Origin of the sequence: Streptococcus cristatus (assembly GCF_003943465.1) — a bacterium.
GTDB lineage: Bacteria > Bacillota > Bacilli > Lactobacillales > Streptococcaceae > Streptococcus > Streptococcus cristatus_C.
Window position 1 is genome coordinate 173,015 of record NZ_RJPR01000003.1, and the last position, 47,400, is coordinate 220,414.

The window sequence follows — 47,400 nt, forward strand, 5'->3', positions numbered from 1 at the left end:
CTCTTCAAGTACACTGATTTGCAAGTCAATTACAATTTTAACATGGTGGCTATTGACAATTTCACGCCGCGTCTGGTGGGGATTGTACCAATCTTGACCAGTTATATTGCCCACCGCAAGGAGATTATTCTGGCTCGCAGCCGTTTTGACAAGGCCAAGGCTGAGAAACGCCTCCATATCGTGGAAGGATTGATTCGGGTGCTTTCCATCTTGGACGAGGTGATTGCCCTGATTCGTGCTTCAGAAAACAAAGCAGACGCCAAGGAAAATCTTAAGGTCAGCTATGATTTCACTGAGGAGCAGGCTGAGGCTATCGTCACTCTCCAACTCTACCGTTTGACAAATACAGATGTAGTGGTTCTGGAAGAGGAAGAAGCAGAGCTGCGCGAGAAGATTGCCATGCTGGCAGCTATTATCGGTGATGAGCGCACCATGTATAATCTTATGAAGCGTGAGCTTCGCGATGTCAAGAAGAAGTTTGGCAATCCGCGTCTCAGTGAGTTGCAGGATACGGCAAACGCCATTGAGATTGATACAGCTAGTCTGATTGTTGAGGAAGAGACCTATGTCAGCGTGACTCGTTCTGGCTATATCAAGCGTACCAGTCCGCGTTCTTTCTCCGCTTCGACCATAGAGGAGATAGGCAAGCGTGATGATGACCGACTGATTTTCGTCAGTCCAGCCAAGACGACTCAGCACTTGCTGATCTTTACGAGTCTTGGAAATGTTATTTACCGGCCTGTTCATGAGCTGTCAGATATCCGCTGGAAAGAAATTGGAGAACACCTCAGCCAGACCATCAGCAACTTTGATACCAAAGAAGAGGTTATCTATGCAGAGTTGCTGGATAACTTTGAGGAGGGGACCTACTTTGCAGCGACCAAACTGGGACAAATCAAGAGAGTGGAGCGCAAGGAGTTCAGTCCTTGGCGGACCTACAAGTCCAAGTCGCTTAAGTTTGCCAAGCTGAAAAATGAAGACGACCAGGTCATTGCTCTAGCTCCGATTAAGCTGGATGATGTTATGCTCGTGACCAAGAATGGCTATGCCCTTCGTTTCAATATTGAGGAAGTTCCTGTCATCGGAGCTAAGGCGGCTGGGGTTAAAGCCATAAACCTCAAGAAGGACGATGTCCTAGCGGCAGCCTTTATCGCCAATACAGACTCGCTTTACATCCTGACGCAGCGCGGATCGATTAAGCGTATGGCAGTCGCAGATATTCCTGTTACCAGTCGAGCAAATCGCGGTCTTCAAGTTCTGAGAGAGCTTAAGACCAAGCCACATCGAGTCTTTGCAGCTGGACCAGTCTATGGCGAAGCAGTGGACTTTGACCTCTTTACTACTGAAGCAGAAGCCGGTGAAGAGCAGATTTTGCAGGTGCTTTCTAATAAAGGAACGGCCTATGAAATCAATCTGGCCGACCTCAGCCTGTCTGAGCGCACCAGCAACGGTAGCTTCATTTCTGATTCTATTTCAGACGAAGAAGTCTTCTCAGCTTATATCAAGTAATCAACAAGCCAGTTCATACGAACTGGTTTTTTAAAAAATAAATTTTCAGAAAATTGAAAATAATGATTGAATTTTTCAGAAAAAGGTGTACAATAGGGAGTATCTATAAATTGAAAGATAAGGAAAAGAGGAAAAAGACTATGACAGTAAATCTTGATTGGGAAAATCTTGGCTTTTCATATATGAAATTGCCCTATCGCTATATTGCTTATTATCGGAATGGCCAGTGGGAGGAAGGTAAGCTGACAGAAGATGCGACCCTGCATATTTCTGAATCTTCACCAAGCCTTCACTATGGTCAGCAGGCTTTTGAGGGTCTAAAGGCCTATCGGACTAAGGATGGCAGTGTCCAGCTTTTCCGTCCAGATGAGAATGCTAAGCGTCTGCAGCGCACTTGCGATCGTCTCTTGATGCCACAAGTTTCAACTGAAATGTTTGTGGAAGCGTGTAAGGCTGTTGTCCGCGCCAATGAAGAATATGTACCGCCATATGGAACGGGAGGAACTCTCTACCTTCGTCCCCTTTTGATTGGTATCGGAGATATCATCGGTGTAAAACCAGCAGAGGAGTACATTTTTACGATTTTTGCTATGCCAGTTGGAAACTACTTCAAGGGTGGTTTGGTTCCAACCAACTTCTTGATCCAAGACGAATATGACCGTGCAGCTCCACATGGTACAGGTGCTGCTAAGGTGGGTGGTAACTACGCAGCTAGTCTCCTACCAGGTAAGATGGCTAAGTCTCGCAACTTCTCTGACGTTATCTACCTAGATCCGTCAACTCATACCAAGATTGAAGAAGTCGGATCAGCCAACTTCTTTGGAATCACGGCAGACAATGAATTTGTGACTCCGCTGAGCCCGTCCATTCTGCCGTCCATTACCAAATATTCCTTGCTTTACTTGGCAGAGCACCGCTTGGGCTTGACGCCAATTGAAGGTGACGTTCCGATTGATAACTTGGATCGCTTTGTCGAAGCGGGAGCCTGTGGTACTGCGGCTGTTATCTCACCAATTGGAGGAATCCAGCACGGTGATGACTTCCATGTTTTTTACAGTGAAACAGAAGTCGGCCCAGTGACCCGCAAACTCTACGATGAGCTGACTGGTATCCAATTTGGTGATGTAGAAGCTCCAGAAGGTTGGATTGTAAAAGTAGACGAATAACTTTAAGAGCCTTTCGAGGCTCTTTTTATTGAGGAAATCACTTGCCAGCTTTGCTATTTTTGTGTAAAATAGAAACTTGAAAGAGGTAGAAGAATGAGTAAAAAAGATAAAAAAATTGAGATTCAGATTGCGGATAGCAAGGTGACGCTTGGCGCTGACCAATTTGATGGCTACACCCTTTCTATTGGGAAAAAAGTCATTGGCGAGATTGCCGAGTTTGATGGCCAATTTGCTATTGTCAAGAATGGAAATGTTGAAAGTTTATATAAAAAGCTTGAAAAAGCGGTGGAAACTTTGATTGAAACCTACAATTTAGGAAAATAAGGGCTTGCGCTTTTATTAGATTAATGATATAATTGATATCGTTGATTGTCGGAGAGATAGCGAAGAGGCTAAACGCGGCGGACTGTAAATCCGCTCCTTCGGGTTCGGGGGTTCGAATCCCTCTCTCTCCATTTCATCATTGGGGTATAGCCAAGCGGTAAGGCAAGGGACTTTGACTCCCTCATGCGTTGGTTCGAATCCAGCTACCCCAGTTCTTAGGTAATATATCAGATAAAGGATAAAATATCGTCGGATATTTTATTTCTTTATAGGGTGGAAAACGGTAAAGATAAATCAATGTCGTTTGCGGGTGCTTAGGAAAATAATTATAAGTATGTCAAGTAGTACACTTGATTGTTGGAGGATTTTTTTAGATGAATGAATTTGAAGATTTGCTAAACAGTGTTAGCCAAGTCGAGCCAGGTGATGTCGTTACTGCTGAAGTATTGACAGTGGATGCTAACCAAGCTAATGTTGCCATTGCTGGTACTGGTGTTGAAGGGGTTTTGACTCTGCGTGAGTTGACAAATGATCGTGATGCTGACATCAATGACTTTGTAAAACCAGGTGACACACTTGAATTGCTTGTTCTTCGTCAAGTAGTAGGTAAAGATACAGATACAGTTACTTACCTAGTATCTAAAAAACGTTTAGAAGCTCGCAAAGCATGGGACAAATTGGTTGGTCGTGAAGAAGAAGTTGTTACTGTTAAGGGCACTCGTGCTGTTAAAGGTGGACTTTCTGTTGAGTTTGAAGGACTTCGTGGATTTATTCCAGCTTCAATGCTCGATACTCGTTTCGTTCGCAACACTGAACGTTTTGTAGGTCAAGAATTTGATGCTAAGATCAAAGAAGTAGATCCAAAAGAAAACCGCTTCATCCTTTCACGTCGTGAAGTTGTTGAAGCAGAAGCTGCAGCAGCGCGTGCAGAAGTATTTGGCAAATTGAATGTTGGTGATGTTGTGACTGGTAAAGTTGCTCGCATCACAAGCTTCGGTGCTTTCATTGACCTTGGTGGTGTTGATGGTTTGGTTCACTTGACTGAACTTTCTCACGAGCGCAACGTTTCACCAAAATCTGTTGTTTCAGTTGGTGACGAAATCGAAGTGAAAGTTCTTGATTTGAACGAAGAAGAAGGCCGTGTGTCACTTTCACTTAAAGCTACAACTCCTGGACCATGGGACGGTGTTAAACAAAAACTTGCTGCTGGCGATGTAGTTGAAGGTACAGTAAAACGTTTGACTGACTTCGGTGCTTTCGTTGAAGTATTGCCAGGTATTGACGGACTTGTTCACATCTCACAAATTTCACACAAACGTGTTGAAAATCCAAAAGATGCTCTTAAAGTTGGTCAAGAAGTAACTGTTAAAGTTCTTGAAGTGAATGCTGCTGCTGAGCGTGTATCACTTTCTATCAAGGCTCTTGAAGAGCGTCCAGCTCAAGAAGAAGGCCAAAAAGAAGAAAAACGTCAATCTCGTCCACGTCATCCACGTCGTCAAGAAAAACGTGACTTTGAGCTTCCAGAAACTCAAACTGGTTTCTCAATGGCTGATCTTTTCGGTGATATCGAATTGTAATTTACTTAAGAAGAGGCTGAGTTTCTCAGCTTCTTTTTTCGTCTTTTCAAGTGGGACTTTGTATCCGAGTCATTTATTGCGATACTTGCTCTTTATGCATATTCAGTTTTATTTAAGCGAAAGATGCTAGACTAAATCTCTCGTGCATTCTATGAGAAAGGAGGCTGCCGTGAAGTTTATTTTCAATTCTATTAGATTCATAGTTCGCTTGGTTTGGCGGCTCATCTGGGGGCTTATTTGGTCTGTGGCACTCAGTTTCCTTGTTCTTGTAGGTGTTTTTTATTTTACTACTTCGACAGAGACGGGGGCTGAGGGATTATCGCAGGCTCTTCGAACTACTGTTACTCAAGTGGATCAATTCTTAACGCATCAAGGACTTTCCACTGGTTTTCAGACTAATGAGGGAATTCAGTCCCATCAGCTGACAGATGAGCATGCAACAACAGGGGCTCGTTGGGATCAGCCAAGCGCCACAATTTATATCGATACAAATAATGAAACCTTCCGTTCAGCCTATCAGGAGGCCATTGATGCTTGGAATCAGACAGGTGCCTTCACCTTTCAAATCATCAATGACAAAGACAAGGCGGACATTGTTGCGACGGAGATGAATGACGGTAATGTCAGTGCAGCTGGTGAGGCTGAGTCGCAGACCAATCTCCTCACCAAACGATTTACTCATGTGACTGTTCGTCTTAATAGTTACTACTTGCTGGACAGACGCTATGGTTATTCTCATGAGCGGATTGTCAATACAGCAGCTCACGAATTGGGCCATGCTATCGGATTAGACCATAATGAGGAGGAATCAGTGATGCAGTCGGCAGGCTCATTTTATAGCATTCAGCCGATAGATATCCAGGCTGTAAAAGACTTGTATCAATCATAAAGGTATGCTAAGATCGATTTTTAATATTATTAGACGCTTCCCAGAGCAAGTTTTCCTTTTTCTTTTTAACTCAGGCATTTTTGCTTGGCTGTGGAAAAGCGGCAGCGACATTGCTAACCAGCTAGGCGTGACAGCAGCTTGGGAAAGTCATGTTCCAGCGCCCATTCAGGCCTTCTTTGGCGAGAATGTTGAGACAGTTCAAGGATTTTTCCAGCATTCAGCCATTATGTGGCTGATTGGTTCCATGATTATTCTATGGATTGTTCGTTTTGTCAAGGGGATGATAAAACTAAGTCTTTTTGTTTTGATTATTTTGCTGGGTATTTACTTGGTTATGCAAAATCAAGAAGTTTTAGCTAGTTTTCTGTAAACTACAAGTAATTTATAGAAGAAAAAACTTTTGACATGAAGAGACTTAATTGAGCGAGAGCAAGTTTTTCATGGCAAGTTCAGTGCAAGCTTTCCAAGAAGTTTTTATGAAGTCTTGCACTTTCTGCTCTTGGCTCCTACTTTTATCTAAAGTCGAGGATTCAAGTTTGAAAAGCTTGATGAGCGTTGGTCATGCTTAGTAAAAAAAGGCTTCTAAAAAATATTTTTAAAAAAAGCAAAAGAAAGGGTTTACATTCACGTTTTGATGTGCTATAATGAAACTATAAATTGAATAGGGTGAGCGTTACTAAGTTGGATTAGGCGTGACCGCAAATAAATTGGAAGAAGCAAGTGCTCTTGTATTTTCCGTTTATTTGCGGTCATTTTTATTTCACGAAAACCCAAGAAAATGATAAGGAGGGAACTATGTATCGAATCATACTTCCTATGAATAACAATGTTGCTCTAGCCAAACATGAAAATGGTGAAGAGGTTGTTCTGATTGGTAGTGGGATAGCATTCAATAAGAAAAAGGGTGATCCTGTTCTGGAAAGTAAGATTGAGAAAGTCTTTCGTATGAGAACGGAAGAGTCCAAGGAAAACTTTGTGGCCTTGCTCAAAGATGTTCCGCTGGACTTTATCACAGTGACCTATGATGTGATTGACACGCTTTCCAAGAAATACCATTACCCAGTCCAGGAGTATATCTATGTCACACTGACGGACCATATCTACGGTTCTTATCAAGCGCTTCAGCAGGGGCGGTACAAGAGCAGTGACCTTCCAGATGCTTCAGGTAAATATCCCATTCCTTATCAAATCGCACAAGAAGCAGTGGCTATTTATCGGGAACGACTCTTAGAAGCTTTTCCAGACGATGAAATAAATAGAATTGCCTATCACTTTATCAATGCAGAAGGATTTTCCAGTCCAGCAGGGCAGAGTCATTTAGATCAGCGTAAGGAAATTCTAGCTGCTGTAGAAGAAGAGCTAAGAAAACAGGGAATAAAAAGAACATCGGATAATAGCAACTTCTATGACCGGTTTATGATTCATCTTAATTACTTCTTAGATTACTTAGACAGAAGCCGAGATGATAACGTTTCACTGTTAGAAATGGAAAGTCAGATTAAACTGACCTATCCCAAAGCTTATCAAATCGGAAGTAGTCTATATGAGATTATTGCCCAGAAAACTGGAATAGATTTGTATCATAGTGAGCGAGTTTATCTGGTTTTACATATTCAACGATTACTATAAGGAACATTAAAAGGAGGATCTATCATGAATAGAGAAGAAGTAACATTACTTGGTTTTGAAATCGTAGCCTACGCAGGTGACGCTCGCTCCAAGTTGCTGGAAGCACTAAATGCAGCTCAGGCTGGAGAATTTGACCGCGCAGAAAGTTTGGTGGAAGAAGCCAATGCTTGTATTGTCGAAGCGCACCATGCTCAGACCAGCCTTTTGACCAAGGAAGCTGCTGGTGAGGACTTGGCTTATAGCGTGACCATGATGCACGGTCAGGATCACCTGATGACAACCTTGTTGCTCAAGGATTTGATGAAACACATGATTGAACTATATAAAAGAGGAGTAAAATAATGAACAAACTCATCGGACTTATTGAGAAAGGGAAGCCTTTCTTTGAGAAGATTTCTCGAAATATCTATCTCCGTGCTATTCGGGATGGCTTTATCGCTGGTATGCCAGTCATCCTCTTCTCATCTATTTTTATCTTGATTGCCTATGTGCCAAATGCGTGGGGTTTCCACTGGTCTAAGGATATTGAAACTTTCTTAATGACCCCTTATAGCTATTCAATGGGGATTCTGGCTTTCTTTGTGGGCGGGACCACTGCAAAGGCTTTGACGGACTCTGTCAATCGCAGCTTGCCTGCTACAAACCAGATTAACTTCTTATCTACTATGCTGGCTTCTATGGTCGGCTTCCTCCTCATGGCCGCTGAGCCTGCCAAGGAAGGTGGCTTCCTGACTGCCTTCATGGGAACAAAAGGTCTTTTGACAGCTTTCATCGCAGCCTTTGTTACGGTTAATGTCTACAAGGTTTGTGTGAAAAATAATGTCACCATCCGCATGCCAGAAGAAGTTCCACCAAATATTTCGCAAGTATTTAAAGACTTGATTCCATTCACTGTTTCAGTCGTTCTGCTCTACGGTTTGGAACTGCTTGTTAAAGCAAGTCTGGGAGTAACCGTTGCAGAATCCATCGGAACGCTTCTTGCTCCGCTTTTCTCAGCGGCAGATGGCTATCTGGGAATCACGCTTATCTTTGGTGCTTACGCTTTCTTCTGGTTCGTGGGAATTCACGGTCCGTCTATCGTTGAGCCTGCCATTGCTGCCATTACTTATGCCAATATCGATGCTAACTTGGCTCTGGTACAAGCTGGTCAGCATGCGGATAAGGTCATCACTTCTGGTACTCAAATGTTCATCGTTACCATGGGTGGTACTGGTGCGACCTTGATCGTTCCATTCCTCTTCATGTGGATCTGTAAGTCCGAGCGTAATCGTGCAATTGGTCGAGCATCTGTTGTCCCAACCTTCTTTGGTGTCAATGAGCCGATTCTCTTTGGTGCTCCAATCGTACTGAATCCAATTTTCTTCATTCCATTTATTTTTGCACCTATCGTAAACGTATGGATTTTCAAATTCTTTGTTGATACTTTAAACATGAACTCCTTCTCAGCCAACCTTCCTTGGGTGACACCTGGACCTCTGGGAATTGTGCTGGGGACCAACTTTCAGCTTCTGTCTTTTGTACTAGCAGCCCTTCTTGTCGTAGTGGATGTGATTATTTATTATCCATTTGTCAAGGTTTATGATGAACAAATCTTAGAAGAAGAACGTTCTGGCAAATCTAATGATGCTCTTAAAGAAAAAGTAGCAGCTAACTTTAATACTGCTAAAGCGGACGCTATCCTTGAAAAAGCAGGTGTGGATGAAGAAGCTCCAGCGCAAAACAATATTAGCGAAGAAACCAATGTGCTGGTGCTCTGTGCAGGCGGTGGTACTAGTGGATTACTGGCCAACGCTTTGAATAAAGCAGCAGCTGAATACAATGTTCCTGTCAAAGCAGCAGCGGGTGGCTACGGTGCTCACCGTGAAATGCTGCCTGAGTTTGACCTGGTTATTCTTGCCCCTCAAGTTGCCTCCAACTTTGAAGACATGAAGGCAGAAACTGATAAATTGGGTATCAAGCTAGCTAAGACAGAAGGCGGCCAATACATCAAACTAACCCGTGATGGCAAAGGAGCACTGGCCTTCGTTCAGGAGCAATTTAAGAACTAAATCTGTTTATTTGAGATGAAGCAACTTGATAGAGTTTGGGACAAAAGTCCTAGCCTCTCAATTGTCTTTGGATTGTCGAGCAAGACGCAGTGGTTGAGTGGGCTCTACTACGCTAATTTCATCAGCTTTTATAGCCCTACTCAACTGTGCGGAGGTGGGACGACGAAATAGAATTCTAGCGAATTACCGATTTCTGTCCCACTCTCCAAATGCTATTGAAAGGAAAATAAGATGACAAAAAGCTTACCTAAAGATTTTATTTTCGGTGGTGCAACAGCAGCCTATCAAGCTGAGGGAGCAACCCATACAGATGGAAAAGGACCTGTTGCCTGGGATAAGTACCTAGAGGATAACTACTGGTACACGGCAGAACCTGCCAGTGACTTTTACCACAAATACCCAGTGGATCTGAAATTGGCTGAAGAGTATGGCGTCAATGGGATTCGGATTTCCATTGCTTGGTCACGGATTTTCCCGACAGGTTATGGCGAGGTCAATCCAAAAGGTGTGGAATTTTACCATAATCTTTTCGCAGAATGCCACAAACGCCATGTAGAACCTTTTGTGACCCTTCACCACTTTGATACACCAGAGGCTCTTCATTCAAATGGCGATTTCCTCAATCGAGAAAATATTGAGCACTTTGTGGACTATGCGGCTTTCTGTTTTGAAGAATTTCCAGAAGTTCGCTATTGGACAACTTTCAATGAAATTGGTCCCATTGGTGATGGTCAGTACTTAGTCGGAAAATTTCCTCCAGGTATCCAGTATGACTTGGCCAAGGTTTTCCAATCCCATCATAACATGATGGTTTCTCATGCCCGTGCTGTTAAGCTCTATAAGGACAAGGGCTACAAGGGTGAAATTGGTGTTGTTCATGCACTTCCAACAAAATATCCTTACGATCCAGAAAATCCAGCAGATGTCAGAGCGGCAGAGTTGGAAGATATTATTCATAACAAATTTATCCTAGATGCGACTTATCTGGGGCACTATTCAGATGTAACTCTGGCAGGAGTTAATCATATCCTTAAGGTCAATGGTGGCCAGCTCGACTTACGTGATGAAGACTTTGTGTCTTTAGAAGCAGCCAAAGACCTCAATGACTTCCTTGGCATCAACTACTATATGAGTGACTGGATGCGCGACTTTGACGGTGAAACTGAAATTATCCATAACGGAAAAGGCGAAAAGGGAAGCTCCAAGTACCAGATTAAGGGGGTAGGTCGCAGAGAATCGCCGACCCATATACCAAAAACCGATTGGGATTGGATTATCTATCCGCAAGGTCTTTATGATCAAATCATGCGGATTAAGAAGGATTATCCAAACTACAAGAAGATTTATATCACAGAAAATGGTCTGGGTTATAAAGATGAATTTGTGGACAATACAGTTTACGACGATGCTCGGATTGACTATGTCAAGCAGCATTTGGAAGTTTTATCCGATGCGATTGCGGATGGGGCTAATGTCAAGGGCTACTTTATCTGGTCTCTGATGGATGTCTTTTCTTGGTCTAACGGTTATGAAAAACGCTACGGCTTATTCTACGTAGATTTCGAAACGCAGAAACGCTATCCGAAGAAATCCGCTCACTGGTATAAGAAACTAGCCGAAACGCAAATGATTGAATAGGAAATAAAGCCGATAGAATTGAACTCTATCGGCTTTATTGGGCATGCCAATATATTTAAAGTCTGATTTGATGGTAGGGAAAGCTTGGTGCTCAATCACTAGACAGGATATTCTGGTCGGAGTACTTGCGAAAAAATTTAAAATTTTTCTTTGAATTGGCTTGAGAGACAGATAGTTTGGATTGCATTTTTTATGACAGCCAATGGCCCTGTACTTGGAAATCTGCTATAATGGTCTTATGATTATTTTACAAGCAAACAAGATTGAACGCTCTTTTGCAGGGGAGCTACTTTTTGATAATATCAACCTGCAGGTGGATGAGAGTGACCGTATTGCCCTCGTCGGTAAAAATGGAGCTGGGAAGTCAACCCTGCTCAAGATTTTGGTGGGCGAGGAAGAGCCGACGTCTGGTCAAATCAATAAAAAACGAGACTTATCCCTGTCCTATCTGGCTCAGGACAGTCGCTTTGAGTCGGAGAATACTATCTTCGACGAGATGCTGCTGGTCTTTGATAGTCTGCGTCAGCAAGAGAAGCGCTTGCGGCAGATGGAGCTGCAAATGGGAGAATTGTCAGGGGGAGAGCTGACTGCTCTCATGACCCAGTATGACCAGCTGTCAGAGGACTTTCGCCAGAAAGGTGGTTTTACCTATGAGGCTGATATTCGAGCTATTTTGAATGGTTTCAAGTTTGACCAGTCCATGTGGCAGATGAAGATCTCTGAGCTTTCGGGCGGGCAGAACACCCGTCTGGCTCTGGCCAAGATGCTTTTGGAGAAGCCAGAGCTGCTGGTGTTGGACGAGCCGACCAATCACTTGGATATCGAGACCATTGCCTGGCTGGAGACTTACTTGATTAACTACAGCGGTGCCCTAATCATCGTCAGCCACGACCGCTATTTTCTAGATAAGGTTGCGACTATAACGTTGGATTTGACCAAGCATTCCTTGGATCGCTATGTGGGCAATTACTCTAGCTTTGTGGTCCAAAAGGAGCAGAAGCTGGCCACTGAAGCCAAGAACTATGAAAAGCAACAGAAAGAAATCGCTGCGCTGGAGGACTTTGTCAATCGCAATCTGGTTCGGGCTTCCACAACCAAGCGGGCTCAGTCCCGCCGCAAGCAGCTGGAAAAGATGGAGCGTTTGGACAGGCCGGAGACCGGCAATCGCTCGGCTAATATGACCTTCAAATCCGATAAGGTTTCTGGAAATGTTGTTCTGACCTTGGAAGATGCAGCTATTGGCTACGGTGAGGAAGTCCTGTCGGAGCCGATTAACCTTGACATTCGCAAGTTTAATGCGGTAGCTATTGTCGGGCCAAATGGGATTGGGAAGACGACCTTGATTAAATCACTAATCGGACAAGTGCCCTTCATCAGAGGCAAGGAGCAGCTGGGGGCTAATGTGGAAGTGGGCTACTATGACCAAACCCAGAGCAAACTGACTGCCAGCAATACGGTTCTTGATGAGCTATGGAATGACTTCAAGCTGACGCCAGAGGTCGAGATTCGCAATCGCTTAGGCGCTTTCCTCTTCTCGGGAGATGATGTCAAGAAGTCTGTCGGCATGCTGTCGGGTGGAGAGCGGGCGCGGCTGCTTCTAGCCAAGCTGTCTATGGAAAATAACAACTTCCTCATCCTAGACGAGCCGACCAACCACCTGGACATTGACAGCAAGGAAGTGCTGGAAAATGCCCTAATTGACTTTGACGGCACCCTGCTCTTTGTCAGTCATGACCGTTACTTTATCAATCGCGTGGCCACACAGATCATCGAGCTCTCTGAGACAGGCTCCACCCTTTATCTAGGGGATTATGACTACTATCTGGAGAAAAAGGCAGAGCAGGAAGCCTTGCGTGAGGAGACGGAGCAGGTCGATTCTGATAAGCCTGCCCCAGCCAATGACTATCAGCTTCAAAAGGAAAACCAGAAAGAACAGCGCCGGCTGGCCCGCCGCCTAGAGCAATTGGAAGCGCAAATCGAGGACTTGGACAGTCAGATCAGTCAGCTTCAGGAAGCCATGCAGGCTACCAACGACGCCAGTGAACTCATGGAGAGCCAGCAGCAAATCGACCAGCTGACCGCTGCCCAAGAAGAAGCCATGCTAGAGTGGGAAGAACTAGCGGAGAAGGTGTAGGAAGAAATAGAACATCTACAGGAATGCCTAGTTTCCTAGAGTTCAAGATACTTAATTTCACATGTGAAATCAGTCCAAAAGAACAAAAACCGAATTTTTACATGTGAAATCTCTGATTTTGTGGCAAAAAGGAAGATTCTTCATTAAAGATTTTTTCCCTGAGAACAAGAGACGAATTTTTACATGTGTTCTGAGAATTTTTCTAGGAAAATAAACGATTCTTCATGCAATCTAAGTTCTTTTAAAGACAAGTCAGTCCGTCAGATTTTCTGACGGTTGGTCTGAGAGCAAATCCCGAACTTTCTATTTTCTGGACGAGTTCTTTTAGCAGAATCTGCCTTTTCCGATTTTCAGCCGATAAGATTTTGACAAAAAGAGTCTCGTCTGAAAATAAAATCCGAACAAGGGGCGGTGAAGGTAGTTTTGAAAGAGCGACTAGGGAAGCGAAACAGCAATTAAAGGAATTGAAGTGGTAAACAAATGGAAGATTTAGGCAAAGTTTTTCGTGATTTTCGTTTAAATGGACATTATTCTTTGAAGGAAGCGGCNGGTCAGGTTTGCTCGACTTCTCAGCTGTCTCGTTTTGAGCTGGGTGAGTCGGACATGACCCTCTCGAAATTTTTAGATCTCTTGGATAATATTCATGTGACTCTTGAAAATTTTATGGACAAGGCAAGGAATTTCCAGCAGCATGAGCATGTGGCCATGATGGGTAAGATTATCCCTCTTTACTACTCAAATGACATCAAGGGATTTCAAGACTTGCAAGCGGAGCAGTTGGAAAAGGCCAAGGCCAGCAGTGCGCCTCTTTACTATGAGCTGAATTGGATTTTGATGCAGGGCTTGATTTGTCAGCGAGACAGCCAGTTTCGTATGAGGCAAGTGGATTTAGATAAGGTGGCTGATTATCTTTTCCAAGTGGAAGAATGGACTATGTATGAGCTGATTCTCTTTGGAAATCTCTATAGTTTCTATGATGTGGACTATGTCTATCGTCTGGGCAAGGGAGTCATGGAGCGGGAGGACTACCACAAAGAAATCGGCCGCCATAAGAAATTGGTCTTGATTTTAGCCCTCAATTGCTACCAGCATTGTTTGGAAAGTCGTTCTTTTGACAAGGCTAGCTATTTTGAGGCTTACGTAGAGAAAATCATTGGCAAGGGCATCAAACTCTATGAACGCAATGTATTCCTCTATCTCAAGGGTTTTGCGGCTTATCAGAAGGGGCAGAAGAAGCAGGGCATCAAGCAAATTCAGGAAGCTATGCACATCTTTGAAGTGCTGAATTTACCTGAGCAAGTCGCCTATTATCAAGAGCATTTCCATAAGTTTGTAAAAGCATAATTTCCCAAATATGGGAAAAATAAAGAACCTCCCTCCATTCCTGATACAATAGTTTCAGAAATGGAAGGAGGTATTTTTATGAATCGACATGCAGCACAGCTGATTACACGGGCTGCTATTAATAAAATTGGGAATATGCTTTATGATTATGGGAATAGCATCTGGCTTGCTTCTTTGGGAGCTCTGGGACAAACGGTCTTGGGCATTTACCAGATATCAGAGCTAGTTACTTCTATCTTATTCAATCCTTTGGGGGGAGCCATTACGGACCGCTTTTCCAGACGTAAGGTGCTGATGGTAGCGGACTTGATTTGTGCTGGTCTTTGTCTGCTGATTTCCTCTATCTCTAATGACCAGCTCATGATTGGAGCGCTGATTTTTGCTAATGTGGTTCAGGCTATAGCCTTTGCTTTTTCTCGGCCAGCTAATAAATCCTACATTACAGAGATTGTAGACAAGGAAGACATCGTGGCCTACAATTCTCATCTGGAATTGGCCTTGCAGGTTATCAGTGTCTCAGCTCCAGTCTTGTCTTTTATCGTGATGCAGTATGCAAATTTGCGCGTGACTCTTCAACTGGATGCGCTGAGCTTCTTTCTGGCTTTTGCCTTGGTTTACTTTCTGCCCAATCATGAGCCGAGTAAGCAGAAGTCTCCCATCAATCTTGGAAATATCCTGAGAGATATCAAGGAAGGGCTAGTTTATATCCGTCAGCAAAAAGAAATCTTCTTTCTGCTCTTGGTAGCTTCTGCAGTCAACTTTTTCTTTGCGGCCTTTAATTATCTATTGCCTTTTACCAATCAGCTTTACGGCAAGACTGGCTCTTATGCAACCATTCTGAGTTTGGGTGCGATAGGCTCAATCATCGGAGCTATTTTAGCCAGCAAGGTTAAGGCCAGTATGGGAAATTTACTTGTAGCCCTACTATTGACCGGTGTTGGAGTCGCAGTCATGGGCATCTCTACCTTGCTACCAGTTCATCCCTATTTTTCTTATTCTGGTAATCTTATCTGCGAGCTCTTTATGACTGTGTTCAACATTCATTTCTTCAGTCAGGTTCAGACCAAGGTGGAGCAGCAGTACCTAGGCCGAGTTTTCTCAACGATCTACACGTTGGCAATTCTTTTCATGCCTCCTGCGACTTTCCTGATGACGCTTTTGCCAAGTGTTCACACAGCCACCTTTCTCCTACTTGGTCTAGGCGTAATGAGCTTGGCTTTGATTTCCTACCTTTATCAAAACAAAACATTAAACTAGGTTGGAGTGATTTCCAACCTAGTTTAATGTTTTGTCTTGCAAATCTTCAGCTGAGAATTTTTAAATTCATTACCAGCCTAATTTGGCTTAGAACTTTATTTCCAAGCTACTAGTCCAATCGGCTGATAGATTAGGAGCGCTAGAGATTTGGGTAACTGGTAGAAAAAATTTTTCCATTGGAATGTGCATATAATCATTGTTCCTTGCTAGTAAAAGTAGTATGATGAAGTATAAGCAAAATTAATGGAGTAAGGAATGAAAGATTTTCATTTTGATGCGATTTCAGCATTTGAAAACTATAAAATTGAGGAAGCCAAAGATGGCCATGTTTTAGTAACGACAGAGGTCGTTCCCTCTTCTCTAAACTATTATGGAAATGCACATGGAGGCTACTTGTTCACCTTGTGCGATCAGATAAGTGGTTTGGTTGTCATTTCACAAGGAGCTGACGCTGTGACCTTGCAATCTTCTATCAACTATCTTAAAGCGGCTAAACTAGGCGACATCCTGAGCATTGAGGGGAACTGTGTCCATGCCGGACGGACGACTAGAGTGGTGGATGTGGATATTGTTAATCAAGATGGGAAGAATGTCTGCAAGGGGACCTTTACCATGTTTGTCACTGGCGAAAGGGGAGAAAATGCACAAGTTAGAATATAAACATTATCTTTTTGACTTTTATGGAACACTAGTAGATATCCAGACTGACGAAGATGATCCAACTTTATGGTTGTATCTTTCCCGCATCTATGCAGCATATGGAGCAGATTATCAGCCAGAAGACTTGAAAAAGAAATATGAACAATTGGTAGTAGAGCAGGAAAACAAGATAGCGCAAGAGAAAAGCGTTGCCTATCCAGAGGTTGATTTGGTGGCGGTTTTCATTCAGCTTTTGCAGGAAGCTCCAACTAAGCATGAAACCCTGACTCCGCTTCCTGACTTGCAGGCTTGGGGAGAGCAGTTGGCCGTAACGTTTCGGAGTTTGTCCCGTCGTCAGCTCCATGCCTATCCCAATACCCTGAAAGTTTTAAAGGCTATTAAGGACCAGGGAGGCGATGTTATTTTGCTCTCTAATGCTCAAAAGGCTTTTACAATGCCAGAAATTGAATTGACGGGTTGTGCCGATTATCTGGACAAAGTTTATATTTCTTCGGATTATCAGATCAAAAAACCACAAGCAGAATGGTTAGAACTCGTATTGGAGGAGAATCGGTTCAATCCAGAAGATACGGTGATGGTTGGCAATGATTTTTCTACGGATATGGCTATTGCTGAAGCTGTTGGAATTGATAGCGTTTTGCTGAACACTTTCCCATACTCAGCTGCAGAGATAAACAATCTCAATAAAATGCAGTCCAGAGTCATTACGGATATAGAGGAACTGCTGGGAAATAGGCAGTAAAGGATGCTACGAGGTCTTTGAATGATTTATTCACAGCCAAAACTGTGGATAACTCGTAGAAACATTACGATTTGATGAAAAATTGTGGATAACCTTTATTAATTTGCTTACTTATGATATAATAGCCCATATAAATAAAAATAGAAGAGGTATGTGAAATGTCACGTAAACCATTTATCGCTGGTAACTGGAAAATGAACAAAAATCCAGAAGAAGCAAAAGCATTCGTTGAAGCAGTTGCATCAAAACTTCCTTCATCAGACCTTGTTGAAGCAGGTATCGCAGCTCCTGCAGTTGATTTGACAACTGTTCTTGCTGCTGCAAAAGGTTCAAACCTTAAAGTTGCTGCTCAAAACTGCTACTTTGAAAATGCAGGTGCTTTCACTGGTGAAACAAGCCCACAAGTTTTGAAAGAAATCGGTACTGACTACGTTGTTATCGGTCACTCAGAACGCCGTGACTACTTCCATGAAACTGACGAAGACATCAACAAAAAAGCAAAAGCAATCTTTGCAAATGGAATGCTTCCAATTATCTGTTGTGGTGAATCACTTGAGACTTATGAAGCTGGTAAAGCTGCTGAATTCGTAGGTGCTCAAGTATCTGCTGCATTGGCTGGATTGACAGCTGAACAAGTTGCTGCATCAGTTATCGCTTATGAGCCAATCTGGGCTATCGGTACTGGTAAATCAGCTTCACAAGACGACGCACAAAAAATGTGTAAAGTTGTTCGTGACGTTGTAGCTGCTGACTTTGGTCAAGAAGTTGCTGACAAAGTTCGCGTTCAATACGGTGGTTCTGTTAAACCTGAAAACGTTGCTTCATACATGGCTTGCCCAGATGTGGATGGTGCCCTTGTTGGTGGTGCGTCACTTGAAGCTGAAAGTTTCTTAGCTCTTCTTGATTTTGTGAAATAAGAATAACAATAAATGGCTTGTCGCCTTAAAGGTGGCAAGCTTTTTAAAAGTTTGGAGATAAAAGGTGAAATCAAAGGAACTTATCTATTTGGCCAGCACAGCTATATTGCTAGCAGCAACGGCTAACGTAGTACAGGCAGAAGAAAATACGCCGACAACCACAGACCCTGAAGTAGCTAAGGCAGAACTTCAAGTAGAAAAGGATCATCAACCTCAGCAGGTAGCCTTACCAGAAGCGGTGTCTACTGACCGTCAAGTCAAACAAGAAAGCTCGGTCGCAAAAGCGGAAGCTAGTCCAGTATACAAGGCACCAGAAAATCTGACAGCTGCTGCTAGTCTGGTCAAGGAGAATGTACCAGAAAATAAAGCGAGTGAACAAGCAAAGGCAGCTGCTTCTGAAGCGATTCAGAATCCAGTAAAGGCTGAGCAGATTTCCCCAGCGATCAGCGCCAGTCCTGTATCTAAAAAAGGAAGCACTTCTTTTTATAATGCAGCTTCTTCAGCAGGACAAACAGCGCGTGGCAATTCACAAGCAGAAATCAAGGGCTCTACCTTTGTGGATGTGAGTAGTCATAACGGCCATATCAGCGTAGAAGACTATCGCCAATTAGCATCCAAAGGTGTCGGCGGTGTCGTTGTTAAGCTGACAGAAGGAACCCACTATACTAATCCTTATGCTGAGTCTCAGGTTCGAAATGCGCAAGCAGCTGGTTTGCAAGTATCAACCTATGCCTTCTCGCATTATACAAATGATGCAGAAGCAAGAGCAGAGGCCCGTTACTATGCTGCTTTTGCTAATAAACTGTCCTTGCCTAAAAATACAGTCATGGTCAATGACATGGAAGACCCTAAAATGCAAACGGGGATTAACCAGCATACTCAGGCTTGGGCAGATGAAATGCGCAAGCAGGGATATGCAAATCTGATGTATTACACGAGCGCTAGCTGGGTTGACCAGAACAACCTACGCCACAAAGGTTCAATCAATACATCCCTTTTTGGCCTTGATAATTTTTGGATTGCTCAGTACCCAGCACCTAAGCTGAGTGCAAATGATGCTAAAAATTTGAAGTACAATAGCGGAGCAGGAGCTTGGCAATTTACTTCTCAAGCGCAGCTGCTTTCTGGTAAGCATGTTTTTGACCAGAGCATTGACTATTCTGGAAGATTTACAGCTAGAGCTACTTTGGTTAAACAACCTCTGACAGGTAAGATTAGTATTCAAAATAATAATCCAAAAACTGGCACATTTGATGTTGTTGTTTCCGAAGTTTCCGCACCACATGGAGTTCAGGAAGTTAAACTTCCGACTTGGTCCAGTGAGCGTGGACAAGATGATATTGTTTGGTATACTGCAACGAAGCAAGCTAACGGAACTTATAAGCTGACTGTTAATGCTGCCAACCATAAAGGTTCTACGGGCGAATACAATGTTCATTTGTATTACGTTCAAGGTGATGGCAAGTTGGTCGGCGTTGGTGGTACAACGACTAAGGTCTCAGTTGCAAAACCAGAAGGTAAGTTGACTATTGCCAACAACAATCCAAAGACCGGTACTTTCGACGTGATCGTATCCGAGGTTTCTAGTCCGCAAGGGGTTCGTGAAGTCTTGCTTCCGACTTGGTCAAATGATCAAGGTCAGGACGACATCATTTGGCACAAGGCACAGAAACAGTCAGACGGTACTTATAAATTTACTGTCCGTTCTAGCGAGCATAAGAATTCTATTGGCGACTACAGTGTTCACTTGTACTACGTTCAAGGTGACGGCAAGTTAGTCGGAGTCGGTGGCACAACGACTAAGGTTTCAGTTGCTAAGCCAGAAGGCAAACTGACTATTGCCAACAACGATCCAAAGACCGGTACATTCGATGTGATCGTGTCCGAGGTTTCCAGCCCGCAAGGCGTTCGTGAAGTACTGCTTCCAACTTGGTCAAACGAGAATGGTCAGGATGACATCATCTGGCACAAGGCTCAAAGACAGTCAGACGGTACATATAAATTTACCGTCCGTGCTAGCGAGCACAAGAATTCTGTCGGCGACTACAGTGTCCACTTGTACTATGTCCAAAACGATGGTAAGATGGTTGGTGTCGGTGGCACAACGACTAAGGTTTCAGTTGCTAAGCCAGAAGGCAAGCTGACTATTGCCAACAACAATCCCAAGACCGGTACATTCGATGTGATCGTGTCCGAGGTTTCTAGCCCGCAAGGGGTTCGTGAAGTCTTGCTTCCAACTTGGTCAAATGAGAATGGTCAGGATGATATTATCTGGCACAAGGCTCAAAGACAGTCAGACGGTACATATAAATTCACCGTTCGTGCCAGTGAGCACAAAAACTCTGTCGGCGACTACAGTGTCCACTTGTACTATGTCCAAAATGACGGTAAGTTAGTCGGTGTCGGTGGCACAACGACTAAGGTGTCCGTTGCGAAGCCAGAAGGCAAGCTGACTATTGCCAACAACAATCCCAAGACGGGTACATTCGATGTGATCGTGTCCGAGGTTTCTAGCCCACAAGGGGTTCGTGAAGTCTTGCTTCCAACTTGGTCAAATGATCAAGGTCAGGATGATATTATCTGGCACAAGGCACAGAAACAGTCAGACGGTACATATAAATTCACTGTTCGTGCTAGTGAGCATAAGAACTCTGTCGGCGACTATAGTGTCCACTTGTACTATGTCCAAAACGACGGCAAGTTAGTTGGCGTTGGTGGTACAACGACTAAGGTTTCAGTTGCGGCAGGGGAGAAACCACAGGGAAAAATCAGTATCCAAAATAAAAATAATGAAACTGGTGAATTTGATATCGTCGTTTCTGGTGTTGTAGCTCCAGAAGGTGTCAAAACTGTCTATTTGCCAACTTGGTCCAGTCAAAATGGACAAGATGATATTCAATGGTATACGGCGGAACGCCAAGCTGATGGTACTTATCGCAAGCATGTTTATGCAAGAGACCATAAAAATAGCCAAGGCGAGTACAATGTTCACCTATATTACTTGAACAATCGCAATCAGCTGCAAGGAGCTGGTGGAGAGAAAACTACGGTTTCTATTAAACATCCTCAATCGCCTAGCAGTCAGCGTGATCGTGTTCTTGCAGCAGCAGCAGCGATGGTTGGCGTCAAGGGAGGCAGTGCTGAGCACCACCGTCTGGTCAATGACTATAATAGCGTTAGACCTCTACCAGTCGGTTATGCTGTGAAGAATTCAGATGACTGGTGCGACATTTTCACGACAGTTATTTTCCAAAGAGAAGGCTTGAGCGATCTTATTGGTCGTGAATGCGGTGTTGAGCGCCATATTCATATCTTTAAACGTCTAGGTATCTGGAATGAAGATGGTAATTCTACACCTAAAGCGGGCGATATCATCACCTTTAACTGGGATAAAGATACCCAGCAAAACGATGGCTGGGCTGATCATATCGGTATTGTCGAAAAAGTCGAAAATGGCATTATTCACACGATTGAAGGTAACAGTAACGACGAAGTTAAACGTAATACTTACCGTATTGGTCATGGAAATATCCGTGGTTTCGCGTCACCTCGTTATAGATAAACACAAAAAAACCAAGGGAAACCTTGGTTTTTTAACGTCTTAGAATTTTCTTTATGAGCTGAAGCAGCTTAAACTTGAGTGGGTTGGGATAATAACGGAAAGTTCCCATTTTTCGAACGATGAAGCCGTTGAAGTTCTGCTTGAAGCGCAGAACACCGTCAGAACCGTCGAAAATTCCCATGATGCCGAGGAAATTATAAAATGGAATGCCTCTCTTGATACTTTCGGTTATAACGTATTCCTGCAGCAGGGCTGGGGCGTAGAATTTGTTAAACTCAGGATAGGAGCCGCTGAAAAGATAGGTTGTTTCCTGAGGAGTGTAGATAAAGAGGCTGGCAGCCAGGACTTGGTCTTGGTCGCCATACTTGTCAATCAGCTCTTGGGCCTCTGCTTTGCGGGTTTCAAAGCTGTCAAACTGGCTGGAAAGCTCTCGCAGCTGATTTTGCTTCTTTTCAGATTGAGGATTGTTTTCCAAGTCCTCCTGCAGTTTTTGAATTTTCTGGCCCAGTTTCTCTTGGTCTTTTTGTAAGTTCTGAAGATAGTCCTTGAAGTTAAGGCTGGCTGTCATAAAGTCTGCCTGCTGTCCAAAGCTATCATAAAAATCTTGATAGTAGTCTAGTGGCTTGTCATCATATTCCCGCCGGTCAGAAGTGGCAGCTGTGATGTCTTTGAAAACGCTGAGTTGGTCGCGATCTAATTTTTTTAGTTTGATACCAAAGGTATTCGCCTTTTTGACGGTCGCCTTGCCATTTTTACTGAAGGATTTGAGCAAGTCTTTCTCCGTCAGACCAGTTAAGTCTTTGACATAATGCCAATCAGGCTCTCCGCCTGGATAGCCTGTCTGTAGGCCGTCAAAGTCAAAGCCCAAATCAGTCAGTTGCTGGATAAGCTGGCCTTTTTCATCAGATGTGGGCTGGCCATTGCTGTCAAAGGTCTGATACGTCTCGTAGGGCTTGATGATGAGCTCTAGAGCGCCTTCTTTTTTAGCGTAAGCCTGCAAAGCTTGATAGAAGGGAGTCAAGTATTGAGCATCGGTAGAGACAGGGCCGCAGTTGATTTCCATATGGAGGCCGCCAGTCATCGGCATGCTGTAGAGGACAGCAGACACCACTACCTGTCCCTGTGGGTCAGTGTAGCCGACATACTGGGTACTGAAGCCACGCTTGCTCAGCAGCTCTGCCATTTCCACGGTCTGCATAAAAGAGCATTGGGAGCTAGCTGAGGTATGCTGGATGAATTCTTCTTGGCTGAGAAGTTTAAAGGTCATAGGCTTCCTTTCTTTTAATGCTTGCTGCGCAGTTTCTTTCTGAGAGTGTAGGCAAGATTGGAGAGGTGGTAAAGAGGATTAGTTGGCAGGTTAAATTCACCAGCAAATTCCTCAATGGTCGGATTGAACTTGGATTTAAAGCTGTAGAGACCGCCCTTGAGGTCGTTTTCGATTCCGCCCATATTTTGCCAATCTGCTCCGCGCTCAAAAGCATGTTTGGCCGTTTCGTACCAAGTGATGATGGCAGGCTGATAACGACGGTATTCCTCGTCCATTCCGGCATAGATATTTTCCGAGGTTTTGCCGTATTCCAAGACCAGTGTGCCAGACAGGGGAACGACAGTAGCACCTTGGCTGATTTTGTCCTGCAGAAAGTCAATCTCTTCTTGGAGGCGTTTCTGTTCTTGCTGGTTATTCTCAATCTTGCCAGGCTTGGTTTTTTCGGTAAATTTCTCTGCTTCCTTGAGTGTCTTGGTCAGCTGAGCCTGCAAGTCTTCCAAGCGTGCCTTTAGATCAATGCTGGACAAGGTGATGTAGGAGTGATCAGGATAAGTATCCAAGAGTTTTTGATAATAGTCTTTGCCGCGTAGGTGGATGTTTTTTCTGTTTTCTGTCTTCTTCATCAGGGCTGAAAAGTCATCCAGTAATTCTGCTCCGCCAAATTGGATTTGGATGCCTTTGTTTCGGGCTGTACGAATAGCCTGGCGAGTACTCTTAGAAAGCAAATCCTCGCTGAAATCTTCTTTATGGATATTGGCCTGCAAGCGAGGCTGGATGGTTTCATCCAGAGACTCAGTCCGTCCGACCCAGACAGCGCCTGCCTGCTGCAACTGTTGAATCAGCTCAACCGTCTCGGCTTTGTCTTGCAATTCGCCACCCATCTTGCTTTCTGCCAGAAAGAGGCTAGGGTCAAACTTGACAAAGAGCGTTTTTTTCTCCTTGGCAAATTTCTTGAGCGACGCCAAAACAAAGGTCAGCAGCTCCTTGTCACTATAGTCCATAATAGGACCGCGAGGGATATAAAGCATGGTCATCCCCAAGGGCAGTGGTTTAATCAGGACACTGGCTGCAGCAACCAAGTGGCCGTCTTTGTAGAAGCCCAAGCGTTCATTTCCCCAGTTGTCCTTGATTTGAGCCCAAGCAGAGCTCTGCAGGAGATTGGCCTGCGGATGAGCCGTGACAAAATCATCGTGTTCCTGAGCTGAAATTCCAATTTTGTAGCTAAACATTATTTTAAAACCCACTCTCTAATAGCGTGTGCTACGCCGGATTCTTCGTTCGACTTGGTGATGTATTTGGCGATTTTCTTGAGTTCTTCTCTGCCGTTTTCCATGACAACAGGAGAGCCAACGGCTTCCAGCATGGCGCGGTCGTTTTCTTCATCACCAATAGCCATAGTCTGCTCCTTGCTTAAGCCCAGTTTTTCAGCCAGATGAAGGATAGCAGCCCCTTTATTGACAGTTTTTTTGACAATTTCTAGATAGAAAGGAGCTGATTTAACTAGTGTATATTTTTCGGCTAATTCCGGTGGCAGCTTGGCAATGGCCGCATCCAAAATTTCCGGCTCATCAATATACATGCACTTGACGATTTCTTTATCAGCCATTTCTTCAGGCGTACGATAGAAGATAGGCATGTTGACCAGATTGGACTCATAGACAGTGTACTTGCCAATGTTGCGATTGGCAGTATAAATGCCGTCCTTGGTGATGGCATGCATGTGAACGCCTAATTTTCGCCCGAGCAGCTCGATATCCAGATAATCGTCGTAAGTCAGTGTTTCTTTGATTAATTCTTGACCTGTAACAGTATCCTGCACCAGTCCGCCATTGAAAGTCACGACATAGTTGCCTGGCTGATTAAGTTCTAGCTCCTCGAGGAGTTTTTGAACTCCTGCAATAGGACGGCCGGTCGCAATGACGATTTTGACGCCAGCAGCCTTGGCATCCTGAACAGCGCTGAAGACTTCAGGAGTGATTTCTTTTTGGTTATTTACAAGGGTGCCGTCAATGTCGACGGCAACTAATTTGATAGACATATTATTCTCCGTAGGTAAATTGGTCGTTTTTGATATAGTGCATAAAGGTCTGGTTTTTTTCGCTGAAAAGTCCGGTCTCTGCTAGCATTTCCTTGGGGAAGTAGAAGCGATTATCGCCTTGTCTGGTCCCGGCTAGCGAATGAACGATAGGAGACAGGCTGGACAGTTCTGCTAGGCTGCCATCTTTTTGCAGAATTTCAATCTGGGTCCGGGGTTTTTCAACGTCAGGCCGGTAGAAATCATAAGGTAAATCAAAATTACGATGGATAGCAGTATAGTAATCAGGGTCGAAACCAACCTGTCCAACTAGGTCTCGCATGATATCCAAATGCGCTTCGTTTTCCTGAGAGAAGACGATAGACTTAAAGACCTTGCGGTTGATAAAACGCTGAGCCAGGTCAGATAAAATCTTGTCTGGACTCGTCATCCAAACTTGGAAATAGGTATTCATAACACCATCATCCAAGGCCAGATAATCCTGTAGGGTCACTCTGTTTTCAAAGAATGGAATGAGATTGGGCGATGACAGCGCAAAATAATCCTTCTGAGCCGGATAGAGAAACTTGGCCCGCTTGAGCAGATTTTGCAGCAGAACTTCCATAGCACGGCTAGCCGGGTGGAAATAGACCTGCATGTACATCTGGTAGCGGCTGACTACATAGTCCTCCACAGCATGCATGCCATTGCGTTTGAAGGCGATGCCGTTTTCTACAGGACAAATCACTCGTAAAATTCTGGTCAAATCAAATTGCCCATAGGAAGCGCCAGTAAAGAAGGAATCTCGCAAGAGATAATCCATCCGGTCCACATCTATCTGGCTGGAAATCAGCTGGACCACCTGCTTATTGGGATAGGTATGGTTGATGACGCTGGCTACTTTTTCTGGGAAATCCGGCGAAACCTGTACCAGGGCCTGATGAATCTCTGTCTCAGGACTGGTGATGATTTGCCGCGTAATGTCCTCATGATCGGTATCAAAGAGGCGTTCAAAAGTATGTGAATAAGCGCCATGTCCCAAATCATGCAGGAGAGCGGCTGTCATTGTTAGCAGGCTTTCGTGACTATCCCAGACATCGCTATATTTTTCATTGAAAATCTTGGTGATGCGTCGGGCAATCTCGTAAGCTCCCAGACAATGCGAAAAACGGCTGTGCTCCCCGCCGTGGAAAGTATAGCCGGAAGTGCCCAGCTGTTTGATGCGACGCAGCCGTTGAAATTCTTTGGTATTGATTAAATCATAAATGACCTGATGATCCACATGCACATAATTATGGACGGGATCTCGAAATACTTTTTCAATCATAGTCCTATTATATCATAAATGCTCAGTGGACGAAATTCAAAGCCTGAAGTAGAAAGGAAGAATTCTCAAGAAATTTTTGGTAAAATAGAGGAAAGAAACAAGGAATGTGAGAAAAACATGAAAATTAGAATGAGAAATCAAATCAAATTAGATGAACAAATGGAGTTGATTGACCAGGTCTACGATGTAGAATGGACAAAAAAAGGAAGCAATCACTATTTGGTTTATCAGAGCGAGGAGCAGGAAAAGGTTCTTCTAAAATTTAATGAAGACAAGCTGACCATGACCCGCTTTTCTGATCCGAAAACCATTCTTCATTTTATCAAGAATGGTCAGCATTTAGTATCTATCCCGACTCCGCTGGGTGCTCAACAGTTTGTGACGGATACTCAGCACTATCACTTAGATGCAGAAAATCAGGCTTTGGAACTTCACTATGATTTGAAAAGAGCCGACGACGATCAACTTTTTGCTTCCTATCAGATGAAAATAGAATGGCAAGAATAAAAAATTGAAAAATAATAGCTCTGCCTTGAAAAATACAAAAATTTTGGTATAATGAATACACTCAAGGGAGTAGCTAACGGTTTTACCGTTACAAGGTCGTCAATACGAAAGAAATTTCCGGCCTTGTATGAAATAGCGAGACTTGTTAATAAACAGGTCTCTTTTTTGTTTATTTTGAAAGAGGCCCATCAAAAGGAGGAGACATTTTGTCAAAAGAACAAAAGCGCCAAGCTTTTTATACGCAAAGTCCTGAGGAAGTTTTGCAAGCAATGGAAGCTTCCGAACAAGGGTTGACCAGCAGCCAAGCCCAGCAACGTTTGGCGGACTACGGTCGCAATGAATTGGAAGAAGGAGAGAAAAAGACTCTCTTGATGAAATTCATCGAGCAGTTCAAGGATTTGATGATTATCATCTTGTTGGTGGCTGCGGTCTTGTCTGTCGTGACGTCAGGTGGTGAGGATATTGCGGATGCTGTGATTATCCTAGCAGTTGTCATCATCAATGCTATCTTTGGTGTTTATCAAGAAGGCAAAGCTGAAGAAGCCATTGCAGCTCTCAAATCTATGTCCAGCCCAGCTGCGCGTGTCCTGCGTGATGGCCATGTCACAGAAGTGGATTCTAAGGACTTGGTACCTGGTGATATTGTCAGACTGGAAGCTGGTGACGTTGTCCCAGCAGATATGCGACTTTTGGAGGCTAATTCTTTGAAAATTGAAGAAGCCGCTTTGACAGGGGAGTCTGTGCCAGTTGAGAAAGATTTGACTGTTGCAGTAGCGGCAAATGCTGGTATTGGCGACCGGGTCAATATGGCCTTCCAAAACTCCAATGTCACTTACGGTCGAGGAGTTGGGGTTGTTGTTAATACAGGGATGTATACGGAAGTAGGCCACATCGCAGGTATGTTGCAAGATGCAGATGAAACGGACACACCACTCAAGCAAAACCTCAATAGCCTGTCTAAGGTTCTGACCTATGCGATCTTAGTGATTGCTGCGGTGACCTTTGTAGTCGGTGTCTTCATTCAAGGAAAAGATCCACTTGGTGAACTGATGACCTCAGTTGCTCTTGCGGTTGCGGCGATTCCAGAAGGCCTTCCAGCTATTGTTACTATCGTCTTGGCTTTGGGAACACAGGTTCTGGCTAAGCGGAATTCGATTGTCCGTAAGCTTCCAGCTGTTGAAACTTTGGGATCAACTGAGATTATCGCTTCCGATAAGACTGGTACCCTGACCATGAACAAGATGACGGTCGAAAAAGTTTTTTACGACGGAGTCTTGAATGAAGCTGGACAAGACATTGAACTTGGTTTGGAGCTGCCGCTCTTACGTTCAGTTGTTTTGGCCAATGATACCAAGATTGACCAGGAAGGCAAGCTAATTGGTGACCCAACGGAAACAGCCTTCATCCAGTATGCTTTGGACAAGGGCTATGATGTCAAAGGATTTTTAGAGAAATATCCTCGTGTGGCTGAGCTGCCATTTGATTCAGATCGTAAGCTCATGTCTACCGTTCATCCATTGCCAGATGGGAAATTCCTCGTGGCTGTCAAGGGTGCTCCTGACCAACTTTTGAAACGCTGTGTTTCCCGCGATAAGGCTGGAGATATTGCAGCGATTGATGATGCTACATCACAGCTGATCAAGTCTAATAACTCTGAAATGGCTCACCAAGCTCTGCGCGTGCTGGCTGGTGCCTACAAGATTATTGATGCAGTTCCGACTGACTTGACATCTGAAAATCTAGAAAATGATTTAATCTTTACTGGTTTAATCGGTATGATTGACCCAGAACGTGCCGAAGCGGCAGAAGCTGTTCGCGTCGCTAAGGAAGCGGGTATTCGTCCAATCATGATTACGGGTGACCATCAGGATACAGCTGAAGCTATCGCTAAGCGCTTGGGAATCATTGAAACTGGAGATACGGAAGACCATGTTTTGACTGGTGCTGAGCTCAACGAACTTTCTGATGCGGAATTCGAAAAGGTTGTTGGTCAATACTCTGTCTACGCCCGGGTTTCTCCTGAGCATAAGGTTCGTATCGTGAAAGCATGGCAAAACCAAGGTAAGGTCGTTGCCATGACAGGTGACGGTGTTAATGACGCGCCAGCTTTGAAGACAGCTGATATCGGTATCGGTATGGGAATTACAGGTACAGAAGTTTCTAAAGGAGCTTCTGACATGATTCTCGCAGATGATAACTTTGCGACCATTATCGTTGCTGTTGAAGAAGGACGGAAGGTCTTCTCAAACATTCAAAAGACCATTCAATACCTTCTTTCTGCTAATACAGCTGAAGTGCTGACTATTTTCTTAGCAACTCTCTTTGGTTGGGATGTACTGCAGCCCGTTCATCTGCTTTGGATCAACTTGGTAACAGATACCTTCCCAGCTATCGCTCTTGGTGTTGAGCCAGCTGAGCCAGGTGTTATGACCCACAAGCCACGTGGCCGTAAGTCTAGCTTCTTCTCAGGTGGTGTCATGAGCTCCATCATCTATCAAGGATTGCTGCAAGGTGCTCTGGTGCTGGCAGTTTATGGCTATGCTATCTCTAATCCCGTCCATGTCGGAGATGTCAAGGCTATCCATGCGGATGCCCTTACTATGGCCTTTGCGACTCTGGGACTCATCCAGCTCTTCCATGCTTACAATGTGAAATCTGTTTACCAATCTATCTTTACAGTTGGGCCATTCAAGTCTAAGACATTTAACTGGTCTATTCTGGTTTCTTTCATTCTATTGGTTTCAACTATTGTGATTGATCCGTTGGAAAAGATTTTCCATGTGACTAAGTTAGATGTGACTCAATGGGCTGTTGTCCTGATCGGCAGTTTCTCAATGATTATCATTGTTGAAATTGTTAAGTTTATCCAACGTAAATTGGGTATGGACAAGAATGCTATTTAACAGCAAAAAGTCATCTGCGGATGGCTTTTTTGCGTACAAGGGGTTATAATCAACTTCAAAGAGTTCAACTCGAAAGGACGGTGAAAGTATGTATCAAAACTTACGAAAGAAGTTGGAAGAAGCTTCTCCTTTATATTATGAGGAAGAAATCTTATGGTTACTGGATCATATTGGTCATCCAGAAGCGACAATCCGTGATGATTTAGTCTTTTCGTCCTTAGCAAGGGGACTTCAGGCTGATTTGTTTTCAGTTGAACAGTTTCGTTTCTTGGCTCAAGAAGCAGTCAAAAGACAAGGACTTTTTTACAAGAGTGACGAAAATGGTCAAGCTACCTTAACACGTTCCTTCACGGCTTTGCTTTATGCTAATCTCTTAAACTGTGATGGTAATCCAAACTCTTTGTATTATCAGGCTTTATCAGTGCAAGAAAGAACCTATTTACTAGATAAGGGGCTAAGCTATTTGTCAGTAGAAAGAGACATAAGGGGTTACTCCAGGAAATACGGTTGGGTTCATGCCTTCGCTCATGGGGCAGACTTATTGACAGAAGTGGCTTGTCATCCGGACTTTCCTTCCAGTAGGATGCCAGAGGTTTTAGAGGTCATTCATCAAGTTTTTAAAAAAGTTTCAGTCCGTTTCGGAAATGATGAGGATTGGCGCTTAGCCCAAGTGCTCTATCAAGCTGTTTTAAAGGAAAAACTGTCCCAACATGAATTGAGACTGTGGCTTCAATCACAGAATTTTCCCTTGGAAAGCAACCAAGACTTCATAGCTTTTTCCAATTTTCGCTCCTGTTTATTAGAAGTCTATGTGAAGTTGGACAGTAAAAAGCAGCTCTCAGATGAGCTGAGAACTGCTATTCAAACATTCCATTACTGAACTTCAATCACCGTTAAAGCATCTCGCAGTTCATCTGCCAAGTGTTTTTTCTTATAGTCTAGAAATTCGACTAAATCTTTAACAGCATTATAACGCTTGTGCAGGCGGTACATCTGGGGAATCTGATACTGAGGAAAGTCGTTAAAAAAGTTCCGAGTCAGTTTCCATTCACGGATATAGCCCAGAGGACGCATATGGTAGCGGACACCTTCTATAACACGGCTTTGGTAGCGGTGATGAAGATGGCCGAAAACGACTTCTTTCACCCTGTATTTGACAAAGAGTCGATGAAAAGCTTGGCTTCCTAGGAAGGCGTTGAAGCGCTGGAAATAGGGATGGTCGTATAGAAAGTCTTGATGGGGGACAAAATGCAGAGCAACGATAATAGGACCATCTAAAGTTGCCAGCAGTTTTTCTAACTCTTGCAGCGTCTGAGCTGTAATGCTAGGGTCGTCGAGTTGACGCTCTAATCTGCGGTCAAACCAGAAGTTGGTCTTGGTTCTCAGATGCTCTTCTTTATTTTTTTCTGGGACAAAGCTGTAGTCGTACCAGCCAGAAAAGCTGACGAGCTTGGTCTGGCCGAACTGCTGGACCTGAAAATCATAGTTTGAAATTTCTTGCTCAGAAAGTCCCAGCATATCGTGGTTTCCCAGATTAAAAGAAATGGGAATCTCTTGCTTCAAAGTTTCAAGAAAGGGCAAACTGATCTTGGTCAGGTCGTTGGACAAATCTCCTGCAATGTGTAGGTGATCAATTTGTTCTTCTTTTAAAAGCTGGTGAAGAATTTGCCGCTCAAAATATCCAAACTGATTGGAGTCTAGATGGAGGTCGCTCATAAATCCAATTCTTGTCATGATTTTAGTCTAGCACATTTTTCAAAACTTGGAAATATTTAAGCGTCTTATGGAGGGTATCACCTCTATTTGAATCCCAAATAGATTATTAAAACCTTGTAATCCGGGATACTTCTTCCAATCCCATGTCATTATATTACTTTTTTAACAATTCCGTAACAAGCTGCTCCCATTCTTGCCTATCTACTAAAAATTGTATAAAATGAAGGTGCTTCATTATCGGATTAGGCAAATGTCTGAAAATGTGTTATAATAAAACGATATATGAAAAGAGGTATTTATGGACATTTCAGAAATTCGTCAAAAGATTGACGCAAATCGTGAAAAATTAGCTTCTTTCAGGGGGTCTCTTTGACTTAGAAGGTCTGGAAGAAGAAATTGCCATCTTAGAAAATAAGATGACAGAACCTGATTTTTGGGATGACAACATTGCAGCCCAAAAGACATCTCAAGAGCTCAATGAACTCAAGCAAACCTATGAAAATTTCCACCAGATGACCGAGCTTTTTGATGAATCGGAAATCTTGCTTGATTTTCTAGCTGAGGACGACTCGGTTCAAGAAGAGCTGGAAGAAAAGTTGACCGAGCTTGAGAAAATGATGACCAGCTATGAGATGACTCTCTTGCTGTCGGAGCCTTATGATAATAACAACGCCATTCTTGAAATTCACCCAGGTTCTGGTGGAACGGAAGCTCAGGATTGGGGCGATATGCTACTGCGGATGTACACGCGCTTTGGCAATGCCAAGGGCTTCAAAGTAGAAGTCTTGGATTATCAGGCTGGTGATGAGGCGGGTATTAAGTCAGTGACCCTTTCCTTTGAAGGGCCGCATGCTTATGGTCTGCTTAAGTCAGAAATGGGTGTTCACCGCTTGGTTCGGATTTCGCCATTTGACTCGGCGAAACGTCGTCATACTTCCTTTACCTCAGTAGAGGTTATGCCAGAGTTGGATGATACGATTGAAGTAGAAGTCCGTGATGATGACATTAAGATGGACACTTTCCGTTCGGGCGGAGCCGGCGGACAGAACGTCAATAAAGTATCAACTGGTGTGCGATTAACCCATATTCCGACAGGCATTGTCGTACAGTCTACCGTTGACCGGACCCAGTATGGCAACCGTGACCGAGCTATGAAAATGCTGCAGGCTAAGCTCTATCAGCTAGAGCAAGAGAAAAAAGCAGCAGAAGTCGACTCTCTCAAGGGGGATAAAAAAGAGATTTCTTGGGGTAGTCAGATTCGTTCTTATGTCTTTACTCCTTATACAATGGTCAAAGACCATCGAACCAGCTATGAAGTAGCTCAGGTGGATAAGGTCATGGACGGAGACTTAGACGGTTTTATTGATGCCTATTTAAAATGGAGACTCAACTAAAAACAGAGTGAAATCGCTAGATAAAAACTCTGATGAAAGGAATTGTACTAATTCATGTCAATGATTGAAATGAAAGACGTTGTTAAAAAGTATGACAACGGGACAACTGCTCTACGTGGTGTATCTATACGTATAGAACCAGGTGAATTTGCCTATATTGTAGGACCATCAGGAGCAGGTAAATCAACCTTTATTCGACTCCTCTATCGTGAAATTAAAATCGATAAAGGAAACCTTGCTGTAGCAGGTTTTAACTTGGGAAAAATCAAGAAACGGGATATTCCAATGCTACGCCGTAGAGTCGGTGTGGTTTTCCAAGACTATAAACTACTTCCTAAAAAGACCGTTTATGAGAATATTGCCTATGCTATGGAAGTTATCGGTGAGCATCGTAGAAATATTAAGAAACGCGTCATGGAAGTTTTGGATCTGGTTGGCCTTAAGCACAAGGTCCGTTCCTTCCCTAATGAGTTGTCAGGGGGGGAACAGCAACGGATTGCAATTGCGCGTGCCATTGTTAACAATCCTCAGGTCTTGATTGCTGACGAGCCGACTGGTAACTTGGACCCAGATAATTCATGGGAAATCATGAATTTGCTGGAGCGTATTAACCTGCAAGGAACTACAGTCCTGATGGCGACTCACAATAGTCAGATTGTAAATACCCTACGTCACCGCGTTATTGCTATTGAAAATGGCCGTGTGGTACGTGATGAAGCGGAAGGAGTATACGGATACGATGATTAGAAGATTTTTTCGTCATTTGATTGAGTCGCTTAAGAGTCTTACGCGGAATGGTTGGATGACTGTAGCGGCTGTCAGCTCGGTTATGATTACCTTGAGCTTAGTAGCTGTTTTTGCTTCAGTAATTTTAAATACAGCCAAGTTGGCAAATGATGTTTCCAATAATGTCCGCGTTATGGTATACATGCGTAAGGATGTTTTCGATAATAGCGAAACGATTGTAAAAGAAGGCAAAACAGTTCAGAATAAAGACTATCACAAGGTCTATGATGCTCTGACTTCTATGAAAAATGTAGAGAAGGTTACTTTTTCTAGTAATAAAGAGCAGTATAATAAGCTAACAGAGACCATGGGTAGTGAGTGGGATGTTTTTGATGAAGAAAATAATCCTCTTTACGATGCTTATATTGTTGAGACCAAGGCACCTAAGTATGTAGAATCTGTTACAAAAGATGCTCGTAAAATTGAAGGTGTATCAGAGGTTCAAAATGGGGGTACCAATACCAAAAATCTCTTTGCGTTTTCTAATTTCATCCAAACGTGGGGATTGATTGGGACAGCGCTTCTGATTTTCATTGCTATCCTTCTCATTTCCAATACTATTCGGATTACCATTATTTCCCGAAGTCGTGAGATTCAAATTATGCGCTTGGTTGGTGCCAAGAATAGCTATATCCGCGGACCATTCCTGTTTGAAGGAGCATGGATAGGCTTGTTAGGAGCAACAGTTCCGTCAATTGTAGTGTATTTGGCATATGGTATAGCCTACCAGACTATGAATAAGAGCTTGGTAGGTCAAGGACTTTCTATGATTGATCCGAAACTCTTTAGTCCGATTATGATAGCAGCACTCTTTGTGTTGGGAATTCTTATCGGATCATTGGGATCTATCATCTCTATGAGACGCTTCTTGAAGTTTTAATAAAAAAACAGCCTACAAAGGCTGTCCGGATTGAAAACAAACATCATTTGGTGTTTGTTTTTTATTGCACTAACAAATCGGAGAGAGGTGCAAGGTGTAAAGTAGCATAATTTTGTTTATACAAATTACTGCTATCGCTTTGTTTTCGATAGGCCAAGGCTGATGATAATGAGGGTAAAAAAGAATGCAGACAGGAGGCCTTTTGTGGTACTGTTTAGAAAAGGCTTGTCAAAAACATAAAAATTATAAGCAGAAAAACCTAATCCAAGGAGAGTTATCATAGCTGAAATAGCCAGCAGAATTAACCAAATTTTTCTTTTATCCATCATGAAGACCATCCTTTGTTTTCTATGGACTAAGTATATCATAATAAGCAAAAAGCGACATGACATGGAAGTCAGATTGTAGAGCCTATTTCCTGACTTTTTATTCTAATTTCATCTGCAGATGTAGAAATAGTCATTTACTAGATAAAAAATGAGGCAGTCTTGATTTCTGCCTCATTATTAGTTTATTAGAAAAATGGATTGAAATTCTTTTCGTGGCCAATCGTTGTGTCATTTCCATGGCCGGGATAGACACGATAGTCTTTGGGCAAGACAAATAACTCTTCGCGGATGCCAGCAAGGAGCTGGTCCATATTACCAGTCGGTAGATCTGTTCTGCCGATGGTTTCACGGAAGAGGGCATCACCAGTCAGGACGACCTGCTCTTCTGGGAAAATAATGGAAACTCCTCCAATAGAATGACCAGGTGTCTGAACAGCATAGAAATGAAAGTCGTCCAGTTGGTAGTCTTGGTGATAGTTGAAAAAGTGTTCAGCAGGTCTGAGAATGACGTCTTCCAAATCTGCATGGCGGTCAAGACCAGATAGATTATCAGTAGGAGTATAGAGCCAGCTTGCTTCGCTCTCCGCTACATAGACGGGCGGATTGGCAAAGTTATCTCGGACCTTATCCAGACTCATAATATGGTCGTAATGCGTATGAGTCAGCAAAATAGCAGTGATGGGCTTAGTGATTTCTTCTAGCTTGCGTTGGATTTTTCGCCAGTCGCTGCCGGGGTCAACTATGATGACATGACGGTCATTTTCAAGGAGATAAGTATTTTCAAAAGCGATGAGATTGACAATTTTGTGAACTTTCATTGGGCTTCCTCTGTGTATGTTTTCTCAATAAAGAGTGTAACAAAAAAGCAGAAATTTTGCACAAAATTTATTTTGAGGCTCAGCTTATTTTCAGATGTCTCAGGCTGGCATTTGTGATATAATCATAGCAGTATGACACAATCGAACTATAAATATGCTGTCATCGACTTGGAGGCTACAAGTGCGAACAGCAATGCAAAAATTATTCAAATCGGCATTGTCATCATTGAAAACGGGGTGATTTGCCAAACGTATGAAACAGATGTGAATCCGCATGAGGACTTGGATGAGCATATTAAACAGCTGACAGGATTGGATGATCAGCGCTTACGCCAAGCTCCGGACTTCTCACAGGTTGCCCGTGAAGTTTATGAGCTGATTGAGGATGCGATTTTTGTCGCTCATAATGTCAAGTTTGATGCCAATCTATTGGCAGAAGCTCTCTTTTGGGAAGGCTTTGACTTGCTGACTCCGAGAGTGGATACGGTGGAATTGGCTCAGGTTTTCTATCCGACTTTTGATAAATATGCCTTGGGGAACCTGTGCGAACTTCTGGAGATTCCTCTGGAAAATGCTCATACCGCTTTAGCAGATGCTCAGGCGACAGCTCAGTTATTTCTAAAAATCCAGAAAAAGATGGCTGGATTGCCAAAAACTTTGCTGGAGAAGGTGCTGGAATTTTCCGATAATCTCATCTATGAGTCGCGGCTAGCGATCGAAGAGATTTTTCAGTCGATGCCAGATGATTCTGGTCAGGATTTGCAGGAGACGCATGGCATCTTTTTGAAAAGGCCGAAAATCTTGCCGCCTGAGAAGAAACTTTCACAGGACTTTCTGACCAACCTTTATCTGCTGGGGCTGGACGAGCGCCCTGAGCAGTTGAGATTTGCGCAATATGTGACTGAGGCGCTTAGTCAGACTGCGGCTAGCTTTTTGGAGGCCCAGACAGGGCTTGGCAAGACCTTTGGCTATTTATTGCCTATTTTGGCTCATGGTCAGGAAAGGGTCTTGGTAACCGTTCCGACGAAGATTTTACAGGATCAGCTAATGCAAAAGGAAGGCCGACTCTTAGAGAAAGTCTTTCATATTTCTTTTCATAATCTCAAAAGTCCAGAAAATTATCTGAAACTTGATCATTTTTATCAAAGTCTATTGGTCTTGGATGATAATCGACTTGTTAATCGTTGCAAAATGCAGCTTTTGGTTTGGCTGACAGAGACGGAGACGGGTGATTTAAATGAAATCGGTCAGGCTTATCGTTTCGAGTCTTACTTTAGCCAGATACGCCATGATGGGAAATTAAGTAAGTATTCGCTCTTTTATGAAGAGGATTTTTGGCGACTGGGGCAGGTCAAGGCAGCTAGCAGTCGTGTCGTGATTACCAATCATGCTTATCTTTTGACGCGCCTAGAAGATGACCAGTCTTTGCTGGACAATCGGATGCTGGTGGTGGACGAGGCTCAAAAAATGTTTTTTGCCTTGGAAAGTTTTTCGCAGGCCAGTATCAATTTGACCAAGCAATTGCAAACTATCAGTCAGGCTCTGCAGACAGAAAAACAGATTTTACAAGAACGTCTCCTGCAAAGCATCCAATTTGAATTGGCGGATGCTGCTGAAAAGCAGCGGGGTAAGACCAGTGAATTGGATTCCCAGAAGATAGCCAAGCTGCGTCAAGATGTGTCTGAGCTGGATGAAAGCTTGCTGCCAGAGCTCAGGGAATTATTTTCAACCAAGTACCAATATTACTGGCTAACGGAAGAACAATTGACCGATCATCGGCTAATTAAGCTTCATGCTGGGCGCTCAGAACTCATGAGATTTAAGGATTTCCTGCCTGAGACAGTTAAGGTTATCTTAGTCTCCTCTACTTTAGAGATTAGTTCCAAGGTAAATTTGCCTCAGTTATTGGGCTTTGAAGATTATCACTTTTATAAACTTCCTCAGCAAAAGAAGCCCCTGCAGAAACTTTTCTTAGATCTAGATTTTCCAGATGTGGTGGAGTTATCAACGCAGGAATACGCTGAGAGGATTGTCGCAAGCTTGGAGAGTTTAGCTCCACTGAATCTGCCGATGGTGGTTCTCTTTACCTCCAAGGATTTATTGCTGGCCACTTCAGACCAGCTGACCTTGCCGCATTTGGCCCAGTATAAGAACGGCGAGCCAGCCAATATCAAGCGACGTTTTGACAAGGGAGAGGCACCCATCTTGCTAGGAGCAGGCAGTTTCTGGGAAGGAGCGGATTTTGCTCAGCAAGAGCAAATCATTCAGCTCATCACGCGGATTCCTTTTGATAATCCCAAAGATTTCTTTGTGCAAAAAATCAATCATCATCTGAAGGCAGAAGGCAAAAATCCTTTTTACGATTATCAGTTGCCGTCAGCTATTTTACGATTGAAGCAGGCTATGGGGCGAACCCGTCGCAATGAACATCAAAAGTCGGCGGTCATTCTTCTGGACAAGCGTATTTCAGCCAAGCGCTACGGTCGGCAAATCCAGCAAAATCTAAATCAGCTGGCATCTTTAGAAATGCTTTCTCAGCGGGATATTGTAAAGGAATTAAAAGAATTTTTCGACTAAAACTGCTTGAAAACAGTCAATTTATCTGGCTGTTTTTCTAAATGATTGCAAATTTTCTGGGCTACTGATGTCAAAAATCTGCTATAATGAAAAGAATAGGAAGAAGGTTATGACGTGAAAAAGAATCTACCAGGAATTGCTCTATCGTTTGCGATAGCGGCTGTTTCCATTTGTTTAGGAAATTGGTTTCCGCTGATTGGATCCAGTGTGTTTGCCATTGTATTAGGAATTTTGCTCAGTAATTTATGGAAAGTTCCAGATGTCTTTCAGCCGGGCTTGACTTATTCAGGAAAGAAACTGCTTCAATATTCTATTATCTTTTTAGGATTTTCCATGTCAATCGGCAAGGTTTCTGTGACGGGTTTGTCCTCTTTGAAGATTAGTCTTTTAACTATTTTGATTGCTTTCTTGGCGGCCTATGCAGCTGGGAAATTCTTCAAGATGAGACGTGTTTTAACTATTTTGATTGGGTTTGGAACGGCAATCTGTGGTGGTTCAGCTATTGCAGCAGCTTCGCCTATTTTAGAAGCCGAAGAAGAGGACATCGCTCTATCTATTTCAACCATCTTCTTTTTCAATATATTAGCTGTTTTCATCTTTCCTTTTCTGGGGCATCTCATGCAAATGTCTGATGCCTATTTTGGAACTTGGGCAGGGACGGCCATCAATGATACTTCGTCAGTCGTTGCGGCAGGTTATACTTATAGTCAGGCGGCGGGAGATTTGGCAACCATTGTCAAACTGAGCCGAGCGCTGATGATTGTACCCGCTTGCCTCATCTTTGCCGGCTATCGATATGTCCGAGATAAGCGGTCAGCTCAAAAAGTAGACCTCAAGAAGATTTTTCCTTGGTTTATTTTATGGTTTGTTATGGCTTCTGTTGTGAGCAGCTTGGGAATTTTTCCATCAAATCTAGTTCCTTACACAAAGCTGTTGTCCCAATGGCTGATGGCTATGGCCTTGGCCGGAATTGGAGCCAAGGTTTCATTCAAACAGTTCAAGGAAGCTGGAGCGGGACCATTATTAACCGGAGCTTTTGCTTGGTTCTGCGTCGCAGTTTCTAGCTTGATTATCCAATATTTTTTGTAAGAAAGGAAAATTATGCCTTCACAGCAAAGAACATTTGAATCTAGGATTGATTACAGCTTGCTTTTACCTGTCTTGCTCTTACTATCAATCGGAGTTACGGCTATTTATATAGCGGTTAGCCATGATTATCCAAATAATGTCTTGCAGATTGTTGGTCAGCAAGTGGTTTGGATCTTATTAGGCTTTCTGATTAGCTTTATCGTTATGTTTTTTAACACTAAGTTTCTTTGGAAGATGACGCCTTTTCTGTATATTTTAGGCTTAGGACTTATGGTTCTTCCGCTTGTATTTTATAGTGAGAGCTTAGTGGCTTCTACAGGGGCGAAAAACTGGGTATCTATTCGTGGGGTTACTCTCTTTCAGCCATCTGAATTTATGAAAATTTCATATATTTTGATGCTGTCGCGAGTTGTAGTGAAGTTTCTGCAGCAAAATAAAAAATATGAGCGAACCATTGCTTTAGATCTCTTTTTGATTGTAAAATTAGCATTATATACCTTGCCGGTTTTGTTGCTTTTGGCTTTGCAGAGTGATTTGGGGACAGCTCTAGTATTTGCCGCGATTTACTGCGGTATTGTCCTTTTATCTGGTGTTTCGTGGAAGATTATTCTACCGGTTTTCTTGACAGTATCCCTTCTTTTTACTGTCTTTATGTTGATCTTTATTTCAAATGGTGGCCGCGCTTTTCTCCATGGTTTAGGGATGCCGACTTACCAGATCAATCGAATCTCAGCCTGGCTCCATCCTTTTGAATATGCTCAGACAGTAACCTATCAGCAGGCACAGGGACAGATTGCTATTGGAAGTGGAGGTTTGTTAGGTCAAGGATTTAATGTCTCAAATCTGCTAGTACCTGTCCGTGAAAGTGATATGATTTTCACCGTGATTGCAGAGGATTTTGGTTTTCTTGGTTCGAGTTTGGTGATTGTGATTTATCTGTTCTTGATTCATCGTATGCTTCAGATTACTATTAAGTCCAACAATCAGTTCTACACCTATATCTCGACCGGTCTCATTATGATGCTGCTCTTTCATATTTTTGAAAATATTGGTGCTGTGACAGGGATTTTGCCTTTGACAGGGATTCCACTCCCCTTCATTTCTCAAGGGGGCTCTTCCATCGTCAGCAATCTCATCGGAATCGGCCTCCTACTGTCTGTCTCTTATCAAAATAGCCTAGAAGAGGAGAAGCATGCGCTGACTCCGCCTGTTCGTAAAAAAATTGTACTTAGAAAAATAAAATAAGAAGTGGGTACCTTGTATCCTAGAAAGGTGTTGTACATGAAAAAAATAGCTCTCATGTTAGCCAATGGCTTTGAAGAAATTGAAGCCCTCACTGTTGTCGATGTCTTGCGTCGTGCAGGCTTTATCTGTGATATGATTGGTTTTGAGGAGGCTGTGACAGGTTCTCATCAGATCACTGTCAAAGCCGATCAAGTCTGGAATGGGAATCTATCTGCTTATGATATGGTCGTTCTTCCAGGCGGTATGCCAGGATCAACAAATCTGCGAGATGATGACCGCCTGATGGAAGTTCTACAGGAATTTCAAGCAGAAGGTAAATTTGTCGCAGCGATTTGTGCCGCTCCGATTGCTCTTGATCGCGCAGGTCTGCTGAATGGCAAGAACTTTACTTGCTATGATGGAGTGGAAGCCAACATTGAGAACGGTAGCTATCAGAAGCAGACCGTTGTCGTAGATGGAAAGCTAATCACCAGCCGTGGTCCATCTACAGCCCTTCCTTTTGCCTATGAGTTGGTTCACCAGCTAGGCGGAGATGCGGATCAATTGGCAAGTTCTATGCTTTTTAAAGATGTTTTTGAGAACTAAAAGATTCACTCGATTTTCGGGTGAATTTTTTCTGTCTAAGTTGGATGAAAAATCTATGAAAATATGCTATTTCATCATAAATAAAAGCCCTTTTTTTCAAAAAATATGATATAATAAAGGGTATGAATTATCAAGATTACATCTGGGATTTGGGTGGAACTCTCTTGGATAATTATGAGACTTCAACCGCAGCTTTTGTCCATACCTTGCAGGACTTTGGTCTGACTGCGAGTCATGATGAAGTTTATAAGGCTCTCAAGGTCTCAACAGATTATGCAGTCCGCCAGTTTGCCCCTAGAAATAAGGAATTTTTAAAGGCTTATAAGGCGAATGAGGCCAAGGAATTAGAACATCCGATCTTGTTTGAGGGAGCTTCAGAATTATTAGCACAAATTATCCAGCAGGGTGGTAGAAATTTTTTGATTTCTCACCGAGATGATCAGGTGTTAGAGATTTTGCAGAAGACGCAGATCAGTGGTTATTTTACAGAAGTAGTGACGGCTGCTAATGGTTTTAAACGTAAGCCAGATCCTGAGTCTATGCTGTATTTAAAAGACAAGTACCAGATTGAGTCTGGTCTGGTTATAGGAGATCGGCCGATTGATATCGAAGCTGGTCAGGCGGCAGGATTTAGCTGCTATCTCTTTGATAATATGAAAAATCTTGAAGAATTTGTAGATATTGAACTAGAAAAGGAATAACATGACAGAAGAAAAGCAACAAGACATACAAGCGCAAGAATATGACGCCAGTCAGATTCAGGTCTTGGAGGGCTTAGAAGCCGTTCGGATGCGCCCTGGTATGTATATCGGTTCGACCTCCAAGGAAGGTTTGCACCACTTAGTATGGGAAATTGTTGACAATTCGATTGATGAAGCCTTGGCTGGCTTTGCCACTCACATTCAAGTTTTTATTGAAAAAGATAATTCGATTACAGTTGTTGACGATGGTCGAGGCATTCCGGTTGACATTCAGGAGAAGACAGGCCGTCCGGCTGTAGAAACCGTCTTTACTGTCCTTCACGCAGGAGGAAAATTCGGCGGTGGCGGATACAAGGTTTCAGGAGGTCTGCATGGTGTAGGCTCTTCCGTTGTAAATGCCCTGTCCACTCAGCTGGATGTCCGCGTTTATAAAAACGGACAGATTCATTACCAAGAATACCGTCGTGGTCATGTAGTCGCGGATCTAGAAGTCATTGGTGAGACCGATCGTACAGGTACGACCGTTCACTTTACACCAGATCCAGAGATTTTCACTGAAACAGTAGAATTTGACTTTGAGAAGCTTAATAAACGGGTGCAGGAATTAGCCTTCCTCAATCGTGGTCTCAGAATTTCCATCACTGATAAGCGAGATGGACTGGAGCAGGTCAAGGATTACCACTATGAAGGTGGGATTGCCAGCTATGTTCAATACATCAATGAAAATAAGGATGTAATCTTTGATACGCCGATTTACACTGACGGCGAAATGGACGACATTACGGTTGAAGTGGCCATGCAGTACACGACTGGCTACCATGAAACAGTCATGAGCTTTGCCAATAATATCCATACCCACGAGGGTGGAACGCATGAGCAAGGTTTCCGAACAGCCCTAACTCGGGTTATCAATGACTATGCCAAGAAAAATAAGCTTCTCAAAGAAAATGAGGACAATCTGACTGGGGAAGATGTGCGTGAGGGACTGACAGCAGTTATCTCTGTTAAGCATCCCAACCCACAGTTTGAAGGTCAGACCAAGACCAAGCTGGGCAATAGCGAAGTGGTCAAGATTACTAATCGCCTCTTTAGTGAAGCCTTCTCTGATTTCCTTTTGGAAAATCCTGCGGTGGCTCGAAAAATCGTTGAAAAGGGAATTTTGGCTTCTAAGGCCAGAATTGCTGCTAAGCGAGCTCGGGAAGTAACCCGCAAGAAGTCTGGTTTGGAAATCTCTAATCTGCCAGGGAAATTGGCTGATTGCTCGTCCAACAACCCACAGGAAACAGAACTCTTCATCGTGGAGGGGGACTCAGCGGGTGGTTCAGCTAAGTCTGGGCGTAACCGTGAATTTCAGGCTATTTTGCCGATTCGCGGTAAAATTCTCAACGTTGAAAAAGCCAGCATGGATAAGATTCTGGCTAATGAAGAAATCCGCAGCCTCTTTACTGCTATGGGAACTGGTTTTGGAGCTGACTTTGATGTTAGCAAGGCTCGCTATCATAAATTAGTCATCATGACTGATGCGGACGTGGACGGAGCTCACATTCGGACTTTGCTCCTGACTTTGATTTACCGTTACATGAAGCCGGTTCTGGAAGCAGGCTATGTCTACATCGCCCAACCACCAATCTATGGTGTCAAGGTCGGCAGCGAGGTAAAAGAATACATCCAGCCAGGTGCAAATCAAGAAGAAGAACTGCAAGCTGCTCTCGAGCGCTATAGCGAAGGTCGCTCTAAACCGACGATTCAGCGCTACAAAGGTTTGGGAGAAATGGATGACCATCAGTTGTGGGAAACGACCATGAATCCAGAACACCGTCTAATGGCGCGAGTTTCTGTCGATGACGCAGCAGAAGCTGATAAGATTTTTGATATGCTGATGGGAGATCGTGTAGAACCTCGTCGTGACTTTATCGAAAAAAATGCAGTATATAGCACACTTGATGTCTAAAAAGTTAGAAAAAACAACCATTACAAATGAATTTGTGATATAATCAATATGTTTGCTTTTTAGTAAAAGAATGAAGGAGTTTTATATGTCTAATGGACTGATTATTCTCATTATTGTAGTAGCAGCACTATTAATTTTAGGCTATTTTACTGCTATCTATATGAGAAAACGAAATGAAGCGAAGCTTCGAAGTTTGGAGGAGAAAAAAGAGGAACTTTACAATCTTCCCGTGAATGATGAAGTGGAAGAAGTTAAAAATTTACATTTGATCGGGCAAAGTCAAGTGACTTTCCGTGAATGGAATCAAAAATGGGTAGACCTCTCTTTAAATTCATTTGCTGATATTGAGAACAATCTCTTTGAGGCAGAGGGCTACAATAATTCTTTCCGTTTCCTCAAGGCTAAGCATGCGATCGAAAACATTGAAAGCCAAATTGATTTAATCAGTGAGGATATTCATGCGATTCGTCAAGCTTTAGAAGATCTTAAAAAACAAGAATCTAAAAATAGCGGACGGGTCTTACACGCCCTAGATCTATTTGAAAATTTGCAGCATACTGTGGCTAGCAATCCTGACGCTTATGGACGAGCTCTTGCAGAAATTCAGAAGCAAATGGAAAATATTGAGTCTGATTTCTCTCAATTTGTTACTCTCAATTCTTCAGGGGATCCTGTGGAAGCGGCAGAAATCTTAGACAAAACAGAAGATCGCATTTTAGCACTGACACAGATCGTCGAAAAAGTTCCAGCAATTGTAGAAGACTTGACTGAGAAATTACCAGATCAATTAGAAGATTTGGAGTCTGGCTACCGTAAATTATTGGAAACCAATTATCATTTTATTGAGACTGACTTAGAGGCGCGTTTCCAACAACTTCGTGCTAGTTTGAAACGAAATGAAGAAAATCTTGCGGCTTTGGAGTTGGATAATGCCTTGTATGAGAATGAACAAATTCAAGAGGAAATCGATGCCCTGTATGCTATCTTTACTCGAGAAATTGAAGCTCATAAAGTCGTTGAGAAGTTGGTGAACTACCTTCCTGACTATTTAGAACACACTAAAGAGAATAACCAACAGCTTCAAAGCGAAATGGAACGTTTATCACATTCCTTCTTGCTACCAGAACCTGAAATAAATCATATCAAGGATTTGAAATCTGAATTATCTGCTCAAGAAGCAGTCGTTCACTCTTCACTTGAAGATACAGCTGAAATGAAGAAACCTTTCTCATTGGTTAGAGAAGAGTTGGAAGCTATTCAAGACCGATTGAAAGAAATCGAAGATGAACAGATTGAACTTGGTGAGCAACTAGAAAAAATTGAAAAAGATGATGTCAATGCCCGTCAAAAAGTTACGATTTACGCCAATAAATTGCATACGATTAAGCGATTTATGGAAAAACGTAACTTACCGGGTATTCCAGAGTCCTTCTTAACAATTTTCTTTGGAGCAAGCGACTATATTGAGGAGCTAGCTAGAGAGTTGGAGGCAACTCGTGTGAATATCGAATCTGTTAACCGCTGGTTAGAGATTCTGGCAAATACAATGAATGAATTGGAAGAAGAGACATATCGAATCGTTCGAAATTCTACCTTAACAGAGCAGTTGCTACAATACTCTAACCGTTATCGTTCCTTCGATGATAATGTGCAGGCAGCCTTCAATGAATCCCTTCATGCCTTTGAAGTTGAATTTGACTATGCAAAATCTTTGGAAATTATTTCAAAAGCCTTGGATGTTGTTGAGCCTGGAGTTTCAGCTCGTTTTATCAATTCATATGAAAAAACACGCGAAAATATTCGCTTCTAAGAAAGTTCCTTCGGGAACTTTTTTCTTTGCAATCTAGCTTGTTTTGCACTTAAAAATCCTGTATAATACAACAAATCACAGAAAACATGAGGTGAGTAGATGAGTCAGGTCAAAGGTTTGTTGGTTATGGATGTAGATAGCACTCTTATTATGGAAGAGGGCATTGATTTATTGGGCGAGGAAGCAGGAGTTGGGGAGCAAGTCGCTGCTATCACTGAGCGAGCCATGCGCGGAGAATTGGATTTCGAGGCTGCCTTACGGGAGAGGGTTTCACTTTTGGCGGGACTTCCGGAAACTATCTTTTCTCAAATAGCTGATAAGATTCATTTCACACCTGGCGCTAAAAAATTAGTAGATGAGCTGCATGCGCGGGGCTACAAGGTTGGCTTGGTTTCAGGTGGTTTTCATGAAACGGTGGATAGACTGGCTGAAGAGCTAGGAATTGACTATGTAAAGGCCAATCGCTTAGAAATCAAGAATGGCTTGCTTACAGGTCATGTGTTGGGAGACATTGTTAGCAAAGATACTAAAGTTCAGATGCTGAAAGAATGGGCTCAAGAAAACAATTTGGAATTAAATCAAACCATTGCAATGGGGGATGGCGCCAATGATTTGCCTATGATTCAAACGGCAGGCATTGGAATTGCTTTTAATGCCAAGCCAATTGTAAGAGAGCAAGCGCCCTATCAAATCAATGTTTATGACCTCTACCAAGTAATGGATATTTTGGATGGGAAGGAAAAATAGGAGGCATTATGCATATCTTGTTAGCACCAGATTCTTTTAAGGAAAGTTTGTCTGCTGTTCAAGTAGCAGAAGCCTTGAAAGAAGGTTTTTCCCAAGCCTTGCCAGAGGCGACTTTTGACTTGCTGCCTATTGGAGATGGCGGCGAGGGGACTGTGGCTGCCTTGATTTCGGCTATGAAGCTAAAAGAGTTTCGCCATTGGGTGACCGGACCTTTCGGCCAGCCAGTCGAAATGAAATATGCAAGACAAGAGCAGCTAGCGCTTTTTGAAATGGCAGATTTAGTGGGACTGGCTTTAATTCCTAAGGAAAAACGTAATCCCTTAAGTTTAGAAACCAGAGGTCTGGGGGAGCTGATCCTTCATTTGGTCGAACATGGAGTCAAAAAGATTTTAGTCGGTGTTGGAGGCTCGGCAACGAATGATGGAGGCATCGGTATGGCAGCCGGTCTGGGCTATGAATTTTTTGATGAAAACAATCATCGACTGCGGCCTGTCGGCTCTTCTCTAGGGAGGGTTGCCCGAATTTCTGCGGACCGTGTTCCAACTTGCCTGAATGATATTGACATTGAAATTTTGACAGATGTGTCCAATCCTTTATGTGGGGAGGAGGGAGCGACTCAGGTCTTTGGACGGCAGAAAGGCCTGTCTGATTGGCTTCTTTCATCTGTCGATCAGGAAATGAGGCAGTTCTATGAACTGGCCAATCCGCAGATTTTCACCCAAGCTGGTGCTGGCGCAGGAGGGGGCATGGCAGCGGGACTAGTAACATTTGCCAAGGGGAAAGTTGTGTCAGGAATTGATACCTGTCTGGATTTGCTGGATTTTGACCGCATAGTTAAAGAAGCGGACTTGGTTGTTGTTGGTGAGGGGAGCATGGATAAGCAGTCTTTGGCAGGAAAGGCCCCAGTTGGAATCGCAAGGCGTACACCAAAAGAGATTCCTGTTCTTGCAATTTGTGGCAGTTTGGCTGATGATTTGCCTCCATTTCCTAGGGAGAATATCCATGCAGCTTTTCCCATTATCTCCCAAGTGGCGGATTTGGACGTAACCTTAGCTCAGGCGAGGGAAAATCTGGTTCGTACAGCTTGCAATATTGGCAACCTATTAGCCATCAAAAAAAGAGAGTGGGACAGACAGCCATGACGACATAGCCGTCACCCACAGAAACATGAAAATAAAGACAACAGCCCTCATTTAGAAGTATAATCTAAGTGAGGGCTTTGTGGTTGATAATTTCTTGAATATCACTTTCGCGGGACAAACTAATCCACTCTACCGACGAGTACCCCAAAATATCGCCTTGAGCATGAGTATAAAAATACGACAACGTTATCGGTAGACAAGCTCTCTGACTTTATA

39 protein-coding genes and 2 tRNA genes (1 of these 41 running past the window's edge) are annotated in these 47,400 nt (G+C 43.2%); 34 read left to right on the top strand and 7 right to left on the bottom strand.

Going from position 1 to position 47,400, the window contains the following annotated elements:
• The 19 genes from parC to D8793_RS05385 form a co-directional block, all read left to right on the top strand.
• Nucleotides 1-1,509, top strand: the 3' portion of a protein-coding gene (gene parC / locus D8793_RS05290; protein ID WP_125371051.1) for a DNA topoisomerase IV subunit A. The gene continues 942 nt to the left of window position 1, outside the view; only the last 1,509 of its 2,451 coding nucleotides appear in the window; the start codon falls outside the window, past its left edge; the stop codon is at nucleotides 1,507-1,509.
• Between the two features lie 62 nt (nucleotides 1,510-1,571).
• On the top strand, nucleotides 1,572-2,675 hold the full coding sequence (locus tag D8793_RS05295; protein WP_125371052.1) for a branched-chain amino acid aminotransferase: 1,104 nt from the start codon (nucleotides 1,572-1,574) through the stop codon (nucleotides 2,673-2,675).
• A 93-nt stretch (nucleotides 2,676-2,768) separates the two neighbouring features.
• A complete protein-coding gene (locus D8793_RS05300; RefSeq protein WP_125371053.1) occupies nucleotides 2,769-2,999 on the top strand; it encodes a DUF2969 domain-containing protein in 231 nt (76 codons plus the stop codon).
• Between the two features lie 50 nt (nucleotides 3,000-3,049).
• Nucleotides 3,050-3,130, top strand: a tRNA-Tyr gene (locus tag D8793_RS05305).
• Nucleotides 3,131-3,139: 9 nt separating this feature from the next.
• Nucleotides 3,140-3,211: transfer RNA gene (locus tag D8793_RS05310), tRNA-Gln, on the top strand.
• Nucleotides 3,212-3,373: 162 nt separating this feature from the next.
• Entirely contained in the window at nucleotides 3,374-4,576 is a 1,203-nt protein-coding gene (gene rpsA / locus D8793_RS05315) for a 30S ribosomal protein S1 (protein WP_125371054.1), read from the top strand.
• 151 nt (nucleotides 4,577-4,727) lie between these two features.
• The gene (locus D8793_RS05320) at nucleotides 4,728-5,465 is read left to right on the top strand and encodes a matrixin family metalloprotease (RefSeq protein WP_185761017.1); all 738 of its coding nucleotides are present in this window, start codon (nucleotides 4,728-4,730) and stop codon (nucleotides 5,463-5,465) included.
• A 4-nt stretch (nucleotides 5,466-5,469) separates the two neighbouring features.
• Nucleotides 5,470-5,835 (top strand): hypothetical protein, encoded by a 366-nt coding sequence (locus D8793_RS05325; RefSeq protein WP_125371056.1) that lies wholly within the window; start codon nucleotides 5,470-5,472, stop codon nucleotides 5,833-5,835.
• A 425-nt stretch (nucleotides 5,836-6,260) separates the two neighbouring features.
• Nucleotides 6,261-7,094 carry a PRD domain-containing protein gene (locus D8793_RS05330; RefSeq protein WP_125371057.1) on the top strand — a complete coding sequence of 278 codons (834 nt, stop codon included), beginning with the start codon at nucleotides 6,261-6,263 and terminating at the stop codon, nucleotides 7,092-7,094.
• A 24-nt stretch (nucleotides 7,095-7,118) separates the two neighbouring features.
• Complete coding sequence (lacF, locus tag D8793_RS05335) at nucleotides 7,119-7,436, top strand: PTS lactose transporter subunit IIA (protein ID WP_125371058.1); 318 nt, start codon at nucleotides 7,119-7,121, stop codon at nucleotides 7,434-7,436.
• Nucleotides 7,436-9,142, top strand: coding sequence for a lactose-specific PTS transporter subunit EIIC (locus D8793_RS05340; protein WP_125371059.1), 1,707 nt, complete (start codon nucleotides 7,436-7,438; stop codon nucleotides 9,140-9,142). The genes lacF and D8793_RS05340 overlap by 1 nt, the downstream gene beginning before the upstream one ends.
• 231 nt (nucleotides 9,143-9,373) lie before the next feature.
• Nucleotides 9,374-10,780 carry a 6-phospho-beta-galactosidase gene (gene lacG / locus D8793_RS05350; RefSeq protein WP_125371060.1) on the top strand — a complete coding sequence of 469 codons (1,407 nt, stop codon included), beginning with the start codon at nucleotides 9,374-9,376 and terminating at the stop codon, nucleotides 10,778-10,780.
• 238 nt (nucleotides 10,781-11,018) lie between these two features.
• Entirely contained in the window at nucleotides 11,019-12,914 is a 1,896-nt protein-coding gene (locus D8793_RS05355; protein WP_125371061.1) for an ABC-F family ATP-binding cassette domain-containing protein, read from the top strand.
• A gap of 480 nt (nucleotides 12,915-13,394) precedes the next feature.
• Nucleotides 13,395-14,258 carry an Rgg family transcriptional regulator gene (locus D8793_RS05360; protein ID WP_125371062.1) on the top strand — a complete coding sequence of 288 codons (864 nt, stop codon included), beginning with the start codon at nucleotides 13,395-13,397 and terminating at the stop codon, nucleotides 14,256-14,258.
• A gap of 78 nt (nucleotides 14,259-14,336) precedes the next feature.
• Nucleotides 14,337-15,515: an MFS transporter gene (locus tag D8793_RS05365; RefSeq protein WP_125371063.1), complete on the top strand. Its 1,179-nt coding sequence runs from the start codon at nucleotides 14,337-14,339 to the stop codon at nucleotides 15,513-15,515.
• A 255-nt stretch (nucleotides 15,516-15,770) separates the two neighbouring features.
• Nucleotides 15,771-16,175, top strand: a complete 405-nt coding sequence (locus D8793_RS05370; RefSeq protein ID WP_125371064.1) for a PaaI family thioesterase — start codon at nucleotides 15,771-15,773, stop codon at nucleotides 16,173-16,175.
• Nucleotides 16,156-16,917 carry an HAD family hydrolase gene (locus D8793_RS05375; protein WP_125371065.1) on the top strand — a complete coding sequence of 254 codons (762 nt, stop codon included), beginning with the start codon at nucleotides 16,156-16,158 and terminating at the stop codon, nucleotides 16,915-16,917. The genes D8793_RS05370 and D8793_RS05375 overlap by 20 nt, the downstream gene beginning before the upstream one ends.
• 158 nt (nucleotides 16,918-17,075) lie before the next feature.
• On the top strand, nucleotides 17,076-17,834 hold the full coding sequence (gene tpiA / locus D8793_RS05380) for a triose-phosphate isomerase (protein WP_005589685.1): 759 nt from the start codon (nucleotides 17,076-17,078) through the stop codon (nucleotides 17,832-17,834).
• 64 nt (nucleotides 17,835-17,898) lie between these two features.
• A complete protein-coding gene (locus tag D8793_RS05385) occupies nucleotides 17,899-21,396 on the top strand; it encodes a GBS Bsp-like repeat-containing protein (RefSeq protein ID WP_125371066.1) in 3,498 nt (1,165 codons plus the stop codon).
• Between the two features lie 31 nt (nucleotides 21,397-21,427).
• On the opposite strand, the gene D8793_RS05390 is transcribed toward D8793_RS05385, so the two are convergent.
• From D8793_RS05390 to D8793_RS05405, 4 genes are read right to left on the bottom strand one after another with little or no spacing between them, the layout of a single operon-like run.
• Nucleotides 21,428-22,663: an aminoacyltransferase gene (locus tag D8793_RS05390; RefSeq protein WP_125371067.1), complete on the bottom strand. Its 1,236-nt coding sequence runs from the start codon at nucleotides 22,661-22,663 to the stop codon at nucleotides 21,428-21,430.
• A gap of 14 nt (nucleotides 22,664-22,677) precedes the next feature.
• Nucleotides 22,678-23,892 carry an aminoacyltransferase gene (locus tag D8793_RS05395; protein ID WP_185761019.1) on the bottom strand — a complete coding sequence of 405 codons (1,215 nt, stop codon included), beginning with the start codon at nucleotides 23,890-23,892 and terminating at the stop codon, nucleotides 22,678-22,680.
• Nucleotides 23,892-24,701, bottom strand: coding sequence for a sugar-phosphatase (gene yidA / locus D8793_RS05400; RefSeq protein ID WP_125371069.1), 810 nt, complete (start codon nucleotides 24,699-24,701; stop codon nucleotides 23,892-23,894). The genes D8793_RS05395 and yidA overlap by 1 nt, the downstream gene beginning before the upstream one ends.
• A 1-nt stretch (nucleotide 24,702) precedes the next feature.
• Nucleotides 24,703-26,004, bottom strand: coding sequence for an HD domain-containing protein (locus tag D8793_RS05405; RefSeq protein ID WP_125371070.1), 1,302 nt, complete (start codon nucleotides 26,002-26,004; stop codon nucleotides 24,703-24,705).
• A 117-nt stretch (nucleotides 26,005-26,121) separates the two neighbouring features.
• On the opposite strand from D8793_RS05405, the gene D8793_RS05410 reads away from it, so the two are divergent.
• The 3 genes from D8793_RS05410 to D8793_RS05420 all read left to right on the top strand — a co-directional run bounded on the left by D8793_RS05410 (nucleotide 26,122) and on the right by D8793_RS05420 (nucleotide 30,294).
• Nucleotides 26,122-26,511, top strand: coding sequence for a YwiB family protein (locus tag D8793_RS05410; protein ID WP_185761020.1), 390 nt, complete (start codon nucleotides 26,122-26,124; stop codon nucleotides 26,509-26,511).
• Between the two features lie 206 nt (nucleotides 26,512-26,717).
• On the top strand, nucleotides 26,718-29,414 hold the full coding sequence (locus D8793_RS05415) for a cation-translocating P-type ATPase (RefSeq protein ID WP_125371072.1): 2,697 nt from the start codon (nucleotides 26,718-26,720) through the stop codon (nucleotides 29,412-29,414).
• Between the two features lie 88 nt (nucleotides 29,415-29,502).
• On the top strand, nucleotides 29,503-30,294 hold the full coding sequence (locus tag D8793_RS05420; protein WP_125371073.1) for a DUF2785 domain-containing protein: 792 nt from the start codon (nucleotides 29,503-29,505) through the stop codon (nucleotides 30,292-30,294).
• On the opposite strand, the gene D8793_RS05425 is transcribed toward D8793_RS05420, so the two are convergent.
• Nucleotides 30,288-31,148, bottom strand: coding sequence for a metallophosphoesterase (locus D8793_RS05425; RefSeq protein WP_125371074.1), 861 nt, complete (start codon nucleotides 31,146-31,148; stop codon nucleotides 30,288-30,290). The two genes, D8793_RS05420 and D8793_RS05425, sit on opposite strands and share 7 nt — an antisense overlap.
• A 280-nt stretch (nucleotides 31,149-31,428) precedes the next feature.
• On the opposite strand from D8793_RS05425, the gene prfB reads away from it, so the two are divergent.
• From prfB to ftsX, 3 genes are all read left to right on the top strand, one after another.
• A protein-coding gene (gene prfB, locus D8793_RS05430) for a peptide chain release factor 2 (protein WP_111705360.1) occupies nucleotides 31,429-32,524 on the top strand; the annotation gives its coding sequence in 2 pieces (ribosomal slippage) (nucleotides 31,429-31,500 and nucleotides 31,502-32,524; 1,095 coding nt in all).
• Between the two features lie 54 nt (nucleotides 32,525-32,578).
• The gene (gene ftsE, locus D8793_RS05435; protein ID WP_125371075.1) at nucleotides 32,579-33,271 is read left to right on the top strand and encodes a cell division ATP-binding protein FtsE; all 693 of its coding nucleotides are present in this window, start codon (nucleotides 32,579-32,581) and stop codon (nucleotides 33,269-33,271) included.
• The gene (gene ftsX / locus D8793_RS05440; RefSeq protein ID WP_125371076.1) at nucleotides 33,264-34,190 is read left to right on the top strand and encodes a permease-like cell division protein FtsX; all 927 of its coding nucleotides are present in this window, start codon (nucleotides 33,264-33,266) and stop codon (nucleotides 34,188-34,190) included. Before ftsE ends, ftsX begins: the two co-directional genes overlap by 8 nt.
• Before the next feature lie 131 nt (nucleotides 34,191-34,321).
• Here the strand turns inward: ftsX and D8793_RS05445 are convergent, their stop codons facing one another.
• Both D8793_RS05445 and D8793_RS05450 read right to left on the bottom strand, forming a co-directional pair.
• A complete protein-coding gene (locus D8793_RS05445) occupies nucleotides 34,322-34,519 on the bottom strand; it encodes a hypothetical protein (protein WP_125371077.1) in 198 nt (65 codons plus the stop codon).
• Nucleotides 34,520-34,704: 185 nt separating this feature from the next.
• Entirely contained in the window at nucleotides 34,705-35,337 is a 633-nt protein-coding gene (locus D8793_RS05450; RefSeq protein ID WP_125371078.1) for an MBL fold metallo-hydrolase, read from the bottom strand.
• A gap of 132 nt (nucleotides 35,338-35,469) precedes the next feature.
• Here D8793_RS05450 and D8793_RS05455 point away from each other — a divergent pair, with 132 nt between their 5' ends.
• The 9 genes from D8793_RS05455 to D8793_RS05495 all read left to right on the top strand — a co-directional run bounded on the left by D8793_RS05455 (nucleotide 35,470) and on the right by D8793_RS05495 (nucleotide 47,184).
• Complete coding sequence (locus D8793_RS05455; RefSeq protein WP_125371079.1) at nucleotides 35,470-37,914, top strand: bifunctional DnaQ family exonuclease/ATP-dependent helicase; 2,445 nt, start codon at nucleotides 35,470-35,472, stop codon at nucleotides 37,912-37,914.
• 114 nt (nucleotides 37,915-38,028) lie between these two features.
• A complete protein-coding gene (locus D8793_RS05460; RefSeq protein WP_125371080.1) occupies nucleotides 38,029-39,003 on the top strand; it encodes a YeiH family protein in 975 nt (324 codons plus the stop codon).
• Nucleotides 39,004-39,015: 12 nt separating this feature from the next.
• Complete coding sequence (locus D8793_RS05465) at nucleotides 39,016-40,248, top strand: FtsW/RodA/SpoVE family cell cycle protein (RefSeq protein ID WP_125371081.1); 1,233 nt, start codon at nucleotides 39,016-39,018, stop codon at nucleotides 40,246-40,248.
• Nucleotides 40,249-40,284: 36 nt separating this feature from the next.
• Nucleotides 40,285-40,833 carry a DJ-1 family glyoxalase III gene (locus tag D8793_RS05470; protein ID WP_125371082.1) on the top strand — a complete coding sequence of 183 codons (549 nt, stop codon included), beginning with the start codon at nucleotides 40,285-40,287 and terminating at the stop codon, nucleotides 40,831-40,833.
• Between the two features lie 122 nt (nucleotides 40,834-40,955).
• Nucleotides 40,956-41,534: an HAD-IA family hydrolase gene (locus tag D8793_RS05475; protein WP_185761021.1), complete on the top strand. Its 579-nt coding sequence runs from the start codon at nucleotides 40,956-40,958 to the stop codon at nucleotides 41,532-41,534.
• A 1-nt stretch (nucleotide 41,535) separates the two neighbouring features.
• Complete coding sequence (gene gyrB, locus D8793_RS05480) at nucleotides 41,536-43,485, top strand: DNA topoisomerase (ATP-hydrolyzing) subunit B (protein ID WP_125371084.1); 1,950 nt, start codon at nucleotides 41,536-41,538, stop codon at nucleotides 43,483-43,485.
• An 85-nt stretch (nucleotides 43,486-43,570) separates the two neighbouring features.
• A complete protein-coding gene (gene ezrA / locus D8793_RS05485) occupies nucleotides 43,571-45,295 on the top strand; it encodes a septation ring formation regulator EzrA (RefSeq protein ID WP_061910405.1) in 1,725 nt (574 codons plus the stop codon).
• 99 nt (nucleotides 45,296-45,394) lie between these two features.
• Entirely contained in the window at nucleotides 45,395-46,042 is a 648-nt protein-coding gene (gene serB, locus D8793_RS05490) for a phosphoserine phosphatase SerB (protein WP_125371085.1), read from the top strand.
• A gap of 8 nt (nucleotides 46,043-46,050) precedes the next feature.
• A complete protein-coding gene (locus D8793_RS05495; RefSeq protein ID WP_125371086.1) occupies nucleotides 46,051-47,184 on the top strand; it encodes a glycerate kinase in 1,134 nt (377 codons plus the stop codon).
• The last annotated feature ends 216 nt before the right edge of the window (nucleotides 47,185-47,400 follow it).

What these genes read in the sequence shown, in the direction of transcription:
- D8793_RS05295 (WP_125371052.1), top strand. Translation starts at nt 1,572, where the DNA reads ATGATTGAATTTTTCAGAAAAAGGTGTACAATAGGGAGTATCTATAAA.
- D8793_RS05300 (WP_125371053.1), top strand. Translation starts at nt 2,769, where the DNA reads ATGAGTAAAAAAGATAAAAAAATTGAGATTCAGATTGCGGATAGCAAG.
- rpsA (WP_125371054.1), top strand. Translation starts at nt 3,374, where the DNA reads ATGAATGAATTTGAAGATTTGCTAAACAGTGTTAGCCAAGTCGAGCCA.
- D8793_RS05320 (WP_185761017.1), top strand. Translation starts at nt 4,728, where the DNA reads ATGAGAAAGGAGGCTGCCGTGAAGTTTATTTTCAATTCTATTAGATTC.
- D8793_RS05325 (WP_125371056.1), top strand. Translation starts at nt 5,470, where the DNA reads ATGCTAAGATCGATTTTTAATATTATTAGACGCTTCCCAGAGCAAGTT.
- D8793_RS05330 (WP_125371057.1), top strand. Translation starts at nt 6,261, where the DNA reads ATGTATCGAATCATACTTCCTATGAATAACAATGTTGCTCTAGCCAAA.
- lacF (WP_125371058.1), top strand. Translation starts at nt 7,119, where the DNA reads ATGAATAGAGAAGAAGTAACATTACTTGGTTTTGAAATCGTAGCCTAC.
- D8793_RS05340 (WP_125371059.1), top strand. Translation starts at nt 7,436, where the DNA reads ATGAACAAACTCATCGGACTTATTGAGAAAGGGAAGCCTTTCTTTGAG.
- lacG (WP_125371060.1), top strand. Translation starts at nt 9,374, where the DNA reads ATGACAAAAAGCTTACCTAAAGATTTTATTTTCGGTGGTGCAACAGCA.
- D8793_RS05355 (WP_125371061.1), top strand. Translation starts at nt 11,019, where the DNA reads ATGATTATTTTACAAGCAAACAAGATTGAACGCTCTTTTGCAGGGGAG.
- D8793_RS05365 (WP_125371063.1), top strand. Translation starts at nt 14,337, where the DNA reads ATGAATCGACATGCAGCACAGCTGATTACACGGGCTGCTATTAATAAA.
- D8793_RS05370 (WP_125371064.1), top strand. Translation starts at nt 15,771, where the DNA reads ATGAAAGATTTTCATTTTGATGCGATTTCAGCATTTGAAAACTATAAA.
- D8793_RS05375 (WP_125371065.1), top strand. Translation starts at nt 16,156, where the DNA reads ATGCACAAGTTAGAATATAAACATTATCTTTTTGACTTTTATGGAACA.
- tpiA (WP_005589685.1), top strand. Translation starts at nt 17,076, where the DNA reads ATGTCACGTAAACCATTTATCGCTGGTAACTGGAAAATGAACAAAAAT.
- D8793_RS05390 (WP_125371067.1), bottom strand. Translation starts at nt 22,663, where the DNA reads ATGACCTTTAAACTTCTCAGCCAAGAAGAATTCATCCAGCATACCTCA.
- D8793_RS05395 (WP_185761019.1), bottom strand. Translation starts at nt 23,892, where the DNA reads ATGTTTAGCTACAAAATTGGAATTTCAGCTCAGGAACACGATGATTTT.
- yidA (WP_125371069.1), bottom strand. Translation starts at nt 24,701, where the DNA reads ATGTCTATCAAATTAGTTGCCGTCGACATTGACGGCACCCTTGTAAAT.
- D8793_RS05405 (WP_125371070.1), bottom strand. Translation starts at nt 26,004, where the DNA reads ATGATTGAAAAAGTATTTCGAGATCCCGTCCATAATTATGTGCATGTG.
- D8793_RS05410 (WP_185761020.1), top strand. Translation starts at nt 26,122, where the DNA reads ATGAAAATTAGAATGAGAAATCAAATCAAATTAGATGAACAAATGGAG.
- D8793_RS05420 (WP_125371073.1), top strand. Translation starts at nt 29,503, where the DNA reads ATGTATCAAAACTTACGAAAGAAGTTGGAAGAAGCTTCTCCTTTATAT.
- D8793_RS05425 (WP_125371074.1), bottom strand. Translation starts at nt 31,148, where the DNA reads ATGACAAGAATTGGATTTATGAGCGACCTCCATCTAGACTCCAATCAG.
- ftsE (WP_125371075.1), top strand. Translation starts at nt 32,579, where the DNA reads ATGTCAATGATTGAAATGAAAGACGTTGTTAAAAAGTATGACAACGGG.
- ftsX (WP_125371076.1), top strand. Translation starts at nt 33,264, where the DNA reads ATGATTAGAAGATTTTTTCGTCATTTGATTGAGTCGCTTAAGAGTCTT.
- D8793_RS05445 (WP_125371077.1), bottom strand. Translation starts at nt 34,519, where the DNA reads ATGATGGATAAAAGAAAAATTTGGTTAATTCTGCTGGCTATTTCAGCT.
- D8793_RS05450 (WP_125371078.1), bottom strand. Translation starts at nt 35,337, where the DNA reads ATGAAAGTTCACAAAATTGTCAATCTCATCGCTTTTGAAAATACTTAT.
- D8793_RS05455 (WP_125371079.1), top strand. Translation starts at nt 35,470, where the DNA reads ATGACACAATCGAACTATAAATATGCTGTCATCGACTTGGAGGCTACA.
- D8793_RS05465 (WP_125371081.1), top strand. Translation starts at nt 39,016, where the DNA reads ATGCCTTCACAGCAAAGAACATTTGAATCTAGGATTGATTACAGCTTG.
- D8793_RS05470 (WP_125371082.1), top strand. Translation starts at nt 40,285, where the DNA reads ATGAAAAAAATAGCTCTCATGTTAGCCAATGGCTTTGAAGAAATTGAA.
- D8793_RS05475 (WP_185761021.1), top strand. Translation starts at nt 40,956, where the DNA reads ATGAATTATCAAGATTACATCTGGGATTTGGGTGGAACTCTCTTGGAT.
- gyrB (WP_125371084.1), top strand. Translation starts at nt 41,536, where the DNA reads ATGACAGAAGAAAAGCAACAAGACATACAAGCGCAAGAATATGACGCC.
- ezrA (WP_061910405.1), top strand. Translation starts at nt 43,571, where the DNA reads ATGTCTAATGGACTGATTATTCTCATTATTGTAGTAGCAGCACTATTA.
- serB (WP_125371085.1), top strand. Translation starts at nt 45,395, where the DNA reads ATGAGTCAGGTCAAAGGTTTGTTGGTTATGGATGTAGATAGCACTCTT.
- D8793_RS05495 (WP_125371086.1), top strand. Translation starts at nt 46,051, where the DNA reads ATGCATATCTTGTTAGCACCAGATTCTTTTAAGGAAAGTTTGTCTGCT.